Source organism: Paenibacillus sp. CMAA1364, from assembly GCF_054373195.1.
The window spans coordinates 1-57,671 of record NZ_JBITNB010000013.1 but is presented as its reverse complement, the minus strand read 5'-3'; the positions used below and the strand labels follow the sequence as shown (position 1 = coordinate 57,671).

The following is a 57,671-nucleotide window of genomic DNA, read 5'->3' as shown; positions in this document are numbered from 1 at the left end:
GATACTTCGGAAAGAATGGCAGAGGGTGTTGCTGAAGAAGACGAATCAACTATCCAGTTACTGGAGAAGCCCGATCCTGCCATTGTTGGAAAGAAGGCTAGGGTTAGGATCAAAGTGGCTCCGCATGCTACGGCGCAATTATCTGTTTTCTATAAAAGTGGTAAGAGTACAGCCAAATATCTAGGGTGGAGTCAGGCAGATGCCGACGGATATATAGAATGGGAATGGTTTGTTGGAACGAATACAACGCCCGGAACATGGCCATTTGTGATAACTACCGAAGATGGAGAGCGTATGGAAGTGACGTTTACCGTAATTGGGCGAGATTAGTTTGATCCTTAGAAAGGAGGAAGAAACATGGAGATGGCCTTCGCTGGTTGTGCACTCCTCGTAGTGACAGCGTTTATTACAGATATTCAATCGATGAAGATACCGAATAAACTTACGATTCCTGCTATTTTTTGTGGCATTACCTTTCATCTTATAGCTTCAGGTTGGAGTGGGGCATGGTTTGCCGGGAAAGGGGTAGCTGCAGGATTCAGTATCCTTTTTGTGATGTATTGGATGGGTGCTGTGGGAGCGGGAGATGTCAAATTATTTGGTGGCATTGGTGCATGGACAGGAGTATTGTTCACGATTCAGACGTTATTATATTCAATCTTATTTGCTGGTCTTATTGGGTTGATGATTCTATTGTGGCGAAGAGAGACATGTTCTCGTCTACGAGACGTCGTGCGTGGAATTGTAGGGTTTTTTATACTGAAGGATATGGCTATATTAACGAATTGGAGTAAAGAGCAGATACGATTTCCCTTCATGCTCGCTGTTGTACCGGGAATCATCTGTGCTTATATCTACGCTTTGCCATATTAGAAAGGGGTGAATTGGATGTTTGGATTCATACAGGACTTTATCCATAATGGTGGAAATTATATGATTCTGGATAAGCGGGAGGGGCTAACTTCAACTGAATTGCATAGAGTTCAGATTAGCATGATGACGGCGATGAAGATTCCACATCTTTTGCCTCTTCGCTTGAAAGAAATTAACTTCAAAGTGAGTCTTCAATATGACATTACAGATAAGAAGATGCTTACCCACCTACTCAAAAGTGAAAAGTTAACGATGGACCAATTCTATGCGCTGCTTCTGCAACTGGTGCATGCACTAGAAGAAAGTACTTCCTATATGCTAGATATGGATAAGTACATTATTCAGGAAGATTATATATTTGTTGAAGGTCCACTTCAGGACGGGAAATTATATGTAACGTATTGCCCTATTCAATCATTACCAAATGCTGAACCATTACAGTCATCTTTAAGTCAGTTCATTACAAAGCTAATGACATCGGTGTCTGAGTTACAAGGAAATGGCATTCAAAAGCTACTTCAATACATGAATGATGAGGGGTTTACACTATCGGGAATGAAAGGCTTACTTCTGGATTTGATAGCCAAGGTTAGTGAACATACACCATTAAAGGCTACGTATCCTAGCAGACCTTCATCTCATAGTCATCGATCACATACCAATTCAATACCTAATTCCAACTCGTTTCTAACTCAAACGTCGCTAACATCAACATCAACATCAACATCAACATCAACACCAATTCGCTCCGTAATGTCATATGTACCTGATGCAGTGCCCGCATTCGATCCTAAACGATCTTATGATCTCGATCTATCAATTGAAAAGGAAGATGAAGAATATGAGCCTGGGCCTTTAGCAACATATATATCATTGGGATGTCTCGTTGCTTGTGCTTTAGCATGGCGTTATCTCTATATGGCACATCCAGGGACAGGTATGCTCATCGTCAGTATACTCGTCACAGGGATACTTGGCGTTATCGCATGGATGGGTTGGATTGGAAAGATACGGATGCCCATAAAAGGGGAGGAATCATTTTCGCAATCCGATACTTCACTTAATTTAAGTGAATTTGAAGATGCTAGTTTGATCCGAAGAAAGGCTTCGACTCAAGTAGAAAAGATATCGGGTTTTTTCGGGCAATCATCAAAAGATAAGGTATTGGAGCCATCGCGCGAAAAATGGGTATTTCCAGATTCACGAAAGATGGAGTCTAAGGAAAGAGATCATGTACCGCAACAGGTGGTGGAGAACTTGCTTCGTGATAATGATAGTGAAGGAGATGGGGATCCCCAGACGGACTACTATGTCCAGTTAAGTCACCGAACAGAAATGTTATCCTCACCTCGTGTGAATGCAACGGTACTATTGCAACCTGAGAATCATACGAATCAAGACAATCATTCAAAGATTCGTCGTCCGGAGCCTTACTTGGAAAGAAGAGAAATAGAACAAGTAGCAAAGAATGAACTTGTACATAATTATTCTGCTCAAGGGAATCAAGGAATCGTTCGAATTGAGTTAAATGTTCCACACTTCATTATTGGAAGGACTGCGGAGGTTGCTCAGTTTGTTGAAGAGACACAAGGTACCTCAAGAGCCCATGTAGAAATCTCAAAAGGTAAAGATGGATGCGTGATTAAAGACCTTGGTTCCAAGAATGGTACCCTACTAAATAAAGAAATGATGGTTCCCTATAAAGAATATCCGCTCCATGATGGTGATATATTTACGATTGTTAAAGGTGAATATACATATCATGCGTGATATTAAATTATGATGAGTTACTTTATGACATCTTTATCATCATTCGGTAAAACCCTCCTATATAATAAAGATGAATAAAAAGGAGATAAACGATGTGAGAAAATTCATGATATTTATTTCAGTGGGAATCATCATGTTAGCTCTTGTAATATTTTCTGCATATAGTCAAATTCAACTTCATCAAGCACCTGTTGAATACAGCTATGATATAGAAACAGAAGATTTTTATATGAAAGATATTAATTTTGTCGCTTATCATGATTCTTTATATGTTGCTAGTAATTATTATTTGGAGATGATCGGAGAGAATAAACAGTTTGATGGGGTTAACTTTGGATGTACTGTTGACGGGGAATGGATCATGTCATTAGCTCAGTCCGATGATCCTTTTCAACTGCCTGATACTATGGAGGGGAGGAAGTACTACATAAATTACGGATTCCTATTAAAGGACATGAAGATTCGTAACCATGATGTTCTAGAATGGGTAATCAAATATCAAGTGAATGGAGAGCCAAAAGAAGTTCACGGCGAAATCCAAATGAAGGATGTCGTGAAGCCTTTTAGCTCAAATGGTAAAAGGATACCTATCCGATTTGAAGGGTTGTAGGATTTCAAAAGTATCACTTCAGCTCTTCAAGTGCGTCCTCGATGGTTGGATAAGTAAATTCAAATCCATGTTCAAGGGATTTAGTTGGAATAACACGCTGTCCTTCAAGCAGAATGAGAGATAGTTCCCCCACAACTGTCTTTAGTACAAAGCTGGGAATGGGGAACCAATAGGGCCGATGGTAGACACGCGCAAGGGTTCTTCCGAAATGGTCGTTCGTGATGGGTACGGGTGCTGCTGCATTCACAGGTCCATTCACTTCGGGATGTTGGATGCAGAAGTCAATTAATCTTACGATGTCCGTGAGATGAATCCATGACATCCACTGCTCACCGCTACCGATTCTTCCACCTATACCAAGTTTGAAAGGGAGTTTCATCATCGGCAAGGCCCCCCCATGGTTACCAAGAACCACACTTACCCGTAATTTCACTAATCGAACGCCTTCCATCTGGTCAGCCGCGTCTTCCCATTGTTGAACAACACCTGAAGGGAAATCCATGACTCGTGTAGGAGAATTTTCTTCGAATGTTCCATCCGTTGAAGTGCCGTAGATCGCAATAGCTGAGGCTTGAATGACGACAGCGGGTTTTGTCTTCAATTGAGAGATTAACGTACTAACTGCGGAGACGGTCTTTAATCGCGATTCGATGATCCGCTTCTTGGCGGCAGGAGTCCATCTTTGGCTAAGAGATGCTCCGGCTAAGTTAACAAGTGCATCCAAATTTTCTAGTAATTCGGGCTGGTGATCTGTCTGATCCCAAGTGATGTATTCGATTTGAGCGTGTGCAGTTGCATCTAATGCAGGCTTCTTTCGAGTGATGATAAGTAAGTGATGCCCCGCGTGTAACCAATATTCTTGTAATGCCGTTCCGATAAATCCCGTTCCCCCACAAATAGCAATCTTCATCATGAATAAGCGCCCCTTCCCTTATCTATAAATCAAATCACCAATAGTTGCAAAAAGGTCACCTACATTGAGCGAATTTCGTTCAGCGCTAATGATAAGTGACCAAAGTACATCTAATTCCTAGTTAATTCCTATTTTTCGCAATTCCCGCGATTTTAACTGTCGTATATGCAACTATTTCCCACAAACTCTACAAGACGGTCCAAGTAAGTGATGTTTATGCAACTAATCAGCTGCCTAGGGTTATTTCTCTAGGGTAGCTGTGTAGTCACAAAGTCGAATGCCTTAAATCCGGGTATCCGTGACATCAACCGAGGACTAACAAACACCATCAAGCCGTATATCCGTGACACCACCATCCGGCTAACACCATCAAGCTATGCTTATTCCCGAGGCATATCAATATACGATAACTTTTCTTTACTGTTTTATTATTTATTTAGCAGGTGTTTATAAGGCTCGTAATCAATCTGATTACTTTTCAAGAACTTCATTAAGAATTTATAATCACGTTTCGGTGTAGCAACGATATATCCTCGAATACAATGATCCCTTGTTACTTCGGTACCCTCACTTTCGATCGCAACTTTACCAATTTCGGCTGCAATGGAATGTTTCGCTATATCACGAAATGGCGTGGGAACAGGACTAACTAACATGTCTAAGAAGGCTTTGGATTCGTCGGTCCACATCGGACGACTTCGTTCTACCCAATAATTCTGCCAATCTAGCTTGGACTTGCCATCGGCCTTTGGAAGCACCTTAAGGAACTTACGGAACATGAAGAAGCCACCAATACACATCGCCCCCATCATAACAACGGTCCAAAAGGCAATAGAGTTCATAAACCATCGGTTAGGCGTACTACTTGATAATAAATGGACCACGAATGTCGTATGCATATAATTTCACCTCAATGATATTTATCACTAAATCAGTCATTACATCTAGATTATAGCGCATTTCTAGATTTTTTTCGCTATTCAAGTTAATATTAAAGGTATTCGTAATAAAGGGGGATTTATCATGTTGAAAATTGGATCTCATGTCTCTTTTTCGGACAAGGGCCTACTGAGTGCTGCAAGCGAGGCAAACAAGTATGGTTCCAGTTCTTTTATGATATATACAGGTGCACCGCAGAATACGCGTCGTAAGCCGATGGAATCGATGTTTCTTGAAGAAGGCAAAGAGCTAATGCACAAGAATGGTGTCGAAGAAATTGTTGTTCATGCACCTTATATCGTTAATCTAGGATCTTACAAAGACCCTATATTCGAGCTTGGTGTAAGTTTCCTTCAAGAAGAGATTCGTCGTACACATGCCATTGGTGTGAAGAATATTGTGCTACATCCCGGTGCATTTACCGACAAGGATGCTGACTTTGGTATTCAGCGTATTGCTGACGGATTAAATGAAGTGTTGGATGGTACAAGTGAGACAGATGTTAACATTGCGCTAGAGACCATGGCGGGCAAAGGGACAGAAATCGGACGTAGCTTCGAGGAGTTAGCCCGTATTATAGATAAAGTAAAACATAATGAACGCTTAACGATATGTGTGGATACTTGTCATATTCACGACGCTGGATACGATATTGTGAGTGATCTAGATGGTGTGCTCGAGGAATTCGATCGGATCATTGGCTTGTCCCGCATCGGAGTGATTCACTTAAATGATAGTAAGAATCCACGCGGCGCAAGCAAAGACCGTCATACGCCACTGGGAAGTGGATTCATAGGATTTGATACGATTCAGCGCGTTGTGAATCATGAGCGTTTACAGGGATTACCATTTATTCTGGAGACGCCTTGGATCGGTAAAGATGCCAAAACACAACGTCCTATGTATGAAATTGAGATTGCCATGTTAAGAGGTAATGTAGCAGAGCGATTTGGAGCTGACTTCATTAATCAGGTTGATGAACTACGTTCCTTTTTCCAAGAGAAGGAAGTGGATTCCCGTGATTTCGTTCTAGGGACTTGGAATTTGCTTAAGAATGATGCGAAGGCGAAGAAGGCAGATCCTCGTGAACCATTAGAACGATTGTATGATATGGTCTTGGAAGCTAATGTATTCCCGGATTTAAGTGAAGAGGCCGTAAACCATCGGATCGTAGCATGGTTAGCTGGGACAGATGTCGTAACCAATCGATAGGACTATAAAGAGTAATTAGGGAGAGCGAGGACTGTCAATAATATGGAAGTTCATATCAACAAAAGTTTATCCTTATCTGAAAATCCTTACAAAGAGCGTGCAAGAATGCTCATCTCATGTCCAGATGGACCTGGAATTGTGGCTGCCGTATCCTATTTCCTTCATCAGCATGGGGCAAATATCGTGCAATCGGATCAATACACAATGAACCCTGAAGGCGGTATGTTCTTCATGCGTATTGAATTTGATCTGCATGAACTAGAACAAAAGCTGCCTGTACTGGAAAATCAGTTCCAAGAAGTAGCTTCAAACTTCTTCATGACTTGGAAAATTCATAATGTGAATCGGAAGAAGAAGTTGGCTATCTTTGTATCGAAGGAAGACCATTGTTTAGTTGAACTACTATGGCAATGGCAAGCTGGAGATCTTGATGGAGAAATTGCAATGGTCGTGAGTAATCATCCTGATATGAAGGAGTATGTAGAATCTTTCGATATTCCATTTCATTATATTCCAGTCACGGCAGATACGAAGAAAGAAGCTGAACAACGACAACTTGAAGTGATCGGCGATGATATTGATGTTATTATTCTAGCTCGATATATGCAGATTATTTCACCTACATTTATTCAACGCTACTGCAATCGGATCATTAATATTCATCATTCTTTCTTGCCTGCTTTCGTTGGCGGAAAGCCTTATGCGCAAGCTTATGAGCGAGGTGTGAAGATCATTGGAGCAACTGCGCATTATGTAACGGAAGAACTTGATGGCGGACCTATTATCGAACAGGATGTCCAGCGCGTAAGTCATCGAGATGATGTCCGAGAATTGAAAAGGATTGGTCGGACGATTGAGCGTGTCGTTCTAGCGAGAGCTGTGAAATGGCATATAGAAGATCGTATCTTAGTTCATGGGAATAAGACCGTCGTCTTTGGTCTATAAAGAGAATAGTTGTTTTAACATAGAAATCCCGCTCAATGGAGCGGGATTTCTATGTTAAAATGCATACATGATGATTAAGGGTTTACCTATACGTCTTAATATGTGGGTGAATTGCAAACTTATAGCTCATTCATTACGTCAATAGAATAGATGTACGGAGAGGGGAAGTTAAGATCTTGGTTAATCATAATATTAATGGTAGTAAGTTGATCTTACCTGTACTGGCGCTAGCCATGCTACTTCAAGGTTGGTTTATACCCCACGATGTGTATGCGGCTGGGCCATCCATCACGATAAAGACGGAAATTGGTTACAACGGAAAAGTGAAGAATGAATTGTGGAATCCAGTCACAATCACGTTGACGAGTGATACTGATATTTCAGGGGATATTGTTCTTCTTGACGAGGATCGTGCTTCAGGATCTGCATCCTACGTACAACATGTTGAGTTACCAGGGAATACAACGAAAGAGATAGTTATGGGTGTCCCAGGACGGATATATAACAAGAGTAACAATCAAATTAAATTCTACGCAGATTCATTCCGAAAAGGAAAGCATATTCCGTTCACATCTGGTAAGTCATATTTAGAAGGACTGCCCGTAGATGGTGCAAATATTGGTGTATTATCGGATGATCCAGATACGATGAATTTCATGAATGTTCTTCGTGGTAACGGGTACGACCTCAATATCATTTCAATGAGTCCAGCGAGAATACCAGAAGATGCAATGTTGCTGGACAGTGTAGATGTATTGGTTATTAATAGATTCTCATCCGACACGCTGAGTAAATCACAGATCAATGGCATTTCGGGCTGGGTGAAGTCTGGAGGTACGCTAATTCTTGCTGGTGGAGCTGGGTATCCGAAGTCAGCGGCAGCATTTGCGGAGTTGTCACCGGTTGAATATAAGGGGACATTTGCCGTATCAGAATTGCCTGAACTAGCTGCCTTGGGGGCGCAATCGCTTCAACTTGATGGTAAATTTACGTTATCAAACGCAGAACCTTTAAAGGATAGTCAAGTCCTCTATACAGCAGAGAATAGACCGCTATTCGCCATGCGCCCTGTAGAGCAAGGCAAAGTGCTATATGCCGCTTATGATCTTTCCATGCCACCGATCGCCTCATGGAGTGGACATCCTAAGGTGTGGTCTCATTTGTTGAGAGAGGAACTTCCTTTAATCAATCAAAATGCACCGATGATAAGAGACAACAACTTAAATAATTTGAGCTCCATTCTAAATTATTTCCCTTCACTCAGAATGCCTAGCTTCATGGCATTAGTCTGGATGTTGTTGATCTATATTGTTGTAGTGGCACCCTTATTATATTTGATATTGCGGAAGGTTGATAAGAGAGAATGGGCATGGTGGATGATACCTCTAATTGCACTCATGGCAAGCGCTACGGTGTACACCGTAGGTTCAGGGGATAAGACCAAGGAGTTAGCACATACGATAAATATCTTGGAATTAGATGGACGAGGTAGCAGTGGTATGACAAGTGCCACGGCGTTCTTCACACCAAAGAGTGGAGATTATACATTAGAATTCCCTAAGGACACACATATAAGATTGCAACGTGATAATAATGGATTCGGGAATGGGAATGCTGATAACAATTTCATAGAAGTAGGTAGTAAAGTAACGACGGTCGATCTTTTGAATATGCCACAGTGGTCACTTGCTAAATTCGGAGTAGAACGAACTGGTAATCGAACGGATGGACAATTGGACGTCAACATACATCTGAATGTACATGGCAATATTGAAGGACAGATTAAGAATGCAACGACAAGTGATTTAACTAACGTTGTCCTTGTTATTGGAGGGGAACTGTATAAATTAGGGGATCTAGCTAAGAATGAAGAGATTCAACAGATCTCAACGATAAAAGGTCAGAGCATAGGCATGTCAAGTTGGGATCTAGGATCGTTATTATTCCCATATGCGAATAACAATGACCCATTTAATCGGGAACGTGAGATCTTAATGAATTACGTACCCAACACTTCGTGGTATCAACAAGGTTCCTTTATTATGGCATGGAGTGATGAACAATTATTGAACTATACACATGAAGGCAAAGCGATCTCAAGTAATCAATTAAATCTTTGGGCACAGCGTGTTCATCTGAATCTAGTTCAGAATGATGTGATTAATATCCCGTTTGGTTATGTCATCCCTGATATTTCTCAAGTGAACGCAGGTAATTGGGGCGTTGAGATGGATGGTCTAATCCATATGTCACAAGGAACGGCTACATTTGAATATGACATTCCACAGGTAGAAGGCAATACCATATATGAAGAAATAACGTTACTTGCAACGAGAATCGATCAGAATACGGAATTCAAAATATGGAATGAACACAAGTTAGCATGGGAAGTTATCACCTGGAAGAGTAATGAGTTCATCATCCCCGCCAATGTAGAACATTATCTCATGAATGGAAAGATGCTAAGAATGGCGGTAACTACAAAGAGCGACACGGTATTCTCGATGCCGGATATAAGACTGAAAGGTAGGGTGAAACCATGATTGAAATCTCACATCTGAGCAAACGATATGGTCAATTCGATGCCTTGAAAGATATCAATCTCACCATACCAAAGGGAACTGTGTTTGGTTTCGTAGGTCCAAATGGTGCGGGTAAATCAACAACGATGTCGATATTAGCCACATTGGTGTTACCTACCTCAGGTACAGCGAAGGTAGATGGCTATGAAGTGACGGAACATCCGAAGGAAGTCAGGAAGAAAATTGGATATATGCCTGACTTCTTCGGGGTGTACGATCAACTGAAGACAACAGAATATCTACATTTCTATGGAGCAAGTTATCATATTCCACGCAACGAACGAGAGAAGCTTATTCCTCAATTACTAGACTTGGTGAACTTAACGGATAAAGCGGATAGTTATGTGGATAGCCTTTCTAGAGGAATGAAACAAAGGCTTTGTCTAGCTCGATGCCTTGTGCATGATCCTGAAGTGTTGATACTGGATGAACCGGCTTCTGGGCTTGATCCACGTGCACGTATTGAGATGAGAGAAATATTGAAAGAACTGAAGTTAATGGGGAAAACAATTATTATCTCATCGCATATTTTACCTGAACTAGCTGAAATGGTAGATGAAATCGGTGTTATTGAGCATGGTGTAATGATTGCGCAAGGTAAAGTTGCAGATATTCAGACCCGTTTGCGTGTGAAGAAAATATTGCATATTCGCACATTAGAAAGAGAAGAAGAACTTGCAGAGAAACTTCGTGATGAACCTTTCATAAGTGGCGTGCTTAGTGACCAAACAGGCGTTCATGTTCATTTCAATGGCGGGGAAGTAGAACAAGCTCAGCTACTTCAGCAAATGATCTCTTGGGGATTCTTAGTTCTATCTTTTCATGAAGCTCAGTCTAACTTGGAAGATGTATTCTTAGAGATTACCAAAGGGGGGCTAGGACAATGAACTGGAGTAGGAAATGGATAAATCCTGTACTTGATAAGGAATTTAGACTTCGAATGCGTTCACCTCGTGCGGTGGTATCTGTGATGCTGTACATTCTAGTGTTGGGTTTCATAGCTATGGGATTTATGTATACAACGATGTACTTAAATAGTAATGGTGGTACGCAACAATTCAATTCGGGTATGAGTCAGATGATGTTCTATGTCCTGAGTTTTACGCAATTGTTGATGATTGCATTTATGGCACCTGCGCTGACTGCAGGAGTAATTAGTAGTGAACGTGAGAAGCAAACACTAAGTATGCTGCTTACGACGCAACAGAGTTCAACGACAATTATTCTTAGTAAGTTACTATCCTCTCTTAGCTTTATGGCTTTGATTGTGATCTCAACTTTACCAGTGTATAGTATTGTCTTCTTGTTTGGGGGGATCTCACCCAAACAGCTTATCGTGTTATTCTTCTTTTTTCTATTCGTAATGTTGTTGTTGGGTTCGCTTGGGATCATGTTCTCAACACTATTTAAGCGGACGATGGTTTCGATTATTGTAACCTACAGCGTAGGTATCTTTATCTTCCTAATTACGGGGTTGCTATATCTGTTTTTGATGAGTTTTTGGCGAGGGAATTACTTCGGAGGTGGCACGGGAGCAACCTACTCTTGGATTGGGTTCATATTAGGATTGAATCCTGCAGCAGCCATGATGAGTATCTTTCAGCCAGATTTCTCCGAGTCTGTATTCTTTGTACAAGGTTCATCCATGAATACGAATGCTCCAATTCAACTGTGGGTTGAATTCGTTCTTGTCTATACCGTTGTTATTATCGGCTCGTTATTGATTAGTATTCGTTCCATTCGACCTGTTCGTAGACGGAAAAAACATAAGCCACAAATGAATCGACCGGAGGCAAATGATCAATTGGTTAACTAAACACGATGATCATGTTGACTAGGCAATGAGGTGAGGATCATGGATCAGAAGAACCCAGTAGATCATATGGAGATAATTCAACATTCCGTTGCTATGACACGTAGAAGGTTACAGTTATTTCGCATGCTGATCTACGGAAGTTACGGTTGTATTGGCGGATTAGTGCTATCTCTAGTCTTGTTAGGGATAGCTAGAATATGGCCTATAGCAAATGTTCGAGTTTTGGCTATAGGCTTATGGACTGTATGTGTCATCATAGCCACTATATACGGCTCTATTCGTCGAATTCATCTAACTTATGCAGCAAAGGTTATGGACGAATTAACACATGAGAATGAACGAAGTGACATGATGGTCACGGCATTATCTTTTCACAATATAGAGAGCGTAGCAGTTCATTGGCAAAGGGAACAAGCCGCTCAATATGGACAGCAGTTTACTTCCGATAGGAAGAAAAGACTTCCTCTTCCAAGAAGGCGTAAGCTTTGGATCATCTGTGGTTCTTTGGTTGTCATGGTGTTGATCTTGTCCATCCTTCCGAATCCCCAAGAAAGAATCATTGCCGAAGCTAAACAACAAGAAGAGTGGATAAATAACCAAGAGAAACAGGTAAATGAGTTAGCCAAGAAGCTACAATTGACGAAACTTAACCCTACAATCAAACAACCTCTTGAAGAGCAATTAGAGACATTAGAGCATGATTTGAAAGAACAGAAAGATCCAGCAAAGGTACTTGACCAATTAGAGAAAACAATGAAAGCTATTGCACAATTAGCTAAGAAAGAGGAATTGAAGGAGAAGTCATTGATGGAGATGGCAGAACAAATTAAGCGCGTATCTCCATTAACCTCACTTGCTAAGAGTCTACAGAATCATAGTAAGGATCAACTGAAGAAAGCAACAAGTGATCTAAAGAATGAAATGCGTAAGCTATCTTTGGAAGAAAAAGAAAAGATACGGGAAGCTCTAAATAAACTTACGAATGAAATGCCTGCGAATTCGGACAATCAACAGGTTAAGGATTCGTTGAAGCAATTGGAACAAGCATTGGAGAAAGGCAGTTCAACGGAGCAAGACCAAGCATTACAACAGCTAGAATTAGCGTTATCTGATGCCATAGAGGCTAAGATGCAAGCCATGGAACAAGTTGAAGGAGCGTCTGCCCTTAATGCTGCATTAGCACAGCAAGGATTGGGTCTTGCGGAACAAATGGCTACCGCCGGTCTTACGCATTCCGACACATGGAGTCGTGGAGGAAATGCAGAGCAGTTAGCACAAGCTGGCAAATCAGCAGGAGGTAGTTCCAGTCAAGGAGAGCCAAGCAAAGGACCGGGTACAGGGTCAGGACAGGGCAGTTCTTCCGGGTCAGGCGAAGGGCAAGGGAATGGCAGCGGTTCTGGTCAAGGAAATGGCAACGGCTTAGGATCAGACAACGGTAATGGTTCAGAATCAGGTTCGGGTTCGGGATCAGGTGGTAATGGCAGTCAAGGAGCGGGAATTGGCTCGGGGTCTGGTTCTGGTGTAGGTAGTCGGGATTTAGTGACTACACCCCGTTCTATGGCCGGAAAAGATGGACTGCAAACCGATGGTGGATCTATTCAAGGTGGAGGCGGGGATATTCAAAAAGGCGGTACATCACCTATGATGGATGGTGCTAGTCGTCCTTATGAAGAAGTGTATGAGGACTATGCCGCTGAAGCTAAGAAGACGCTGAATAGAAGCCAACTTCCACGGAAAATGCAGGGATTGGTGGAGAGTTATTTCACAGCCATTCATCCAAACTGATAATGTGGTTTCGTACGTATACAAGTTGTCAGGAGGAAAAATATGACTAGTAGTAATATACAGCCCTTAGTGTGGAAGGATACCATCTCTCGTGTGCGTGAGCAGATTGGAGAAGTGATTGTTGGTCAACATGAGGTGGTTGAACAGTTATTATGGTGTATATTTTCGGGTGGTCATGCCCTATTAGAAGGGATACCTGGATTGGGTAAAACAATGCTCGTCCGAACGATAGCCTACAGCTTAGACTTATCTTTCTCACGAATCCAATTCACACCTGATTTAATGCCAAGTGATATTACGGGTACACAAATTCTATCGTTTGGGAATCAAGGTGTGACGGGTATGACTTTTCAAAGTGGACCTATCTTTAGTAGCATCGTCCTGGCAGATGAGATTAACCGCGCTACACCTAAGACGCAAAGTGCCTTGCTAGAAGCCATGCAAGAGCACACGGTTACGATTGGCAATGAGACACATGTATTGCCACAACCCTTCTTCGTATTGGCAACGCAGAATCCTTTGGAGAATGAAGGAACCTATCCTTTGCCTGAGGCACAGCTGGATCGCTTTCAATTGAAGATTCTGGTCCCTTATCCCAATGCAGATGAACTGAAGGAAATTGTACGCAGAACGACGTCTTCTCTTCAAGCAACGGTGACCACACAGGCAAATGCAACAGAGCTTATCGAGATTCAGCGAGGAGCGCGAGAAGTCCTAGTTGCGGAGGAAGTGCTTGATTATGCGGTTAGATTGATGATGATGACACATCCAGAAGAAAGTTCCGCACCGCAGGGTGTTCGTAAGAATGTGAGGTTCGGTTCTGGACCACGAGGAATCCAGTCGATCATCTCCACAGGGAAGATCAGGGCGATATGCCATGGAAGAATGCATCTCTCGATCGGAGATATTCATGCGGTAGCTATCCCGGCGTTAAGACATCGGATCTTTTTGAATTTCGAAGGACAAGCAAGAGGAATCACGACAGATCAGATCATTCAAGAAATCATGGATACTCTTGGAGCAATAACATGAACGAGCCATATTTACTTCCGACCGAGTGGCTTCCTCGATTAGAAAGATTGAGTTTGGGTGCGGGTAGAAGAGTGGCAGGTATACTTCAAGGTAAACGTCGTTCACATCGGTTAGGTTCATCGCTTGAATTCGCTGATTACCGTCGATACACACCTGGAGATGATATTCGGCGGTTCGATTGGGGTGTATATTCTCGTACAGGTAAGCCGTTCATTCGCCAGTTCCTGGATGAACAGGAATTGATGGTCAGTATATATGTAGATTGTTCCAAGTCCATGGACTTCGGACAACGCACAGGTAAGGGGAGTTCCGATGGGAATCAGGTTGTTCCCAGTAAATTACAGTATGCGAAGCAGTTAGCAGCAAGTGTAGGTTATATTGCTTTGTGCTCTTATGAGCGGCTACAAGTTGCTTGTTATAGTGGCTCAATGGATTCGCGTCTTCCTATCGTAAGAGGACGTGGTGCAGCACATCGTTTATTTCAATTTCTCGAAAATGCATCCGTCGGGGAAGTAGGTAGCTTGACTGCATCCTTTGGTGAACCAGGTGCGGTTCCTAGACTCCCGGGCATGACTTGGATATTCTCTGATTTCTGGCATCAGGATGAAGAAGAGGAGATTGGAACCGTATTGTCTCGCCTTATGGCTGCTGGGCAAGAGGTTGTCCTAGTTCATATTGTGTCGCAGGAAGAAATGAATCCTTCGTTCAGTGGAGACCTAAAGCTTGTAGATAGCGAGCTGGGTACAGGCACGGATGTGGCGATCACAGGTAAAATATTGAGACAATATGTAGCGGAATGGGATAAATATTATACCCATTTATCCAGTTATGCTGCAGATCGTGGCATATCGCATGTGCTTATTCCGAATGACACGCCTTTAGAAGAAGCTGTATTTAGAATATTAGCGGAGTCTAGATTAGTCGTGACTTCGTAAAACTCAGTAACGCTTACGATGTCATGCTACGCAAAACTCAGTAACGCTTACGATGTAAGTTTTGCTTCGCAAAACTTTTAGGAGGTGCTCAAATGGGGATCGGGTCATGGTATGGGATGGTATTCGGCTTAAGCCTACCAGCTATAATTCTGATGTATTTGTTAAAACGCAAATTTATAAATACGTTGGTACCGAGTCATCTTCTATGGCAACGAGTCCTTCGGAATGTTGAGGCGAATCGACCTTGGCAGAAATTACAGAATCGATTATTGCTCTGGTTGCAGCTCATTGTTGCGGCTTTACTTGTGTTTTCCTTGATGCAGCCGTATTGGTGGGTATCTGATCAAGCCAAAGATCATATGGTTATGGTGGCGGATACTTCGGGAAGTATGAGTGCCAAGATAGCGGAACCTAATAGGGAAGGTGAATCTATTAATCAACAGGGTATTCGACTGGATCTACTGAAATCGCAGATGAAGGATTATTTGAAAGAGCATGCCAAGTCGAGTGAAATCACACTGCTAAGTCTGGACTTAGAGCCTCAGATTGTTGTATCTCGAGAGAAGAGTCATGCGCGTGTTGAGGAAGCCATCGATAGTCTGCAACCGTATTATGGTAAAGCATCTTATAAGGAGACACTGTCGCTGGCCACAGCCTTAACAAGGGATGGACAAGATGCGGAAGTGGTTGTGTTTACAGATGGTCAGTGGAAAGGTAACGCAGAAGGCATTTCTTTTCAAGTGCCTAGTAAGGTTATGATGATCGATACACAGACATTAAGGAATATAGCGATCAAGCAATTCGGCATACAGCAACAATCTACGGGTAATACGGCTGTAGTTGTATTGCAAAGTTCGGTAGGAGAGACCAGACCGACTGACTACAGTCTATATGGTGACGATGAATTGTTATTGACACAGACCGCAGAATGGTCCGGCACAAAAACAATGACATTTCGATTAGAAAATGTACAAGATGCGCAGGTGTATCGTTTGGAATTACAAGATGCAGATGCATATGAAGCGGATAATGTCTCATATGCATTCAATCATAAAAGTTCAACCCCTCGGATATTGTTATTATCCTCAGGCAATTTGTTCTTAGAGAAAGCGATTCAGTTAACTGGGGCGGAGATGACGAAGATGATTATTTCAACCACAGGAACGGATGCAAATGAACAGGAAGATGGAGGAATAGGCATGTCATCACCCCCTATTCCAAAGGAAGTGCCTGATCTCATTGTAGTTGATGGGGAAATGCCAGAATTTCTACATAACGATGAATGGGCACAGATGCTAAAGAAGACAGCGTTGTGGACGATAGGTGGTACTGGGAAAGCAGTCAAGGCGGGTGGGGAAAGAGTCAAGTTGAAGAATCATGCGTTGACCGAATACCTCACATTGTCAGGTATCTATTTCGGAACAGTTCTAGATAGGAATGATCTGGATTGGGGCGAAGCCATTGTGGAGATTGGGAATAAACCAGCTATTTATGCAGGTGAAAAAGATGGACATCCGAGGTTATCCTATCTTTTTAGGCTAGAAGATAGCGATCTTCCGTTGTCTGCAGAATTCCCAATCATGGTGAATCATGCCGTCTCGTGGTTAACCAGTGAAAGTGGTTACGGTCTAGGTAGAGTGATTGCTGGCAATAGCATAGATGTGCCACTTATGTCCGATGTCACTAAGGCACAGTGGGTTGCTCAAGGTGGGCTTGCCTTATCCAACAAAGTAGATGCGATAGACGCAGATCAAGGTTCAAGTGGATACACTACGGCACAGAAGACACCAAGCGTTCCTGGATTGTATGCTTTTGAACAACAGGATACTAAGGGGGATACATCACGTTATTGGGTGGATGTCACAGCGGATCCTTTTGAAGGAGCGCTAGGGGAAAAGGTAGCCTTATCATTGGCGAAGGAGATAGCTGCTCCGAACGTTGAAGTAGGGGATACAGAACAGAATAATAGTGCGAGTGTCAAGACAGATGAAGGGCTGATTCCCATGTCACTGATATGGTTGATTGCGGGACTAGCGTTAGTTCTGATTCTGTTGGAATGGGGGGTGTACCAGCGTGGGCATTCAATTTAGTCATCCTTGGCTGTTATTATTACTTATTCCATTCACTGTGGTTATGATCTATGCCTATCGATCGGACTATCGCTTAACACGTTCACGCAAGAGATGGGCGATAGGTATTCGGTCAGTGATCTTATTATTGCTTGTTCTGATTCTATCAGGAATTCAGACGTATACTGTTCTATATCAGAAAGAAGTCGTCTACGTCGTTGACCGTTCTTTCAGCATGCCTGATGGGGAGGAATTACAACATTGGATGGAGCAATCTTCTACATATAAAGAACAACAAGATCTTGTATCCATTGTATCTTCAGGACTGGGAGCCGCTGTAGAGCGGAAACTGTCAAGTTCACAGATGGATGGGGTACATCTGAATGCATCGCTTAACCGAGAATTCAGTCATTTAGAAGCGGGGATGCAGCTCGGTAGCGGTATGCTAAGTAACAAGAGTGATTCACGATTGGTGATGATCACCGATGGTGAAGAGAATGTGGGCAGCATGCTCTCGGCCGGAAGGTTGTTACAAGACCGAGGTATTGTTGTAGATATATTGGAGTCACCCCAACCACAGATGAACGATGTAGCTGTAGAAGAGCTTAACATCCCTGATAGGCTGTACCAAGCGGAAGCCTTTTATTTCGAAGTGATGCTACGAAGTACATATGAGTCGACGGGAGAACTGCGTCTGTATGAAGATAATCGTGAGATTGGAAGACAACAGGTAGAGGTAACGCCTGGCGATAATCGTTATGCAATGAAAGGATTAGCCCAGACAACGGGGCTTCATCGTTATCGTGCTGAAATCTTCATTGATGGAGATGAGCAATCCGCGAATAATGTAGGGTATTCTTTTACCCGCGTGGAAGGTCCGCCTAAAGTACTTGTTGTAGAAGGGGATGCGGGAACTTCTGGTAATATCACTGCTGCTTTAACAGCTTCTCTTATTCGGTATGATCTCATTGCTCCGGAAGTGTTACCCTCCGAGCTAGCGAAATATGGCGCGTACGATAGCATTGTGTTCAATAATGTATCAGGGAATCAAGTCGGTGGTAAGCAGATGGAACTTATCGAACAAGCGGTTAGAAGCTACGGCATTGGATTCATGATGGCAGGGGGAGAGAATAGCTTCGGCATGGGTGGTTACTTCAAGACACCGATTGAGAAGTTACTTCCCGTGTCGATGGATCTGGAAGGCAAAAGGGAAATTCCCTCTATGGCATTGATTCTAGTGATTGATCGTTCCGGTAGTATGGGTGGTGATAAAATAGAGCTTGCGAAGGAAGCAGCCATAAGAACGGTCGAGTTATTACGTCCCAAGGATACCGTTGGTGTTGTGGCTTTTGATAGTCAACCATGGTGGGTGGTTACACCTACGAAGATGACGAACAAGGATGAGATTCTTGGCCAGATTCAATCGATTCAGCCACAGGGTGGGACTGAGATCTATCCTGCCGTTAGAGAAGCTGTGCAACAATTACTGCAGATTGAAGCACAAAGGAAGCATATTATTCTTCTGACGGATGGACAATCAGAAGGTAATACAGGGTACGATGGATTGATTCAGCAAATGACAGGTGATCATATGACGCTTTCATCTGTCGCTGTGGGCGCGGACTCAGATACCGTGTTGCTACAAACATTAGCCGAAGCTGCCAAAGGAAGATATTATTTCGTGCAAGATGCAACCACGATCCCTGCGATCTTCAGTCGGGAAGCGGTCATAATGGCTCAATCTTATATTGTAGATAAACCATTCACCCCAGCGATGCAGGATGCAGGGGATTGGCAATCGCTATTTGAAGCGGGTGCACCTAATCTGAATGGTTATGTGGCTACCACGGCTAAATCGACAGCGCAAACGGTCCTTGTTAGCCCAGAACCTGATCCAATACTTGCTAGATGGCAGTATGGATCTGGTAGAAGTGTGGCATGGACCAGTGATGTGACGGGGAAATGGTCTAAGGATTGGGTCTCTTGGTCGGCATTCCCTAATATTCTGACGCAGATGATCAAGTGGACTTTCCCACAATTCATAGCTTCACCCTACGATATCAAGACAGAGGTCAGTGGGAACCAAGTTCAGTTGCAAGTCATGGCAACGGAGGATGAATCTCCACCTGATGAAATATTAGCTATCGTAACAGGCGAGGATTTGAAGGAGCAGGAAGTGAAGCTATATCAAGAATCACCTGGTCAATATACCGGTGAGTTGATGGTTAATCAACCCGGTGCATTTATGTTGTCTCTCGTAGATCATCATGGGGATGATCATAAGATGATTGCACCTGGGACGGGATTTGTCGTGCCGTATTCTCCTGAATATCGCATAGGGAATGGACGTGCGAATCAGATGCTTCGTCAACTAGCTGAACTTACAGGTGGACGAATGTTATCATGGGATCAGCCGGAACAGCTCTTCGCCCCAAAGGCCAGACCTAGCCGTATGCTCCATGACATTAGCTATGTTCTGCTTGTAGCAGCGCTATTGCTCTGGACCGTAGACATCGCAGTGCGCCGATTGGCGCTCCCGTGGGCTGCGATGGGTGAGCGGATCGCCGCCATGTTACGGCGGCGACCTGCCCCCGCCGGCGAGGCTTCGCCCGATGCCGGCGTCACCCGGCTTGCGGCGCGCAAGGAACGCGCCGCAGCCTTTTACCGCAGCGGTGGGGCGAAGCCACCGCTGGGAGCACCGCCCACGGAGCGTGGCGGTGCAGAAGTGCCTTCGGCGGCGAGTGTTCCGCCGCCGTCGGTAGAGCAGGCTCGGCAGCCGAAGGCCGAGCCGAGCAAGGAAGCGGCGGCGGCCAATGCGCCACCGCAGGATCAGGCGCGGTCCACGTCGATGGACCGCCTGCTCGCCGCGAAGAAGCGCAATTCGCGCTAAGTTGGCATAGATTCTCACATATTATTGCTAAGATAAGGTAACATATAGAATAGGTTCATCGAAGGGAGCTAATAACATGCCAACAATTCAAGTAGAAGGTAAAGACTCATTTCAAGCGGAGGAAGGTAGAAAGTTAGTACTTGTCCTTGAAGACCATGGTGTGGATATTCTACACCGTTGTGGGGGAAATGCAAGATGTACAACTTGTCGGGTAGAGATTCTTGAAGGCGACGCAGGAGCAATCGGTGAAGTGGAAGCAGAGCTTCTGGCGAAGAAAGAAATCACAGATCCTACGATCCGTTTATCTTGTCAGATTCGCGTCCACAGTGACCTAACAGTGAGACCTTTGATGACAGCTTCCGAATCCGGCTTAGAACCGGGTGGACGACCACAAGAATAACAATAGGATAAGAAATGTGTTATGTGAACTTTGTGTTGAAATGCATCCCATAGAATAGACATTGGAATAACCTTTAGGTTGAACTGATGAAATTCTAAGGGGTGCATTTTTTAATGTCTGTAGAGAAGAACGTTCATAGTAACTGCAAAAAGAGCACTTAATCACAAGGAATAATGATAAGGTAGGCATGTAAGTGCATGAATGGCATCTAAATTAATCAGATTCGTCTATATTGTTGATAATCCAGTAAATAGCTGTACTTTATGCAACTAAAGCTTAACCATACAGAAATTTGAACAAAACTAGTGACTTTTTTACAACTATTGACGTTTAATCCTTAAGTAAAGATTTGCAGAAGTGTCTTCATTTCGAAGAATCAATCAAAAGATGTATCTGACTTTTATTTAATCATAAAGAAAGGAGCTTTTTATGAATCAAGAAGCGGGGTTTTGGGTTAGATTAGGTGCTGGAATACTAGATGGACTTATTGTTGGCATACCACTAGCTATCATTTTTGGAGGTTGGGATAGTGAAGGAACCCTGAAGGGTCTCTTCATGGATTTGTATATATTGATCCTACCCGTCATCTGGGGCGGCTATACCATAGGCAAACGAATCTGCAGAATACGTATTAGAAAAGTTAGCGATCATTCTTCTCCTGGTATTGGGACGATGCTATTACGTAATATTGTCGGGGGAATAGTCTATGCACTGACATTGGGTATCGGAGTCATTGTCAGTGTATTTATGGTTTCCCTCCGGGAAGATAAACGAGCCCTTCACGATTTCATCGCAGGAACGGAAGTCATTCATGATTAATGAAAGGAATTAGATATATGCCCTTTACGCTTGCACATCCAATGTTTGCTGCACCATTAAAGGTTATGAAACCCAAATATATTAGTTTAACAGGAATTATTCTTGGTAGTATGGCTCCAGATTTTGAATATTTCATAGCACTTGAGCCTTATCAGACTATAGGCCATTCTTTAGAAGGACTTTTCTATCAAGCTATTCCATTAAGTATAGTGTTGGCCTTTGTCTTTCATTATTTGATTAAGGTCCCTCTAGCTCATAATTTACCTTCTATCTTTCAGTTGGATGCAAAAGCTTATGGAATCATTCAAGAGTGGAAATTGGATAAGTTACGTAGCTGGGTTGTTTTTATTATCTCTGTCATTGTTGGGTTTTACTCACATATCTTAGTTGATGCATTTACACATCAGTCGGGAAAAATGGTTTCTAAATATATATTTTTGCAAGGTCATATGGTGGGCATTCCTATATATAAACTCCTCCAATATACGTTATCAATTGTGGGATTATTCGTTGAGGGAATAATCATATTACGAATGCTCAATAAAAGCCCAGTGAGTAATAAATATATTAGCATAGCAACTGTAGCTAAAATCAAATATTGGACATTGGTATTTCTGATCATGCTAACAACCATATTATTAAAATTAATATTTACCTCAAGTCATAATCTCATTGGTATTGTAATTGTTTCTTCTATCTCTGGATTCTTTATTGGATTGGTAGTGTCAAGTATCGTATATATAAAACAACAAGCGGATATCGGCACATAACCGATATCCGCTTGTTATTTATCTGTGCATTTCGTAAGTTTGCTATGTTTGCACGTTACGCCGTTACGGTACGTTTGAAAGGTAACTTTGAGGGTATAACATAAGGTCGAAGATCTCCAGCATAGATTAACTCCAGTTGCGACGTATGGACGAAGTCACCTGGCGTAGCAAAGGATGAACACTTATTCACTAGACGTACCCCGCTAGTCTCAAATACAGTAGCTACGAATTGAGAACAGAAATAGGTCTTGTCTCTCTTAATTTGGATATTGAGTAAGAGTCCGAACATGCCGATCAGATTATATTTATATTGATCATGGTTGAGTTCCATATGGAGAATTTGGTTGCGAATATTATCGTATTCCTGGGCAGTAACTTTACAGGAGTATACTGCACATGTAGCATCTCTGAAGAAATCACCATTCATATCTTCCTTTACAAAACCTGCGAAAAAGGGATTGCTCGGATTCTTTCGACCGAAGCTATACACTTGTGTTAATTCTCGATCAAAAGCGATTGATGCATGATTAAGAGGATCTTTGGTGAACCATTTAATAGTCTTTGTAAGAAGTGTTCCCGTATCCGTTAATAGAACATAGACTTCATACTCATCAGACATCTATATCATCCTCCGCGTCAAACTTTTCATTACGGTATATTATGGGTTAGAAAGTAACTTATTGCGTTGTATTGGGTTGTAATGTATTTATAGTCTAACATAGGCTTCTCTTGATTTACTATGATTCATTTAGACCTTCTAAATGATTATATTATTTATTTATGGGGAATAAGTCATGTGCGGAAGGTGAAAACTGAACAAGGCTATGGAAAAGAAGTGAGCCAAGTGTTACAATAAGTCATATTGAGACATTCAAACCGTGTTTATTTCGTGTATACACAATAAATATAGTTTTGAATGCTCCGTAAGTGATGATTCTACAGATATAAGAGGAGGATAAAGATGACTGACAATAATCAAGTAATCAACAAAGAAGAGAATAATAAGATTGATAATTTATCCATTACAACGATTCGTACGTTATCGATTGATGCTATTGAGAAGGCGAATTCTGGACATCCAGGTATGCCAATGGGTTCTGCGCCTATGGGGTATCAGCTATTCGCTAAGACGATGAATCATAATCCTGATGAACCTACATGGATCAATCGTGACCGTTTCGTATTATCTGCTGGACATGGATCCATGTTGTTGTATAGCTTACTTCATTTGAGCGGGTATGATCTTCCAATGGAAGAATTGAAGCAATTCCGTCAATGGGGAAGCTTAACGCCAGGACACCCAGAGTATGGTCACACGGCAGGTGTGGATGCTACAACGGGTCCTTTGGGTCAAGGTATTGGTATGGCTGTTGGTATGGCTATGGCAGAAGCACAACTAGGTGCTACGTATAACCAAGATAACTTCAAAGTGGTTGACCATTTCACGTATGCTATCTGTGGAGATGGTGATCTTATGGAAGGAATCTCTAGCGAATCCGCATCATTGGCAGCACATCTTAAATTAGGTAAGTTAATCACGCTATATGATTCCAACGATATTTCATTGGACGGTAAACTTAATCTCTCCTTCTCTGAGAGTGTACAAAAGCGTTTCGAAGCTTATGGATGGCAAGTATTGCGCGTAGAAGATGGCAATGATCTACCTGCCATTGAGAAAGCAATTAAAGAAGCACAAGCGGATTTAGAGCGTCCAACATTGATTGAAGTGAAAACCGTCATTGGTTATGGTAGCCCTAACAAGCAGGGTAAAGGTGGAAGTGGCGGTACGCACGGTTCTCCACTAGGCGCTGACGAAGCGAAGTTAACGAAAGAATATTATAAATGGGTATATGAAGAAGATTTCTATGTGCCGGAAGAAGTTCGTGAACATTTCGCTACTGTGAAACAAAAAGGAATTGACTCCTATAAAGCATGGGAAGAGCAATTTGCACAATATAAAAAGGCATATCCTGAGCTTGCAGCACAGTTCGAGAACGCCGTATCTGAACAATTACCTGAAGGTTGGGATGCTGATCTTCCTAAATACAGTACGGAAGATAACGCCGTATCCACTCGTGTTGCTTCTGGTAAAGCATTGAACGGTCTAGTTGGACGTGTGCCACAGCTACTAGGTGGATCTGCGGACTTAGAAAGCTCAACGATGACGCATTTGAATGGCTTACCTACATTTAATCCTGAAGATTATTCAGGCCGCAATGTATATTATGGCGTCCGCGAATTTGGTATGGCGGCTGCTATGAACGGTATTGCATTGCATAAAGGACTTAAGATCTTCGGTGGAACATTCTTTGTATTCACGGACTATTTACGTCCAGCAATACGTCTAGCATCCATCATGGGTCTGCCGGTAACGTATGTATTGACACATGATAGTATCGCAGTAGGTGAAGATGGTCCAACACATGAACCGATCGAACAGTTAGCTTCACTACGTATTATTCCAGGTCTTACCGTTATTCGTCCTGCGGATGCGAATGAGACTTCTGCAGCATGGGCGTATACGGTTGAGAATACTTCTAACCCAGTAGCTCTAGTATTAACACGTCAGAATCTTCCGATTCTTGCTGCATCCGTAGATGGCGCGCGTGAAGGTATTAAACGTGGAGCTTATGTCGTTGCAGATGCGAAGAATGGCAAGCCAGTAGCGCAGATCCTTGCTACAGGTTCCGAAGTTCAATTAGCTGTGAAGGCACAAGAAGAGTTAGCGAAAGAGGGCATCGAGGTACGTGTTGTCAGTATGCCAAGTTGGGATTTATTCGAGAAGCAAGATAAGGCTTATAAAGATTCTGTGATCTTGCCTGAAGTGAAAGCTCGTCTAGCGGTTGAAATGGCTTATCCACTTGGATGGGAGAAATATGTTGGAGATCAAGGTGATATTCTAGGTATTTCTACATTTGGAGCATCTGCACCGGGGGATCGTGTCATGAAAGAGTACGGCTTTAATGTTGAGAATGTAGTTAGTCGTGTCAAAGCGCTACTATAATCTATAACAAAAGTATGAAATAGAATGTTAAAAAGGGTAAGCCCGTATATAACGACGGGCATACCCTTTTTACTACAATATATCGGATCAAATGTTACAAAGGCTTACCACCAATGGTATGTCCGATCCATGCTTCGTAGCATTTCACAACAGCAGAGAGATCTTCTTCTCCGAAGCCCTGACTTTGTCCTGTTTGGAATAAGCTCTTTGCTAGGTTCAGCATAGGCGTAGGTAGACCGATGGTATCAGTAAGTGAAGAGGCTAACTTCAGATCTTTGAGCATAAGCTGTAAAGAGAACTGATTACTGAAGTCATGATCGATGATCTTACGACCTTTCAGATCAGCGGCTTTGCTTCCAGCAGAACCTAACTGGACAAGTTCTAGGAAGGTGTCCGCAGGAATGCCTGCTTTTGAAGCCATGGCTAGACCCTCAACTAAAGCTAGATTGTTGATGCCAACCATCGTGTTATGAGCTAATTTAGCAACAGCTCCGCTACCATTTGGGCCCATATGGAGCACCTTTTTTCCTAGGGTGTCAAAAATGTCGGATTGATCGGATATGATCTTATCGTCGCCACCGACCATGAAGACCAGTGTGCCATCGATCGCTGCCGGTTTGCTACCTGTTACTGGGGCATCCAGAAAGTGTCCACCTCGTGTGGTTATTTCAGTAGCTAATTGTTTGACCAATTCTGGTGAAATGGTGCTTGAATCAATAACAGTGTGTCCGTTGCCAATGGATGCAAGAATGCCATCTTCACCATAATAAATACTAAGAATCGAATCGTCATTACTCACCATAGTGATGATGACGTCTTGTCCAACAGTTGCTTCACGTGGTGTTTTGGCAAGTGATGCGCCCTTGGCTATAAGCGATTGACATTTAGAAGAGGTACGGTTGTAGACCGTTACTTCAAATCCGTTGTTCATTAGGTTGATTGCCATCGGCAAACCCATGGTACCCAGTCCTATAAAACCAATCTTCTTCACATGTATCACCTTCGCAATCTTAAGATATGTACGTTATTTATTTTAACATTTGCATCCCATACAATCCATTGGTCGTAGTAATGAGTTGCGTTCATATGATGTACAACCTTGCCAGTGCTAGGATTTTGAAGTATTCTTGTTTACAGTAGTTGTAGAGAGTAATAGAAAAACAATCGGGAGGTTACCATTACCTATGTCTAAGAAAATTGATTTTGATTACAGTAAAGCTCTTTCTTTTATCAATCAACATGAAATTGACTATTTAGCTGAACCTATCAAGCTTGCTCATGAGCAGTTACACAATGGAACTGGAGTAGGATCTGACGCTTTAGGATGGATTGATTTACCTACACAATATGATAAAGAAGAATTTGCACGCATTCAGAAAGCTGCGAAGAAGATTCAAAGTGATTCTGATGTGCTTATCGTTATCGGTATTGGTGGATCTTACCTAGGCGCGCGAGCAGCCATTGAAGCTCTGTCACACTCATTCTACAATATGCTTCCAAAAGATAAGCGTAAGACACCTGAGATTTACTTCGCTGGTAACAATATTAGCTCTACATATATTACGCATCTCTTGGATCTCGTTGAAGGCAAGGATTTCTCTGTCAATGTTATTTCGAAGTCTGGAACAACAACAGAGCCTGCTGTAGCATTCCGTATTTTCCGTGCTGCTCTTGAAGAGAAGTATGGTAAAGAAGAAGCTCGCAAGCGTATCTACGCTACAACAGATAAAGAAAAAGGTGCACTTAAGAAGTTAGCTAATGAAGAAGGATATGAATCTTTCATCATTCCTGATGACGTTGGTGGACGATTCTCAGTTCTAACAGCGGTGGGCCTATTACCAATTGCAACAGCAGGTATTGCCATTGAAGAAATGATGCAAGGTGCGGCTGACGCTTCTAAGGAATTCAGTAACCCTAACGTGGCTGAGAATTTAAGTTATCAATATGCTGCTGTACGTAACGCGCTATATCGTAAAGGTAAAGCGATAGAAATTCTTGTCAACTATGAGCCATCTCTACACTACGTATCCGAATGGTGGAAGCAACTATTTGGCGAGAGTGAAGGTAAAGATTATAAGGGTATCTATCCTGCTTCGGTTGATTTCTCTACGGATCTACACTCCATGGGGCAGTTCATCCAAGAAGGTAGCCGCAACATATTTGAGACCATTATCCAAGTGGAAGAAGTAACTGAACATATTACCATCAATAGCGATCCGGATGATTTAGATGGATTGAATTTCTTAGCAGGCAAGACGATGGATTTCGTGAACAAGAAGGCGTTCCAAGGTACCATGCTTGCACATACGGACGGACAAGTGCCGAACCTTATTGTAACTGTTCCTAATATGACACCTTATACATTCGGATATCTTGTATATTTCTTTGAAAAGGCTGTTGGAATTAGTGGTTACTTACAAGGCGTAAATCCATTTGACCAACCAGGTGTTGAAGCTTATAAGAAGAATATGTTCGCACTCCTAGGTAAACCAGGCTATGAGAGAGAAAAGGCTGAACTAGAAGCAAGACTTACAGAATAAATGATCGCTCATATAATGACTATAGAGTGAAGATATACATCCAAGAAGGCAGTTCACCGGTTGCACCATATTCGGGGGACTGCTTTCTTGAAATATAGATTACTAGTGTGTTATTCGAGTTCAGCTTAGCGATGACATAGGGAAGTGTTATAGTATGATTGAGAGTTATAAGACGGTTAGAGAGACAGGATCTAAGGAGATTGTGATTAAGAAGTCTAGGTTTATTGGACATGTTATGCCTGTTACGACAGAAGCGCAAGCGAATGCATTTATAGATGACATCAAGAAGCAACACTGGAATGCAACGCATAACTGTTCAGCATACATGCTGGGTGAGAGAAATGAGATTCAGAAACAATCTGATGATGGCGAACCCAGCGGAACTGCAGGTAAACCTATCCTAGAAGTCATTCGTAACCAAGGGTTAAGTAACGTTGCGATTGTAGTCACCCGATATTTCGGAGGGATTATGTTAGGTGCAGGAGGCTTGATCCGGGCATACACAGATGGAGCCGTTGTAGCGATTGAATCAGGAGATCCTATCACTCGTCTTCTACATCGACAGATCTACGTAGACATAGACTATACGTGGTTAGCTAAGATAGAGAATGAGCTACGTAATCAAGCGATTAGAACAGGGGAAACTTTATTTACCGAAAGAGTAAAGCTAGTATGTCTTCCGAAGAATCACGAAGTAGAGAAATTTAAATTTTGGATAACTGACTTTACGCAAGGTCAATCTGTCATTTCTGAGGGAGAGCAGCTTTATTTTATTGAAGGGGAATAATGTCTATGGCTAGAAGAGCAGTGGAGCGAGAATTATCGAGAGAACGAATCTTGGAAGCAGCCAGACACCTGTTTATTACTAAAGGATACCGTGCGATTTCAATGCGTAGCATAGGTCAGCATTTAGGTTATAGCCATGGCTCATTATATTATCATTTCAAAGAGAAAGCGGAGTTGTTCTACGCAATTGTAGTGGAAGATTTCGGTCATCTAACACAACGAATGCTCCAAGTAACACATGTGCAAGAGACAGAAGAACTGTCTAAATTAGAGCATCTGTTGATGGAATTCATCTCATTTGGAATGAATCATCCACATCAATATGAAATTATGTTTATGATTCGTGATGAGGAGTTGCTAGCATACTGTCGTGCAGAGCAAGGCCGCTGCTTTGAATTGTTCACATCAATTGTAATGACATACTTACAAGAGCAACCTAAGGAATGGGCACGAACCTTATTTCTATCATTGCACGGATTCATCTCCTATTATATTCAAGATCGAGTGAGCTTTGAAGAAGTCAAACCACAGGCTTATTCGCACGTGAGGATTCTCTGTCGTGGTCTGAAGTGATCGGGTAGGTTATATACAATAGCAGCTGAATATCAAGCATTAGAAGAAGATCAATCCTTATTCGATAAGGGTTGATCTTCTTTTGTAATAAAAGTGTTGACGTGCATAGGCAATTGTTGGTAAAGTACTAATATATTAAACCAAGTAATTACATAGGTATTATATAAATTGAATAAACGATGACTTTTATTTTATGTGGCTTGAGAAGGGGGGGGCAAGGATGAATACTTTAATCAAACATAAGGGATGGACATGGGGATTTCGTAGCACAGTTCTTCTGTACTTCTTCTTGTTGATCATTCTTCCTTTATCAGGTGTTTATTACAATTCATTCTCGCTTGGGTGGGGAATGTTTATGGAGAGTGTCAGCGATCCTCTCGCTTGGAAGGCTATTCTTTTAACATTGAGATTAGCGCTGATAGCAACATTCATCAATGTTGTTATTGGAACTATGATTGCATGGGTATTGAATCGCTATAAGTTTGTTGGCAGATCCATTCTGAATAGTCTGGTAGATCTCCCCTTTGCACTTCCCACAGCGGTAGGTGGCCTGATGATATTGCTGTTGTTAGGACCCGGTAGTCTACTGGGATCGTTAGCTGCTTCATTCGGATTGGAAATTGTATTCCATGAACCAGCGATTGTTATTGCGATGGTGTTTGTTACGTTTCCTTTTGTCATTCGAGCGGTACAGCCTCTGCTAGAAGAGATAGATACTTCCGAAGAAGAAGCAGCGTATACGATGGGGGCTTCAGGGTTTCGTGTATTTCGAAGTGTTATTCTTCCTTCAATGGCACCCGGGATAATTAGTGGAGGTATGCTTGCCTTCTCGAGAGCATTAGCGGAATTCGGCGCAGTTGTGTTAATAGCTGGTAATATTCCAGGTCGCACATTAGTAGCCTCTGTATATATTTTTGGTGAAGTCGAAAGTGATAATGTGACTGGTGCAGCGGCGGTATCTATCCTATTGCTGACGCTGTCCTTTTCAATATTGTGGTGTATTAATATGGTGCAAATGAGAGGGAGAAGATCATGAGAATATGGTGGATAACGCTGACCTATACTGTGTTTACGCTGTTAATCATCATACCCCTCATTACCATGACTACAGGCGCATTTAGGGATGGATTCAGTGGTTGGACGAACGCGTTACTAAGACCAGAAGCGATTCACGCCTTGATGATGACGGGAATGGTCGTGCTTGTTGTGACAGGTATGAATACGTTGTTTGGGGTGATGATGGCTATCTACTTAGTTAGAGGAGATTGGCTAAGCCTTAAAGTAAAGGGATTCTTAAATAGTATTGTGGACCTACCTTATGCCGTATCCCCTGTTATTGGGGGACTGATGATTGTGCTGTTGCTAGGCCCTGATAGTATCATGGGGGCATTCTTTGATAACATTGGATTTCAAGTTGTTTATGCATTTCCAGGGATGGTTATTGCCACGCTATTCGTTACATTTCCATTAATGGTAAGAGAAGTAATGCCTGTATTACAAGAAATAGGATCACAACAGGAAGAAGCAGCCTCAACACTGGGGGCATACCCTTGGATAACCTTTTGGAAGGTCACTTGGCCATCTATACAATGGGCAGTGTTATACGGTGTAATACTAACGGTTGCTCGTTCACTTGGGGAATTCGGCGCTGTGCTAGTCGTGTCAGGGAATATCATGAACAGAACGCAGACTGCAACGACATTAGTATATCAAGATGTTGAGAATTTCAATGTGGTCGCCGCGAATAGTGTAGCCCTTGTACTTGCGGCAACATCGATCGCTTTACTACTGATTATGGAGTGGACGAGGAAAAGAAAGGGCGTGTCTTAATATGCATATTGAAGTACGTGGACTAAATAAACATTTTGGAGAATTTCATGCCGTTAAGGACGTAAGTTTTGATATACAAAAGGGGCATCTAATCGGATTGTTGGGACCTAGTGGTGGTGGCAAGACGTCTATCTTAAGAATGTTAGCTGGTCTAGAGAAAATGGATTCAGGTGAGATTCGTTTTCATGGCGAATTAGTCAATGATTTACCTCCTCAAGAGCGGGGCATCGGATTTGTATTTCAGAATTATGCATTGTTCAAGCATATGACGGTATTTGACAATATTGCCTTTGGTCTGAAAGTGAAGAAGATACCCCAAGGTAAAGTGAAGGAACGCGTGATGGAATTGGTAGAGCTTACAGGTCTTCAAGGGTTCGAGAAACGTTATCCACATCAATTATCAGGTGGACAACGGCAACGTGTGGCATTTGCTCGTGCTCTAGCTCCTGAACCACAATTATTGTTGCTAGACGAGCCATTTGCAGCGATTGACGCTAAGATTCGTTCAGAGCTACGAACATGGCTTAAAGATTTGATTGAACGGGTAGGGATCACTTCGATATTTGTAACACATGATCAAGATGAAGCGATTGAGGTAGCTGATGAGATTATGATCATTCATGATGGTCGTGTGGAACAGAAGGGGACACCATGGGACATTTATAAAGAGCCGAAGACACCTTTTGTAGCTACATTTATTGGAGAGTCAACAATGATTGAAGATGTCTCACAATTAAAGGGATTCGATGATGCGGAAGCAACAGCAGGAACGCGTGCGCTCATCCGTCCAGAATATATGGAGATAGGACGTAAAAATGAGTTCGTTTTCGCTTCAGCTACGGAACAAGGATTCATTCGACATTTACATTTCCGTGGAAGTGAGTGGCTCGTTGAGGTTGAAGTAGGTGGTCATAAGATAAGCACCTATCGTTCATTAGAGAAAGAAACGCTACGTCTAGGCGATGAAGTAACTGTGTTGATTCATCGAGCGTATCTGTTCAATGACGAGCGGAGTTGGATTATGGAGAACAAGTTGAAGGTAGATCCGATGTCCATGATGATTTAGGTATAGGGACATCAGGAAATGGAGAGAGGAGATCACTATGGAATTTCGTATTCGTAACATTGGCTTGAGGTTGTTGATGATCGCGTCCATAGTTACTACGATGGGTTGTAGTAAAGATACTACAATGTCGAGTAGCCATCACACTCAACCCATCGATGATATAACCCTTGTCATCGGTGCCTATAGCGTAGCAAAGGATGCGTTGACAGAAATATTACCTGATTTCAAGCAGGAATGGAAAGAGCGAACGGGACAGAGTATTCATTTTCAAGAATCGTATGAAGCTTCTGGGACACAAGCGCGTGCTATTGTGGGAGGGTTTGAAGCGGACGTGACGCTTCTGGCAATGGAAGGGGATATGGATAAACTCGTAAAGGCTAACCTTGTAGACTTGCAATGGAAGAACACCCCCGAGAAAGGCATGGTAAGCCGCTCTATTGTTGTGTTGGGTACGCGAGAAGGGAATCCATTAGGAATAAAGGATTTCACTGATCTAACGAAGCCGGGTATCAAGGTGGTCTATCCGAATCCCAAAACATCAGGTGGTGCACAATGGGATATCAATGCCCTATATGGTGCTGGGCTCAAGTGGTCTGAAGAACAAGGTTCGAAGAATCCAGAATCGGCCAAACGATTTCTTGAACAGGTCCATCAGAATATTGAGTCTCTTGATAAAAGTGGAAGATCATCCATGGCAGCATTTGAATATGGTGTAGGGGATGTCATTGTTACCTATGAGAATGAGTTGCGTGCTCGAATTCAAAAAGGTGTGAAATACGAGATTGTGATTCCAAGAGACACGATACTGATCGAGAATCCTGCTGCAGTGGTTAGTAAATATGCTGATAGGCATGGTACACGAGAGGTCGCGGAAGCCTTTGTACAATATTTACGAAGTGAGCATGCCCAGCGGATTTTCGCAAAGCATGGATTTCGATCCATCAATGAAACGGTATACAATGAGAATAAAGGTGAATATCCAGTACCAGAAGGACTATTCGATATTGAATATTTAGGTGGGTGGGATCATGTGCGTGAAACACTATACTCCAAACGTGGTGTCTGGTATCAAGTATTAGCAGGGATATAAGTGGAATAGAGATATAAATAAGCGTTCGCAAAGAAACTTCCTTAGGTTAGAGGATGTTTCTTTTTTTACGTAAAGTGGATTATGGCTTATAATGAAGCTATACATATATAGTGTTCAAGCACATATTGGTTGTCATAAGAGCTAAGGAGTGGATACTTATGGATCATGTTATATTTCTTGGAACGGGTGATGCCATGGGCGTTCCAAGAGTATATTGCGATTGTAGCGTATGTACCGAATCAAGGTTAAGCGGTATGAATCGGAGATTAAGATCTTCTGTGATGATCGAAGGGGAATGGGGTTCTTTCCTCATCGATTGTGGCCCGGATTGGCGTAAGCAGATGGAAACGCTTGGTTCTAGAATGACGAAGCAAGTGTTGATTACACATGCACATTTTGACCATATTGCAGGATTGCCAGAGTGGGCAGATGCATGCCGTTGGACAGGTACAAGAGGACAGTTGTATGCGCCCCAAGAAGTGATCACTGCGATATTAGCACAGTTTCCCTGGTTGAGTAATCAACTAGAGATGACCCCTATGGATCGAGGAATTAAATTAGGGGGGTGGCAGATTACAGGTTGGAAGGTCTGTCACGGAAAGAATGGTTACTCCTATGCTTACCGACTCGAGAAGGATGGATACCAATGGGGATATTGCTCAGATGCCATTAACCTAAGTCTAGAAGAGAAACAAAGATTGTTCGATTTGGATTTATTGATACTTGGGACTAGCTACTATCACGAAATAGCAGCGTTCCATTCACGTTCGGTATACGATATGAAGGAAGCCGAAGTGTTGTTACAAGAAACTAGGCCCCAAAAGGCCATATACACACATATGTCTCATGATGTTGATCTTAATCAGAATTATCATCTTCCATCATTTGTGACACTGGCACATACAGGTCTACAAGTGAAGCTGAGTTGATGCATGGAGAGTAAATGGAGGGAACAACGTTATGTCGGCAACGAAGAAGAAAAAGGATTCGCGTCTATGGTATCTAGGAAGTGCTATTACCTTTCTACTACTTAAAGGAAAATCATTGCTAGCACTTTTGAAATTCGGAAAATTTGGTGGAGCGATATTCTCCATGGTGATTTCAATCGGCGCATATGCACTAATCTATCCATGGGGTTTTGCGATTGGTATTGTATTATTACTATTTATTCACGAAATGGGTCATGTGATCGCGGCTAAGCAGAAGGGACTTCCTGTCTCGGCACCTTTATTTATCCCATTTCTTGGTGCGATGATTGCGATGAAGAAACATCCACAAGATGCCTCAACGGAAGCTTATATCGCATTAGGTGGACCGATATTAGGTAGTTTAGGTGCACTGGGTGTATTTGCTGGAGCTTATTATTGGGATAGTCCTCTATTATATTCGTTGGCTTATGTAGGATTCTTCCTTAATCTCATCAATTTATTGCCCATCCATCCATTAGATGGTGGACGAATTGCTACAGCCGTTTCGCGCTGGTTATGGGTTGTAGGATTAATTGGAGGGTTAGTATTTATTGTTTATATGCGTTCCATTCTATTCTTTATCATATGGGCATTATTCGCTTATGATTTATATAAGAAATATATTAAAGGTAGGAAAAAAGAGATTATCGAGTCTGTCACTGCCACGTTTGATGTGCCTGTAGGACAACTGTATATAGCGGGTCATATCATTCCCGGACCAGAGCACACAAGAGAGTTACCATTTATGACCTATAGTCGAGTTGAGGATCAACGACAATACGTAAGGATGGAGTGGCTTGGCTTGGATTTCAGAGGTGAAGTCTCGATGCCACAGCAGGGAATCATCAAGAAAGTTCATGTGACAGGATTGGAACACCAGCATGGCGAAGAGGAATATCATGTCAAAGTGAATTGCAAGCTGGACTATGTCCGTCATGAGAATGACAAGTATTATGATGTTCCAATGTCATCTCGCATGAAATTTGGCGTGAGTTATGCTGTATTAGCTGGACTATTGGCTGGGATGATGTTCATGGTTCATAGCGTAGGGAATATAGGATTATAATTTGTCTAATGAATAAAGGACAGTCCCCAAAGTCATGATTGGCTTGGGGGCAGGCTTTTGGCAATTTATCGCAGGCTTTTGGCACTCTCTCGCTACTGAATACTTTTAATGGAATTCACAGATCTTATTATGCGAAAAAACGGAAAGATTGAAGTCTAACGGAACTACAAGCCTTTATATACAAATCAATAGCTAAAATTCGAAGTGAAAAACCAAATAAGGGCGATCATTTCCGTTAAAAGTTCAAAAGTGACGTTTCAGCCACAATAGCTGCTGCTGTTTCCGTTAGAAAATGTACGCGTGGAGATAATGGATGCTTAAAGTAGCGCAGAGCACTTGATTAACGTTCTCCTACAAAACAAATGGGGTGCCCCTAGTCATATTCATGACTTGTGGGACAGCCCCTTTTTTGACTTTCTAATCATTTACTCTGGATTTAAGACGAATTTCTCCAATACCTGTGCAATACCATCTTCATTATTACTTAATGTGATATAATCGGCTATTTCCTTCAGCGCATCGATTGAGTTCCCCATCGCTACACCTAGACCTGCCGCTTCTAGCATCTCGTGGTCATTCCAAGAATCACCAATGGCGATCGTTTCTGAAATACCGACGTTAAAATGTTTAGCTAAGAAGCGAAGTGCATGCCCTTTCGTACCATCGCGGTGCATGATTTCCAAGAAATGTGGTTTGGACTTGGTGATATGGACTTGATCTCCAAGCAATTCACGAAGGATGGGAGCTATCTCATCCAAATAAGCGGGATCATCAATGATGAGCATTTTGGGTGTAGGTTGTTCCACTAGCTTAGCGAAATCAGGCTCAATGTAGAATGGCGTACCATTTAGTCCGCAATAATCAATCAGCTTTTGATTCTCTTCTCTAGCATAGAGTTTATCATCGATATAAGTCTGCACATGTAAGTCATGCTCGATACAATAATCAAAAAGTTTACGCGCAGCATCCGTTGGAACGAAACATTCATATAATACTTTTTCGTCGAGAAGATTCTTAATAAGTGCCCCTTGATAGGTAATGATTGGAACGTTCAGACCTAACTGACGAGCAACATGCTGTGCAGATGCATAAGCACGTCCCGTAGCTAGCGTAACAACAACATCTTTAGCAACGGCCTGTTCGAGTGCCTTTTGTGTGGATGGTAGCACATCCTTGTTGTCGTTAATCAATGTGTCATCGATGTCGATGGCAATTAATTTGTACATGATTTTCTCTCCCTACCTCGTATAATGATTGTCTGTCTATCTCTATTGTAATCTATTTCGCTTGTCATGTGCTTGCTGTAGATTTTAATTCCGCAAGTAACATCCCCGATAATATACATACACAGCCAATGATAGCAGAGATGCCCAATACTTCTCCACCAAATATCGCACCTGTGATAGCGGCGAATACGGGTTCCGTTGCATAAATAATAGATACTCGTGTAGGCGATGTGAACTTCTGGCAGACGATTTGGATCCAAAAGGCAAGTGCGCTCGTAGGTCCAATCGATATGAGTAGTGCGAAGAACACTTTCGGTTGCATGATCGTATGACCGAATTGCGAAATGGATCCTACATCCTCGAATATAAATGAACTGAATACACTTAGAATGCCGACAATCGCCAATTGAATCGTTGTAAGTATCAGTGCTGGATACTTTGGCGCATAGATAGCTGTGAATACGATCTGTAGTGCAAACCCAACGGCACATAGAAGGATAAACATATCCCCCTTATTGAAGTTGAAAGAAGATCCTGCGAAAGTAAGCAAGAACAATCCTGCCAAGGCTAGACCTGCACTTATCCAAATATATTTCGTAAGTGGGTGTTTGAGTAGAAGGAAAGATAAAAAGGGAACCAAGACAACGGACATTCCTGTAATAAATCCTGCGTTAGATGTCGTTGTATAGAGTAATCCTATCGTTTGAAATGAATACCCTACAAATAAAAAGACACCTAGTATACTAGCGTGTCCTACCATGGCCCAAGAAAGTTGCTTCCATGTATCCGGATAGATGAACGTTAGAATAAAAGCGAGTAATATAGCTGCACCCACAAATCTTATGCCATTAAAGGCGAGTGGTGGAAGTACTGCAATGGCATTTTGAACGATGAGGAAGGTAGATCCCCACATCATCGCCACAAGGAGAAGACTTAAGTTAGCGAGTAGAGAGCGATTCACAGGTAACATCCTTTCTGGAATTATATGCATAGACGGTATCGTATCATAAATCTTACCCGTTCCACTATCTTTTTATGATACTAATGCCACATAAGATCAACGGGAATAGTAATCCCATCGTTAACGCATGAACGTTCCAAATGGGTGTGAATTCATAGAAATAAGCTGTGTTTGGAAAAAAAACTTGAGCCAAGACCACCATGATGATGGCGATGGGAAGTGTTAAGAAGCGGTATTCCTTCAAATTGAATATATGAGCTATGCTCACGACGCATATATAGAATAGTACGGCTAGTCTAACAAAGATCGTCATAAACCAAGTGAAAGCTGCAATACCTTCAATCCGTTCCAAGAAAGAACCTATACTAATGTTTTTGGAAACTACATAAGTTGGAAATGAAAAATTAGCTGAAAGGGGGCCTAAAGATAGAATGGTGATTGTTGAAACGATAGCTAATAGGCTACCCCCAATGAAGACACCTATGAATAAGCCTAACCCGTTTTTCTCTTTATGCTTAACAAAAGGGAATAACAACATTACAATGATCGATTCTAGAAAAGGATAAGCAATGAAGTTGAGAGCTCCCGACAAAACGGGCTTCATTCCATACTCAAGGAACGGTTCGAAATTTTCCATTTTGAATTGAGGAGTAATCATAAGGACAAAGGAGAAGATGAGGAAGATTACAAACGGGAACAACAACTCTGCCGTTCGAGCTAATGGCTCGAGTCCAAGCCGCACTCCCATAATGACCACAAGGAGGAAAAAGATATATATCGCTTGAGATGGCGTGTTCACCAGTACCTCCGAGGTTATGAAGTCTCCAATATTTCGAAGAGTAAGGACCGCGGTGAAGAAGGGAAATGTAATAATAAACAGAAGGTAAGTGGCTTTTCCTATCCATTTGCTTAGAAGCTTCTCCATATACGCTGTGAATGTTGAATGTGAGAATTGCTTGCCGAGATAAATGTAAATTGGCAGAATCAATAATCCTGCAGCAAGTGCGATAAGTGCTGCTAGCCAACTATCTTGTTTGGCTTCGCTGGCTATGAGTGATGGTATTGTTAATATGGCACTTCCGATCATATATAAAGCTGTTACTATGGAAAGTTGACGATAACTAATTCTTTCAATATTTAACACGGAGACACAACCTTCCAATATGACTTTTGTGAAAATTAGAATGCTGTATTATTTTAACCATACTTGAACTAGGTCTGAGACAGGTTTATAAACAAAGGTTAACCAATCCAGTGGGTTAGGAATATTAAAGCGTAACGCTTGACTGATGGCCAAGATCGTACCGAACAACAAGAGAATCGAGAATACCCAAAGTTCCCTTATTAATTTCTTTCTAATAAGAGGGGGGACATCAATCGCAATGATTATAGCTATAACGAATACAATCCCAGCCACAGACAGCATACTAATTGCTCCTTTGCCTTCAAGTTGAAGTGGATTTCTTGAATTTCTTGCGGATATAATGGACCGCTAATAGTATCAAAGGTAAGAGTAAACCATAGGTCATATCGAAGTATGGCCAATAATTTGCTAGCACTTTATTATAATAGGCGATATTAGGGGCGATAATTGCTGAGAGTACGAGCATAAGCATACCTGATGGCAAAGTTAACATTCGATATTCCTTTAAGTTCAATAACTGTGCTAATCCGAAATTAAACGCATAGAAATAAAGTGAAAGTTTTATAAATGTAGTTAATAACCATATGAAAGCTAATAGAACTTCAATTCTCTCGAAGAAATGTCCAATGCTTATCCTCTTTGCTAAGTAATAACTTGGATATACACCTCTTACAATCGCATCCGCACCAATAACAAGGATAGAAACAAAGATCAGGATAATTAATATAATGCCGCCCATCAATGCCCCTTTAAACAATCCCGTTCTAAATTTATTTGTTTGGCTTAAGTTTGGCACTAACATCAACATGATAACTAGTTCCATAAAAGGGAAGGAAACGAAGGAGATAGATCCAAGTAATACGGGATGTATGCCATTCTCTAGAATGGGTTGTAAATTTATCATTTGAGCTTGTGGCACAACAGCAATAAATAGAATGAATAGAGTTATTACAATAGCAGGTAGGAACAACTCCCCAAAACGTCCTATGACTTCGATACCTAATCGTACTGCCATAATCACAACAGATCCAAATAATATTTGAATAGCTTGGATAGGAGTTCCTTGCAATAGTTCGATCCTTATAAAATCACCAATCTCCCTGAAAATGGCGACTGAGACTAGTAAGAAATACAATAGTACCAAGGTAGCTACGAGTGACCCGACCCAAGTACCTAGGATTTTTTGTGTAGATTGAACTAAGGTCAATTGCGGATATAGATTCCCGACCGCACTGATGATATATACAATCAATAAACCGATCGTTACTCCTATCACAGCAGATATCCAAGCATCCCGATGTGCCGCTGTTGCCGTAATCGTAGGTAATACAAGAATGGCATCCCCTACTGTGCTGAGTAATACCAAAATGGTGAATTGGCGAATACTGAGTATGCGATTCTCGAACATAATTAGCCTCACCTCATTCTATTCCTTAACATCATTGAGAAAAGAGTTGGATATTTTTCCTAAGTAATTAATCTTAGAACGTACCTTCACATGGACGGAAAGCGTACTAAAGGTATGATTCCAATCCTCTTTCAATTTGCGCCATTCCTTAGGATTGGAGCGATGTATAACTTCACCAAATCCAAAAATGTCTACTTTGTATTCTTGTTGAACTCTAGCTATGGTCTTCTCAATTAATTCTTCCAATCTTCGATTCTCTAAACCTTCTAATTCTGTAATGGTCTTTGACTTTGTTAGATTAAGTCGACATTGTATCTCACCTACATTGGATTGTGGATACACTTCGATATCTATACGAGGTCGACCATTATGCATGGATCCTTTCACTTTTGTGTCTGATCGAATCACTTTCAAAGCTAATCTACCTCCATCGGGACAGCTGACATTGCTAACGGTACTGCTAATTTCGTTGGCAATATAGTTGTAAGCTATCCCCTCGTTTTCTGTCAGCCAACCAATCAGCTTGTCTTTTTTGAATACCCCTAGATTGGTATATCGCATGTCAGTAGGTGAATCTATAATATTTATATTTTCTTGGCTTTGTCCAAATTCAACATCCCCAAAGATTTGAATTCCTGTCAGCACGGGGTTTGTACCATCGCTCACAAGCTCAGATATGAGTTGAAACATAGTCACCTTTCTGGTGGAGGCCCATTTATCATGGGATGTATTCAGCGTAGAAAACAAACTGGAAGCAGGTACTTTATCGAGGTTAGTCAATACCTTCATCGTATCTTCAGCACTACATTCCTTAGATACAACAATCAAAAAGTCATTTCGAGTCTCAGGGTCTCTAGATAAGAGTTCAAGAGCACTAGAGATTCCCTCTTTAGCTAAAGATTCACCTAAGACAAGTACCCGCAGATGTGCAAAATAAACAAGTCGAGGATTAACTGTTGTTAATTTTCGAATGGCTTCTAATATGGTTTCTCCTGTTGCTTGAAATAATGTAACAGGCGCTGAACCGCCACCCAGTTTACCTGTAACTTCATTAGGCTCGGCAACTTGTACCGAAACTTTGTATTGGTCTCCCGATTTATCGATTCCTATCCCCACGGCGATAGATAGTTCATTTAATTCTTTGCGACTCCAACAGCCAGTGACGAACAAGGCCAAGATAATCCATATCATGACAAACAGACCACTTTTCTTCAAGGGTTAACCTCCTATATCATCTTTAGGCTTTTGAGGAGGGGGACTTTGTGATCGAATGCTATTACTCTGATGAATGAGTCGTGGTCGAGTGATCATAGCCCAACGTGGCAACCTGAAAAGAGCGTCCTTATGATCTTCCAAGTTAAATGGAGAAAATGGGCTCGTATAGGGTACCCCAAAAGAACGTAAGCTGGTTAAATGAAGCACAATGGCGATAAGAGCTATAATAATACCGAACATACCGAAAGATGCAGCAAGTGCCATGATCGGGAAACGTAACATTCTGATGGTCATTGCCAAGTCATAGGAAGGTATAACGAAGCTTGAAACGGCTGTTATCGCAATGATAATAACCATGGCCGCAGATATGACACCTGCCTCAACTGCAGCGGAACCAATGACCAACGTACCCACAATGGATATGGATTGGGCAATAGCTTTAGGCATTCGGATACTGGCTTCCCTCAAAATTTCAAACGTCACTTCCATCAAGAGTGCTTCGATAAATGCGGGGAGGGGCACTCCTTCGCGTTGTGCAGCCAGACTTATAATAAGTTGTGTGGGTAACATTTCTTGATGAAAGGTAGTAATGGCCAAATAAAAAGAAGGGCCAAGTAAAGCGATAAAAATACTGAAAAAGCGGAGTATACGAATGAGGGTACTGATGTCCGCTCGTTCATAGTAATCCTCTGCAGCCTGAATGTACGAGAGAACGGTCGCAGGAACAATGAGTGACACCGGTGTTCCATCTACTAATATGGAAACTTTACCTTCTAATAGATCTGCGGCAACGACATCGGGTCGTTCCGTATGATAGATTGTAGGAAAAGGTGTATATGTCTCATCCTGAATTAATTCTTCGAGATAGCCGGTTTCTAGAATACCATCGATATCAATTCGATTTAAACGAGCATGTACTTCTGCTAAAACTCCTTCATCCACAATCCCCTTAATGTACATGATCGCAACATTAGTTTTAGTGACTCTTCCAATTTCCATCGTTTCAAGCCAAAGATTTGGATCCTTTATCTTTCGACGTACTAATGCTGTATTGGTGCGTAAGCTCTCTGAGAATCCTTCTTTCGGTCCCCGAATCACGGTTTCTGTCGTGGATTCCGTTACGCCACGATCCTTCCATTCGCGCATACCGATGGAGAAACCGATGTCATATCCATCTACTAACAGGATAGCATCACCTGATAACATGGATGTAAACAACGGACTGAACTCTGAGATATTCTTGATCTCTCCGACAGTTAGTATTTTATCTTGTAATAGTTGGAAGGTATCTTCTTTAGAGAAATTGTTATTATTCATATCCAAATAGGGGAGATCAAGCATCAGTGATTCCATAATGAAGTTCTGGATAGATTTGGAGGACGATAAACCGTCTGTATAGAAAATAGCAGCACTAGTCTCTCGCTGCGAGCCAATCTGAATCTCCCTTATAATAACGTCGGTGCTATTGCCTACCGTATCCTTGATATATTGAATATTTTCTTTGAGATTAGATTTTAAATGTTCCTTATAGGGCTCCTTGCTTGAGTCGGATTGAGCTTGTGAAGACCCTCTGAATATCTTCAGAATAAGTTTGTTGAATAAGTTCATCCTCTGTCTTCCCCTCTTTAGTTGCTACTAAAGGTATTTCCAAAAGGAGGATCACATATACCACATCTTTATAGTATGTACAGGGATGAACGTAGAATGAGCATTCAAAGGCTGTTATAATGGAGTTGGAATGGAGATGATTCAATGGGTAAGAAACAAAGACCTGCCTCGGCTCCGAAGAAGGATTCCGAATACAAGCCAACTACACTGAAAGACTTATTAAGCAGTGATATGCTAGAACAGTTGAAGTCGCAGGCAGAAGAGATGAAAGCAGAGGAAAAGAAGAAAAAAGAAGAAATAGAATTACAGAAGGTGGAAGCGCGTAAGCTAGAACAAAAGAAATTAGATAACAATTTTGAACATTTGCTTGAGAATAGCAGTCTCGATTGGCGTAAATATAAATAAAGTGAAGGGCTGTCCCACATAGCCAGCTGATGACTAATCGGACAGCCCTTCATACGCTATTCCTCCAGAAACACAAGCCCAACAAAGTCGTCTAACTCAAGGTTGCCGAAATAGTGCCTTATATCAAGATCCGATAAAGCCGTACGGACTTCTGTGTCATCGTATTTTTTACCTCGTAATACATTTTCGATATCAGATACATCACCTACACCGAAGAAGTCACCATAAATCTTAATGTCTTGGATTCTACCTTCATTAATATTCATGCGTAGATCGATGATACCGACAGAGAACTTCTTCGAGTGTTTCACATTGGATTCCGGAGATATGCCATAGTTCCAATCCCAATTCTGGTAGTGTTCCTCGGAGATTTGGTTGATCTGTTTCCAATCATCTTCCTTCAAATGGTATTGGGGAATATCCTCAACATTCATTCCAAATATAGAGCGCAGAAGTTCAGCGCGGAATTCCTCAATGGTCATAGAACCTTCCATTAGGTCACTTATATTCGCAACACGACTACGAACAGATTTTGTGCTCTTAGATTTGAATTTCTCGGGATTGACGTTCAGGGAAGCTTGGACATCGTCTAAGTTCAGGTTGAACATTAATGTGCCATGGCTGAACATCCGACCTCGAGTTGAGAATTGTGCATTACCAGATATCTTCTGTTCTCCAACCTGTATATCGTTACGACCCGTAAGTTCTGCTTTTACCCCCATTTGGTGGAGTGCATCAATAACGGGTTGTGTGAATTTGGCGAAATTGTGGAAGGAATGACCATCATCCTTCGTAATGAAGCTGAAGTTCAGGTTGCCTAGATCATGGTACACCGCACCACCGCCCGAGAGACGACGGACAATTTGTACATTATTGTCTTTGCAATATTCTTGATTAATTTCTTCAATGGTATTCTGGTGTTTACCAATGATGACAGAAGGTTGATTAATGTAGAACAACAAATAGCTATCTTCCATTGGAAGATGTTTTAGTGCATATTCTTCTATGGCCAGGTTAATAGCTGGGTCATGAATTCCTTGATTATCGATGAATAGCATAGTGTACTCTACTCCTCTACTCTTTTTAAGGTATGTAATCTTCTTTAATCCTGTATAATTGTAAACTAAATACGAATGAGATACAAAGGATGGTTACATTGATGCTAGAACGATATGGTCACGGTGGGGATTTGGAGAGTGCTACGAAGGCTTATGGAATAGAAGAGAGTGCATTCTTAGACTTTAGTGCCAATATTAATCCACTTGGTCCACCTCAACAAGTGTTGGAGAGATTGGAAGACGCTTTATCAGCAGTTATACGTTATCCAGATCCTGGTCATCGGAAATTCAAAGGGATGCTAGGATGTTTGCTAAATGTCGCTGAGGATCACATCTGCATTGGGAACGGGGCAGCAGAGTGTATGTCCCTTATTCTATTGGGACTTCAACCTCGGAGAGTGGGTATTGTCGAACCCTGTTTCTCTGAATATCGGCAATTGTCAGAACAATTCAATGCAGAGGTATTCTCAGTTAAAGGGACGAAATATAGGGAATGGAAAGCTGGTATCGAAGATGTAGCACAGTTGATCCAACAAGTGGACCTAGTGTTCATTGGTCAGCCTAACAATCCGAATGGTGTGCAGTATTCGATTGATGAACTAAGAACATTAGCTGAGATAGCTGAACGTTCTAATACCTATTTGGTGATAGATGAAGCGTTTATTGATTTCATTGCGAGGGAGAAGCAAGCCTCCTTGTTGCAGGAACTTGATGATTATCCTCGTACCTTGCTCGTTCGGTCAATGACGAAGTTCTACGCCATTCCAGGTTTGCGATTGGGGTATACGTTAGCACACCCTGATATCATTAATTCCATGAAGAGTAAGCAGGTGACTTGGAGTGTCAATGGACTAGCCTTGTTAGCAGGTGAAGCGGCACTAGAGGTTAATGACGAGTTCCAGCGGGACACCTTCGAACTAATATCTAGGGAGCGAGAAGTGTTGATGAACGGACTGAAAAAGTTAGGGTGTCATGTAAGCCCGGGTGAAGCTAACTTTTTATTGGTATCCCTACCTGATCCATGGCATGCGACAGATATGCAATATGAGCTAGGCATGCGAGGGATATTAATCCGTAGTTGTGCGATGTATCCTGGACTGGGGGTTGAACATATCCGTATTGCCATCAAAGACCCGAAAGCGAATCAATCCTTGTTGGCTGAGTTACAACAAGTGATGAAGAGATAATATCCATGTAAACTTCACATTAAGAAAAGGAGAATCGTGATGACAACACCTTTTATAAATGATGTAACCCAAGAGTATACCTCTATCGTATGGGCAGGTCTAACGCTTAGCCGCCATGAACGACATGTATTACTTCAATGTCCAAGCCTTGTGGATAGTATGAGCAGTGCGATCTATGGGGGTGGTATAGGGACGATCGATCGAGTAGCTAATATCTATGTGGACCGGTTCTATAACTGTGCTAACCCAGAAGAAGACGTAGCGAAGCTATTCAGCGATTGGGGTTATGCTACGGAAACAACCGCAGCCTTATTAACAGCTGTTCAGTTGCAACATGTCGCTGTGCTTGAAGAGAAGGACAAGGATGCATCCGTATTCTGCTGCACAACAGCAGGTGTATCGAATGGTGCACGTGCCGGTTCCAAGAGGACTACATTTCCCGCCTATCAACCGGGTACGATCAATATTATCCTCATGATCGATGCGTTGATGACGCAAGCGGCAATGGTCAATGCGATTATGACAGCGGTGGAAGCGAAGACAGCAGCGCTAGCCGATATGGGTATTCCGGACGCAGAGAACGGCTTGATCGCTACGGGGACTACGACGGATTCCATTGTGTTAGGTGTTAGTCAATCCACCACATATCCAATTGAACATCGATATTGTGGGACTGCGACCGATCTAGGATCTGCGATTGGTCGAGTAGTGTATGGTACTGTGCAAGAGAGTCTACGTGCGGGTGGGGTGAAGTTACCATGATGGGTTGGGCCATATTTATGCTATGGGCCGCTTATGTATTGGATCTAATCATCGGAGATCCACGTTCTATACCACATCCCGTAATAGGTATGGGGAAAGGCATTAAACAAATTGAGAAGTTGATTCGTAGACATGTGTCACATCCTGGCCTTATGCAAAAAGCGGGAATTCTGCTGCCAGTCATTGTAGTGGGAGGCTCTCTGCTGATCACATGGGTGTTGTTGAGAACGTTATATATGATTCATCCATGGCTTTCAGTGGTCCTGGAAGTGGTATTGATAGCTACGACTATCGCTACTAAAGGATTAAAAGATGCAGGCATGGAGGTATATGATCATCTCAAACGTGGTGATCTACCTGCTGCAAGACAAGCACTGGGGATGATTGTAGGGCGTGATACAGATCATCTGGATGAATCTGAAGTTGTCCGTGGCACCGTTGAAACGATGGCGGAGAATATTGTTGATGCTATTGTCTCACCCTTATTCTATGCCTTTATTGGTGGTGCCCCGTTAGCGATCGCTTATCGGGCGATTAACACATTAGATTCAATGGTCGGTTATAAGAATGATAAATATATCAACTTGGGATGGGCATCGGCACGATTAGATGATGTTGCTAATTTCATTCCAGCTCGTATAACGGGCATGTTATTAGTCGTTAGTAGTTGGCTCCTGCGTCTGGATTATAAAGGATCGTATCGTACGATCATACATGATGCGAGACTGCATCCAAGTCCGAATAGTGGATATCCTGAATCAGCCGTAGCTGGTGCTTTAGGTATTCGGCTTGGTGGTGAGAATACATACCATGGTGTCGTATCATTTCGCGCATATATGGGGGTGTTATCACGACCATTATCGAAGGACGATATTCAGTCTACGGGATGGTTGATGATCATGTCCTCATTATTATTTCTAGTGTTATGTTCCATTGTGGTGTGGGGGTTAGGTATAACATTATGGAGATAGAATTGGTATGTATTCGGCATGGCAGAACACAGTGGAACCAAGATAGACGGTATTTAGGACATACGGATATCGGACTTCTTCCATCATCAAGGACAGATCTTATCCCATTGAAGGACAAGTTAACTGGGCGATCGTTTCATAAAGTGTTCTGTAGTGATCTGAAAAGATGTCGGGAAACATTAGAATGGATTTATCCAACTTCACCAGATGGGGTAATCTTTGATGAACGTTTACGGGAGATGGACTTCGGAGAATGGGAAGGCCAGACATATGATGAATTACAGCATTCTGTTGTATATCGGGAATGGTTGGATAATCCGCAAGAAGTAACTCCTCCACGGGGAGAAGACTGGGAACACTTTAATCAGAGATTAACTGATTTCTTGGATTATCTTGTATGTGATATGAATAGATGGAATGATGAAAGTTGCATACCTTCCATTCTGATCGTCACGCATGGGGGTGTCATTAGACAACTTACAACGATGATGATTCCTGGCTTGGAATTCTGGGATGTTAACGTTGACCCTGGAGATGCGCTCTCATTGAAGCTTAGTTTGATGGATGGAGAGTGGATAGGACGTCTATAATGACACATCTGAAGTCTTTGCTAAGAATTGGTTTGTAAGGTATCCTGCTTTAGACTATAATTTGGAGTGGAGAAGCGAATTCTGTCTATAAATGAATAGTATAAACTTATGAGGTCTAGCTATTTAGAAGCAACAATGTGTGCTCCTAGATATAGTTAATAGGGAAGCCGGTGAGAATCCGGCACGGTCCCGCCACTGTGAATCAGGAATATTCTTTAATGCCACTGTTCTGTTATAAGCAGGATGGGAAGGTGAGAATGTTGTAAGCCTGTGAGTCAGGAGACCTGCCTTATAAGTCGTATGATAATCCTTCGAGGAAAGGGTTACGTTTGATTGTGTAAGTGCCTGTGATTGTATATGAGCACATAACATACGGATCATATGTTTAATAACATATGATGTCTGTCCAGACGTAATCCCTGATTCTTTCTAGCAATAGAGGATCAGGGTTTTTCTATATGTAGAGATTGTCAACAAGGGATTTCATTTGGGTAGAAGGAACAGCATCTCTCACATGATAGAATACGAAAAAGGGGAGAGAAAGAATAATGAAACATATTTGGAAGAATTGGATCGGTGGCGTATTAACGCTTGCACTCGTATTGGCACTTACTGCATGTGGAGGTAACAATGAACCTAAGCAAGTAACAGAGCAAGCACCAGCAACAACAGAACAAGTCACACCACAGGCAGAACAAGCAGATGAATTGAAAACACAATATCCACTAACTGTAGCGGATGCGACAGGTGAATCTTTTACATTTACAGAAGCTCCGAAGCAGATTGTATCCATTTCGCCTGCAGAGACTGAAGCGTTGTTTGCCATAGGGTTAGACGATCAAGTTGTTGGCGTATCTGATTATGACGATTATCCAGAAGCTGTGACAACGAAGCCTAAAATGGGTGGTTTATACAATCCCAATGAAGAAGCGATTATTGCAGCGCAACCAGATCTTGTGCTCACAGGTATATCCATGAGTGTGGAAGCTACTGAGAAGCTACGTGGTCTTGGTATTCCGATTTTTAAGACGGATCCTAAATCAGTAGATGATGTGATTGCAAATATTGAAATGTATGGTCTGATTACAGATCGTCAAGCAGAAGCGAAGAAAGTGACAGACACAATGAAACAAGATCGTGATGAAGTGATAGAAGCGGTTAAATCACTTACTGCTGAGCAGAAAAAGAAAGTGTATATCGAATTTTCACTTGGTTGGACAGTGGGTAGTGGTGAATTTATGAACGAGCTTATTCACCTAGCTGGTGGAGTTAACATTGCTGCAGATACGGTTGGATGGAATGAAATCAGTGAAGAGAAAATCATTAATGATAATCCTGATGTTATTCTGTACTCTAAGAATGTGATTGATGAAAAGACCCAAAAAACGTTAGATGAGATAATTAAAGCTCGTAGTGGTTGGGATCAGATTACAGCCATTAAGAATGATGCCATCCATGCACTGGATGATAACCTGATTGCTCGTCCAGGACCGCGTGTGACAGAAGGACTTAAGATCGTAGCTCAAGCCATCTATCCTGAACTTGTCAAGCCATGAATAAAAAAGCGGTAGGGTATGGAGGACTCGGGATCATCTTGCTTGTCGTGAGCTTCATCCTCTGCCTGGGAATAGGGGCAGTGAAGCTCCCCGTTAAAGATATTATAGGAATCTTATTGCATCGCTTACCTTGGGTAGGCGATGCTATTATTCCTACATGGAGTCCTGCATATGAACAAATTTTGCTTAAGGTGCGATTGCCACGAATTATACTAGGCATGCTAGTTGGTGCTGCTCTTGCGGTGGCTGGTTCTGGATTTCAGGGTGTATTGCGTAATCCTTTAGCAGACCCTTATACACTGGGCGTATCTGCAGGATCTTCGGTTGGAGCAGCTATTATTATTTTCTTTGGGATGCAGTATTCATTCATTGGCGCATGGACGCTTCCATTGGTTGCCTTCTTTACTGGAATAGTGACACTCTGGGCTGTATTATCCCTAGCTCGAGAAGGAGGTAAAATTCCAACGAATAGTTTGATCTTATCTGGGATTGTGATGCAAACCTTTCTAGGTGCCATTGTATCCTTTCTAACGGTAATGTCTAAGCAGACGATTAATGAGATCATGTTCTGGACCATGGGTGGGCTCAGCTTTCGAGGATGGTCATATACGCTCATGTTGTTGCCATATGTCATGATTGGATTTGTCGTTATTTGGAGTAGTGCAAGATCTCTAAATTTAATGGCACTTGGTGAACGTCAGGCCGCGCATATGGGGCTTCATGTTGAAAGACTAAAAATAAGAACTTTGATTGTATCTACATTACTAACTGCAGCTGCTGTATCCGTATCTGGTGTTATTGGATTTGTCGGACTCGTTATTCCACATATCATTCGATTGATTGCTGGACCTGATTACCGATTTATTGTTCCACTATCAGCATTAGGAGGCGCTATCTTCACGATGTGGTCTGATACCGTTGCTCGTTCCATCTTCGCCCCGACCGAGATTCCTCTTGGAGTCGTTACAGCGTTTATCGGTGCCCCATTCTTTGCTTATCTATTGTATCGAAATAAGAAGCAAAGAAACGGAGGTATGATATGATTGAAGTGACAAAAGTATCTAAAAGTTATGGTAATCTATTGGCACTTCAAGATGTAAGCTTGTCTATACGAGAAGGTGAATGGTGGGGAATTATCGGTCCTAACGGAAGTGGTAAATCGACACTTCTAGAATTAATATCTGGTGTAGACAAGATTAGCAGTGGTGAGCTAATGATTCAGGGTCGTCATGTCTCAGACTATAATCGACGAGAGCTATCTCAGATGATTGCTGTACTTCAGCAAGATGGACTTCCTGCAATAAGATATCCTGTTAGAGATGTTGTTGAAATGGGGAGGTTCCCTTTTCAGAATTGGCTTGGACGAGACAAAAGTAAGAATGCCACAACAATGATAGATCGTATTATGGACAGATTACAGTTGATTGATCTTAGTGATCGTCTTGTGGATGAACTTAGTGGTGGACAAAGACAGCGTGTCGCATTAGGTAAAGTGATGGCACAAGAGCCATGCATTCTATTGCTGGATGAACCAACCACGTATTTGGATATTTACTATCAGCTACAATTCATGGAAATGGTTGCCACTTGGCGTAAAGATACAGGAATTACGGTTGTCTCCGTGCTACATGATTTGAATTTAGCTGCACAATTCTGCGATAAGATCGTAGTGTTACAAGCGGGAGAAGTTGTTGGAATGGGAACACCCGAAGAAATGATTACAGAGGATAATATCCGAAGTGTATACGGAGTGGATCCAGTGGTTGTGAAGCATCCAGTTAGTGGTTTGCCACAGATACTTCTATCACGCTACTAAATAAATAATAGATCGCTATAAATTAGGAGGAGATTACCAATGAGTATAAGTATGATGAAGCAGATCGGTGAAATTAAAGAACTTGATCAAGTTGCGATGAATGAGGCTAAATTACATATCAATAACCTTACGGTACCACCGGGTAGTCTAGGGAAGTTAGCTTCTGTAGCAATACAACTAGCAGGGATAACAGGCGTTGTTAAGCCTACTTTTCAGAAGAGAGAAGTTATTATCATGGCGGGAGACCATGGTGTGTGTGAAGAGGGTGTGAGTGCATTCCCGCAAGAAGTTACGCCTCAAATGATTCATAATTTCCTTGCAGGTGGGGCAGCGGTTAACGTCCTTGCAAGACAAGCAGCTGCAGAAGTGGTCTGTGTAGATATTGGTGTGAATAGTGAATTGTCGCATCCTAACTTGTTATCACATAAAATCCGCTATGGTACAGCGAACATGGCACAAGGGCCAGCTATGACATATGAGGAAGCGATAGCGTCCATCTTGGTGGGTGTTGAAGTAGTTAAAGATGCTGTTGAGCGTGGCGTGCAACTTTTTGTGACCGGGGAGATGGGTATTGGCAACACGACGGCTAGCTCCGCGATAACCAGCGCATTGACGAATATCTCCGTTAGAGATGCCGTTGGCAGGGGAACTGGAATTGATGATTCCCGTTTATTGCATAAAGTAAGCGTTGTAGAGCAGGCATTGAAGGTAAACGCGCCTAATCCCCTTGATCCTATTGATGTTCTTGCTAAGGTTGGTGGACTCGAAATTGGAGGGTTAGTAGGCGTCATTCTTGGGGCGGCAGTAAACGGTTGTCCGGTTATTATTGATGGTTTTATTTCGAGTGCTGCTGCGCTACTTGCCAAGGCGATTTGTCCCATGTCAGCAGATTACATGATTGTGTCGCATGCTTCGCATGAACAAGCCCATCGATTAGTGTTGCAAGAGCTACAGCTTCGTCCAATGTTGGATTTGGATATGCGTATAGGTGAAGGTACAGGAGGCGTTCTGTGTCTACATCTACTTGATGCGGCATGTCGTATTGTGAATGAAATGGCGACGTTTGAGAGTGCAGGCGTATCCAGTGAATCCAAGGAAAGAGCGAAATGATCACACTTGTTACAGGCGGGGCAAGGAGCGGGAAGAGTAGCTTTGCTGAGAAGTTATGTATGTCAATCTCACAGGAAGCTATATATGTGGCAACAGCACAAGCTTTCGATGATGAGATGAGAGAACGCATAGCTCTTCATAAGCTTCAGCGCGATCAAGCGAATTATCCTTGGATCACACGCGAAGAATCTTTCAAGTTAAGTAAGCTATTAGAAGATTGGCGGATAAGTAGTCTGGTAAATAATGTTTTACCCCCAACAGTGATGATAGATTGTTTGACGCTATGGTTATCTAATGTTCTATTGTTAGTTGAAGGTAAGGATGATGCCATTGAGCAAGTTCAGACTGAAATTGATCTTCTTATAGATCAAGTGCAGCAGTATCCAGGTCATTTGATCATGGTAACCAATGAGGTTGGGAATGGCATTGTACCAGAATATCCATTGGGAAGAATGTACCGCGATTTAGCAGGAATCCTAAATCAGGCAATCGCAAGAATCTGTTCTCAGGTGTTCCTAGTAACGGCAGGTATTCCGATGGAGTTGAAAGGTAGGGAGTATAAACTATGACGAAATGGGGAGAAGCTGCTGCAGCCGCATTTCAATTTCTATCTCGATTTCCTGTGAAGGCGAATCTAGAATATTCACCAGCACTTTTTCGTCAAAGTGTGAGATTCTACCCGTTGGTGGGTGCTGCTATTGGATTGGTAGTATGGGTAAGTGCGATGGGGTTCTCTTACGTTCTACCCTCTCTACCTGCTGCAGTTCTAACTCTAATCCTATGGATCGGACTAACGGGAGGGTTACATTTAGATGGATGGATGGATACAGCGGATGGTATCTTGAGTTACCGCTCGCGTGAACAGATGTTGGATATTATGAAGGATAGTCGTGTAGGAGCGATGGGCGTGTTAGCGTGCGTACTGTTACTTCTGCTGAAATTCTCTTTAATATATTCGCTATTAGATGAGGGTGTCGACTACTCGGGTCTTTTACTCCTTCCGTTGATTTGGAGTCGCTGGTTCATGGTTCATGCGATGTCATCATGGCCTACAGCGCGTGGTAACAATGGCTTAGCTGGAAAATTTAATGGTCTTGATACAGGTCATATCGTCGCCACATTATTATTGGCAATGTTCTTATCCGTATTAGCGGCATCGATAGCACCACTTATAAATATGAATAGCGGTGCATGGCTGATAGCTATAATAGGATTGATTACGATTCCACTTGTCACGTGGATAGCAGGAACTTGGATGGCACGAAGATTGAATGCTACTTTAGAGGGATTAACAGGAGATACCTATGGGGCTCTTAATGAGTTCCTTGAAGTAGTAGCATTACTTATGCTAGTGCTATTGCATCATGTCATATGAGAGGGGACAAGAGGATGGATCAACCTGAGGCTAATCAGCTGAATAAAGGGTTACAGCGACCCATACTGATGTTACAGGGGACTGCGTCAGACGTGGGTAAGAGTGTGATTACCACCGCTTTATGCCGTATTCTTACACAAGATGGATACCGCACAGCGCCCTTTAAGTCGCAAAATATGGCTCTAAATTCTTATGTTACAGAAGATGGGAAAGAGATCGGACGTGCACAGGGTGTTCAGGCTGAAGCTTCTGGTATTAAAGCTACAACGGATATGAATCCAATCCTTATTAAGCCAGTGAAGGATATGTTCTCGCAGATTATTGTGCACGGTGAACCTTATCAACATATGAGTGCATCTGATTATCGCAGTCTGTTCTTGCCAACGGCAAAGAATATCGTGATGGATGCGCTGAATAGGTTGCGTGGGGAGTATGATATCGTATTGATGGAGGGCGCTGGAAGCCCAGCAGAAATAAATCTAAAGAGCAATGACATCGTTAATATGAATGTAGCGGGTTGGGCAGATGCTCCAGTATTGTTAATTGCAGATATTGATCGAGGCGGGGTATTTGCATTTATCGTTGGAACGCTCGAACTACTTGAACCCCATGAGCGACAAAGAGTAAAGGGTTTCATTATTAATAAATTTCGAGGCGATATTTCATTGCTTGAGCCAGGATTGCGTTGGTTGACTGAGCGTACAGGTATTCCAGTGCTTGGAGTGTTACCTTATATCGAGGAGATGAAGATTGAAGCGGAAGATTCTGTCGTGTTAGATGCGTTGCGTCAAAAAGTAGCGGGACAACGTGAGATCGATATTGCTGTCATTCAATTCCCGAGAATTTCTAACTTTACGGATTTTGATCCTCTGCGCGAGGAGAAAGATGTAACGCTCCGATATGTGAAGACAGTTGCAGAGCTAGGTTCACCTGATGTTATTATTCTACCTGGAACAAAGGATACTATTGGGGATTTGAACTACCTTCAGCTGCAGGAGTTTGAACAATTCATTGCAGATGCTATGGATTCTGGAACACAGCAACTCGTTGGTATCTGTGGAGGATATCAAATGCTAGGAGAATTGCTGATTGATCCTTTTGCCGTGGAGAGTGGCGAACCCCGAAGTGCGACAGGTCTGGGCTATCTTCCAGTCAAGACGACATTTTTGAAAGATAAAATAACGGTAAGGGTGAAGGGGGGACTAGCATCCACTCATCCACTTCATCTTGAGACGAATCAGGACGCTGTTCCGATTGAAGGTTATGAAATTCATATGGGCATCACAGAATGCTTAGACATGAACAATGTGGGACCACTGTTTCAACTGGAGCAAAAGACAGGCAATCTTGTACACGAAGGTTGGGGGACGGATGATGGATGCACGTGGGGAACTTATCTTCATGGCGTATTTCATAACGATAGCTTTCGGAGGGCTTGGCTTGACGGTATTCGTGTGCAAAAAGGATTGAACCCTATAAGTCAGACATATACTACTAATGAACTTAAAGAACAGGAATTCGATCGAGTCGCTGAAGTAGTTCGCAGCCATCTTGATATGAAACAAATCTACGATTTTATGGGCATTAGAAATACTAAAGATAAGTTGTTTAATTAATCCTACCCAAATACTAGGGTATGTGCTATGATATGAAATATCAAAATATTATTCATATTTATTTAGTCATATATTTTATTTAGGGGAGGATTACATAATGGAAAATGCTTGGATTATTTTGAACATTGTCGCTATGTTGGTACTGATTGGATTATTAATCTGGATGCAGAAGAAACGGATTTCTTTCACGAAGCGTGTCTTTACTGGATTAGGGTTAGGGATCGTATTTGGGGTTGTATTGCAATTCTTTTTTGAACCGGATTCAAAAATCATAGGTAAGTCTGTCGAATGGTTTAACTTGGTAGGTTACGGTTATGTAGGATTACTTCAAATGATCGTGATTCCCTTAATCATGGTATCGATCATTTCGGCTATTATGAATTTGAATGGTGTTAAGAATCTTGGGAAGATGAGTTTCTCCATCATTGCAGTACTTCTGATTACTACTGCGATTGCTGCAGGTGTGGGTATTATCACTACGGTTGGCTTTGATCTAAAAGCGATTGATATTCAGAGTGGTGATCGAGAAATCGCACAAGGTTTGAAATTGGAGGAGAGACTGGGTACAGTCGAAGATAAATCGATTCCACAACAAATGCTTGAATTCATTCCCAAGAATCCATTTTTAGATATGACAGGAGCTCGTAGTTCGTCTACGCTTGCCGTTGTTATCTTCGCAGCCTTTATTGGAGTTGCTGTTCTGGGAGTAGATCGCAAGAAGCCTAAACAAGCACAGATCTTCCGTGATCTGATTGAAGCGATATATGCAGTTGTCATGCGAATGGTTACGTTGGTATTAAGGTTAACACCATATGGTATATTAGCATTGATTACCAAGACTGTTGCTACGACACATGTTGAAGAGATATTAAAGCTAATTAACTTCGTTATTGCTTCTTATGTTGCATTGGCTGTGATGTTTGTTATTCATTTAATATTAATTACGTTGTTTGGTTTCAATCCGCTAGTCTATCTAAGAAAGGTACTACCTACGCTGACGTTCGCATTTACTTCACGCTCTAGTGCAGCTACCATTCCATTGAATGTAGAGACACAGACGAGAAAACTTGGTGTTTCGCAAGGAATTGCGAATCTGTCTGCTACTTTTGGGGCTACGATAGGTCAGAACGGATGTGCCGGAATATATCCTGCGATGTTGGCTGTCATGATTGCACCAACCGTAGGGATAGATCCAACAAGCTGGAGCTTTATTCTGAAATTGATTCTAGTCGTTATGATTAGTTCCTTCGGTGTTGCAGGTGTTGGTGGCGGAGCTACCTTTGCATCATTGATTGTATTATCTACAATGGGATTGCCCGTTGCATTGGCAGGTCTACTGATCTCTGTTGAGCCATTAATTGATATGGGACGTACAGCACTGAATGTAAATGACTCCATGACGTCAGGTCTCATCTCCAGCAAAATATTAAATGAGAATGATCCTAAAATATATAATAATAGCAAAATAGATTTAGATGCAGCACAAGTATAAGTTACAGTAATCTCTAATGAATGAATGAAGAGGGGCTGTCCCATAAGTCATGAAAATGGCTAGGGGGCCCCTTTTTTGTATGGGGAGAGTTATTTGTCTGAGAGGTCGCTTACGCGAACGGACCGTTTCTCCAATCGCTGTGGTCTCCAAATTTCTGGATTGAAACCGCTCAGCGGTTGAAATTCGGAGACCAAGGCGACCGCTATCGCTTTTACGAAATCGTTCCGTCCTCTGCGCTACTTTAAGCAGACTTCTGCAACTTTTCAACCAAAAACAACACAAAAAAATCGCTCTTTTGGTAAAATGGAAGTACGACCAACCATTCCAAAGGAGCGATTTCTTTGTACATTCAATATACCATGGACCAACTTTTCCTGCCAATGGATATAGAAGAAGACATTCCAGAGAATCACCTCGTTCGTCTCGTCAATGCAGTCGTAAACCGGCTGGACGATACGATCTTTAACGCAGCCTACCCAGGTTACTGAAGTACGAACAATACCAATCACTGCTGGGTGATCGGAACAGCTTCAGCAAGACCGATCCGGATGCAACTTCATGCGGATGAAAGAAGACCACATGCGAAATGGCCAACTCAAACCGGGCTACAATGTACAGATCGGGACCGAAAACCAGTTTATTTTGGCCTACAGTCTACACCCAAGGCCTACCGATACTCGCTGTTTAGAAACGTACATGGAAAAAGCTAGACAGATGCTTGGCAAACACCCACGAACCGTCATTGCAGATGCAGGATATGGTAGTGAAGAAAACTACGCTTATCTGGAAAAGGAAGAAATTCAAGCCGTAGTGAAATACGGCAGCTATCATATAGAAAAGAGCAAAGCTTGGAAGAATAATATCGGAAAGATTGAGAACTGGACGTAC

52 protein-coding genes, 1 pseudogene and 1 riboswitch (1 of these 54 running past the window's edge) are annotated in these 57,671 nt (G+C 42.2%); of the genes and pseudogenes, 41 read left to right on the top strand and 12 right to left on the bottom strand.

Features of this window, described 5'->3' with window-relative positions:
• The 4 genes from ACH8E3_RS09940 to ACH8E3_RS09925 form a co-directional block, all read left to right on the top strand.
• Positions 1 to 330: the 3' end of a TadE/TadG family type IV pilus assembly protein gene (locus ACH8E3_RS09940; protein WP_458632476.1), read on the top strand. Its footprint begins 636 nt before the window's first position; the window shows 330 of its 966 coding nt (coding positions 637-966); its start codon lies beyond the left edge, outside the window; the stop codon is at positions 328 to 330.
• Positions 331 to 357: 27 nt separating this feature from the next.
• Entirely contained in the window at positions 358 to 873 is a 516-nt protein-coding gene (locus tag ACH8E3_RS09935; RefSeq protein ID WP_458632475.1) for an A24 family peptidase, read from the top strand.
• A 15-nt stretch (positions 874 to 888) separates the two neighbouring features.
• A complete protein-coding gene (locus tag ACH8E3_RS09930) occupies positions 889 to 2,643 on the top strand; it encodes a DUF6382 domain-containing protein (protein WP_458632474.1) in 1,755 nt (584 codons plus the stop codon).
• A gap of 94 nt (positions 2,644 to 2,737) precedes the next feature.
• Positions 2,738 to 3,253, top strand: coding sequence for a hypothetical protein (locus ACH8E3_RS09925; protein WP_458632473.1), 516 nt, complete (start codon positions 2,738 to 2,740; stop codon positions 3,251 to 3,253).
• 13 nt (positions 3,254 to 3,266) lie between these two features.
• On the opposite strand, the gene ACH8E3_RS09920 is transcribed toward ACH8E3_RS09925, so the two are convergent.
• Both ACH8E3_RS09920 and ACH8E3_RS09915 read right to left on the bottom strand, forming a co-directional pair.
• Positions 3,267 to 4,163 (bottom strand): TIGR01777 family oxidoreductase, encoded by an 897-nt coding sequence (locus tag ACH8E3_RS09920; RefSeq protein ID WP_458632494.1) that lies wholly within the window; start codon positions 4,161 to 4,163, stop codon positions 3,267 to 3,269.
• 431 nt (positions 4,164 to 4,594) lie between these two features.
• Positions 4,595 to 5,065 carry a DUF2621 domain-containing protein gene (locus ACH8E3_RS09915; protein WP_458632472.1) on the bottom strand — a complete coding sequence of 157 codons (471 nt, stop codon included), beginning with the start codon at positions 5,063 to 5,065 and terminating at the stop codon, positions 4,595 to 4,597.
• 124 nt (positions 5,066 to 5,189) lie between these two features.
• Between ACH8E3_RS09915 and ACH8E3_RS09910 the strand changes: the two genes are divergently transcribed.
• The 13 genes from ACH8E3_RS09910 (at position 5,190) to ACH8E3_RS09850 (ending at position 22,360) form a co-directional block, all read left to right on the top strand.
• A complete protein-coding gene (locus ACH8E3_RS09910) occupies positions 5,190 to 6,317 on the top strand; it encodes a deoxyribonuclease IV (RefSeq protein ID WP_458632471.1) in 1,128 nt (375 codons plus the stop codon).
• Positions 6,318 to 6,359: 42 nt separating this feature from the next.
• Positions 6,360 to 7,262, top strand: coding sequence for a formyltetrahydrofolate deformylase (gene purU, locus ACH8E3_RS09905; protein WP_458632470.1), 903 nt, complete (start codon positions 6,360 to 6,362; stop codon positions 7,260 to 7,262).
• A 176-nt stretch (positions 7,263 to 7,438) separates the two neighbouring features.
• The gene (locus ACH8E3_RS09900) at positions 7,439 to 9,805 is read left to right on the top strand and encodes a DUF7408 domain-containing protein (protein ID WP_458632469.1); all 2,367 of its coding nucleotides are present in this window, start codon (positions 7,439 to 7,441) and stop codon (positions 9,803 to 9,805) included.
• Positions 9,802 to 10,731, top strand: a complete 930-nt coding sequence (locus tag ACH8E3_RS09895; RefSeq protein ID WP_458632468.1) for an ABC transporter ATP-binding protein — start codon at positions 9,802 to 9,804, stop codon at positions 10,729 to 10,731. Before ACH8E3_RS09900 ends, ACH8E3_RS09895 begins: the two co-directional genes overlap by 4 nt.
• On the top strand, positions 10,728 to 11,660 hold the full coding sequence (locus ACH8E3_RS09890; protein ID WP_458632467.1) for an ABC transporter permease: 933 nt from the start codon (positions 10,728 to 10,730) through the stop codon (positions 11,658 to 11,660). Before ACH8E3_RS09895 ends, ACH8E3_RS09890 begins: the two co-directional genes overlap by 4 nt.
• A 39-nt stretch (positions 11,661 to 11,699) precedes the next feature.
• Positions 11,700 to 13,445 carry a phage tail tape measure protein gene (locus tag ACH8E3_RS09885; RefSeq protein WP_458632466.1) on the top strand — a complete coding sequence of 582 codons (1,746 nt, stop codon included), beginning with the start codon at positions 11,700 to 11,702 and terminating at the stop codon, positions 13,443 to 13,445.
• Between the two features lie 42 nt (positions 13,446 to 13,487).
• Positions 13,488 to 14,477 (top strand): AAA family ATPase, encoded by a 990-nt coding sequence (locus ACH8E3_RS09880; RefSeq protein WP_458632465.1) that lies wholly within the window; start codon positions 13,488 to 13,490, stop codon positions 14,475 to 14,477.
• Positions 14,474 to 15,412 carry a DUF58 domain-containing protein gene (locus ACH8E3_RS09875; RefSeq protein ID WP_458632464.1) on the top strand — a complete coding sequence of 313 codons (939 nt, stop codon included), beginning with the start codon at positions 14,474 to 14,476 and terminating at the stop codon, positions 15,410 to 15,412. The genes ACH8E3_RS09880 and ACH8E3_RS09875 overlap by 4 nt, the downstream gene beginning before the upstream one ends.
• A 92-nt stretch (positions 15,413 to 15,504) precedes the next feature.
• Positions 15,505 to 17,502 carry a vWA domain-containing protein gene (locus ACH8E3_RS09870; protein ID WP_458632463.1) on the top strand — a complete coding sequence of 666 codons (1,998 nt, stop codon included), beginning with the start codon at positions 15,505 to 15,507 and terminating at the stop codon, positions 17,500 to 17,502.
• Positions 17,486 to 20,371, top strand: a complete 2,886-nt coding sequence (locus ACH8E3_RS09865) for a VWA domain-containing protein (protein ID WP_458632462.1) — start codon at positions 17,486 to 17,488, stop codon at positions 20,369 to 20,371. The genes ACH8E3_RS09870 and ACH8E3_RS09865 overlap by 17 nt, the downstream gene beginning before the upstream one ends.
• A gap of 76 nt (positions 20,372 to 20,447) precedes the next feature.
• Complete coding sequence (locus ACH8E3_RS09860) at positions 20,448 to 20,771, top strand: 2Fe-2S iron-sulfur cluster-binding protein (protein ID WP_458632461.1); 324 nt, start codon at positions 20,448 to 20,450, stop codon at positions 20,769 to 20,771.
• 429 nt (positions 20,772 to 21,200) lie between these two features.
• Entirely contained in the window at positions 21,201 to 21,590 is a 390-nt protein-coding gene (locus ACH8E3_RS09855; protein ID WP_458632460.1) for an RDD family protein, read from the top strand.
• Complete coding sequence (locus tag ACH8E3_RS09850) at positions 21,590 to 22,360, top strand: DUF4184 family protein (RefSeq protein WP_458632459.1); 771 nt, start codon at positions 21,590 to 21,592, stop codon at positions 22,358 to 22,360. The genes ACH8E3_RS09855 and ACH8E3_RS09850 overlap by 1 nt, the downstream gene beginning before the upstream one ends.
• Before the next feature lie 55 nt (positions 22,361 to 22,415).
• Here the strand turns inward: ACH8E3_RS09850 and ACH8E3_RS09845 are convergent, their stop codons facing one another.
• On the bottom strand, positions 22,416 to 22,979 hold the full coding sequence (locus tag ACH8E3_RS09845) for a hypothetical protein (RefSeq protein ID WP_458632458.1): 564 nt from the start codon (positions 22,977 to 22,979) through the stop codon (positions 22,416 to 22,418).
• A gap of 342 nt (positions 22,980 to 23,321) precedes the next feature.
• Here ACH8E3_RS09845 and tkt point away from each other — a divergent pair, with 342 nt between their 5' ends.
• Positions 23,322 to 25,364: a transketolase gene (tkt, locus tag ACH8E3_RS09840; protein ID WP_458632457.1), complete on the top strand. Its 2,043-nt coding sequence runs from the start codon at positions 23,322 to 23,324 to the stop codon at positions 25,362 to 25,364.
• A 94-nt stretch (positions 25,365 to 25,458) separates the two neighbouring features.
• On the opposite strand, the gene ACH8E3_RS09835 is transcribed toward tkt, so the two are convergent.
• Positions 25,459 to 26,361 (bottom strand): NAD(P)-dependent oxidoreductase, encoded by a 903-nt coding sequence (locus ACH8E3_RS09835; protein ID WP_458632493.1) that lies wholly within the window; start codon positions 26,359 to 26,361, stop codon positions 25,459 to 25,461.
• Positions 26,362 to 26,548: 187 nt separating this feature from the next.
• Between ACH8E3_RS09835 and ACH8E3_RS09830 the strand changes: the two genes are divergently transcribed.
• From ACH8E3_RS09830 to ACH8E3_RS09790, 9 genes are all read left to right on the top strand, one after another.
• Positions 26,549 to 27,904: a glucose-6-phosphate isomerase gene (locus ACH8E3_RS09830; RefSeq protein ID WP_458632456.1), complete on the top strand. Its 1,356-nt coding sequence runs from the start codon at positions 26,549 to 26,551 to the stop codon at positions 27,902 to 27,904.
• Positions 27,905 to 28,058: 154 nt separating this feature from the next.
• The gene (locus ACH8E3_RS09825) at positions 28,059 to 28,691 is read left to right on the top strand and encodes a YigZ family protein (protein WP_458632455.1); all 633 of its coding nucleotides are present in this window, start codon (positions 28,059 to 28,061) and stop codon (positions 28,689 to 28,691) included.
• A 5-nt stretch (positions 28,692 to 28,696) separates the two neighbouring features.
• Entirely contained in the window at positions 28,697 to 29,263 is a 567-nt protein-coding gene (locus tag ACH8E3_RS09820; protein WP_458632454.1) for a TetR/AcrR family transcriptional regulator, read from the top strand.
• Between the two features lie 220 nt (positions 29,264 to 29,483).
• Positions 29,484 to 30,299 (top strand): sulfate ABC transporter permease subunit CysT, encoded by an 816-nt coding sequence (gene cysT, locus ACH8E3_RS09815; RefSeq protein WP_458632453.1) that lies wholly within the window; start codon positions 29,484 to 29,486, stop codon positions 30,297 to 30,299.
• On the top strand, positions 30,296 to 31,093 hold the full coding sequence (locus ACH8E3_RS09810) for a sulfate ABC transporter permease subunit (protein ID WP_458632452.1): 798 nt from the start codon (positions 30,296 to 30,298) through the stop codon (positions 31,091 to 31,093). Before cysT ends, ACH8E3_RS09810 begins: the two co-directional genes overlap by 4 nt.
• A gap of 1 nt (position 31,094) precedes the next feature.
• Entirely contained in the window at positions 31,095 to 32,159 is a 1,065-nt protein-coding gene (locus tag ACH8E3_RS09805) for a sulfate/molybdate ABC transporter ATP-binding protein (RefSeq protein ID WP_458632451.1), read from the top strand.
• Positions 32,160 to 32,196: 37 nt separating this feature from the next.
• A complete protein-coding gene (locus ACH8E3_RS09800) occupies positions 32,197 to 33,249 on the top strand; it encodes a sulfate ABC transporter substrate-binding protein (protein ID WP_458632450.1) in 1,053 nt (350 codons plus the stop codon).
• A 158-nt stretch (positions 33,250 to 33,407) separates the two neighbouring features.
• Positions 33,408 to 34,178, top strand: a complete 771-nt coding sequence (locus tag ACH8E3_RS09795; protein ID WP_458632449.1) for an MBL fold metallo-hydrolase — start codon at positions 33,408 to 33,410, stop codon at positions 34,176 to 34,178.
• Between the two features lie 31 nt (positions 34,179 to 34,209).
• Positions 34,210 to 35,283 carry a site-2 protease family protein gene (locus ACH8E3_RS09790; RefSeq protein ID WP_458632448.1) on the top strand — a complete coding sequence of 358 codons (1,074 nt, stop codon included), beginning with the start codon at positions 34,210 to 34,212 and terminating at the stop codon, positions 35,281 to 35,283.
• A gap of 425 nt (positions 35,284 to 35,708) precedes the next feature.
• On the opposite strand, the gene ACH8E3_RS09785 is transcribed toward ACH8E3_RS09790, so the two are convergent.
• The 7 genes from ACH8E3_RS09785 to ACH8E3_RS09755 all read right to left on the bottom strand — a co-directional run bounded on the left by ACH8E3_RS09785 (position 35,709) and on the right by ACH8E3_RS09755 (position 42,845).
• A complete protein-coding gene (locus ACH8E3_RS09785; protein WP_458632447.1) occupies positions 35,709 to 36,509 on the bottom strand; it encodes a Cof-type HAD-IIB family hydrolase in 801 nt (266 codons plus the stop codon).
• 64 nt (positions 36,510 to 36,573) lie between these two features.
• Entirely contained in the window at positions 36,574 to 37,479 is a 906-nt protein-coding gene (locus ACH8E3_RS09780) for a DMT family transporter (RefSeq protein WP_458632492.1), read from the bottom strand.
• Positions 37,480 to 37,534: 55 nt separating this feature from the next.
• On the bottom strand, positions 37,535 to 38,614 hold the full coding sequence (locus tag ACH8E3_RS09775; protein WP_458632446.1) for a GerAB/ArcD/ProY family transporter: 1,080 nt from the start codon (positions 38,612 to 38,614) through the stop codon (positions 37,535 to 37,537).
• 48 nt (positions 38,615 to 38,662) lie between these two features.
• Complete coding sequence (locus tag ACH8E3_RS09770) at positions 38,663 to 38,896, bottom strand: hypothetical protein (protein WP_458632445.1); 234 nt, start codon at positions 38,894 to 38,896, stop codon at positions 38,663 to 38,665.
• Between the two features lie 19 nt (positions 38,897 to 38,915).
• Positions 38,916 to 40,022, bottom strand: coding sequence for a GerAB/ArcD/ProY family transporter (locus ACH8E3_RS09765; RefSeq protein WP_458632444.1), 1,107 nt, complete (start codon positions 40,020 to 40,022; stop codon positions 38,916 to 38,918).
• 18 nt (positions 40,023 to 40,040) lie between these two features.
• Positions 40,041 to 41,237 carry a Ger(x)C family spore germination protein gene (locus ACH8E3_RS09760; RefSeq protein WP_458632443.1) on the bottom strand — a complete coding sequence of 399 codons (1,197 nt, stop codon included), beginning with the start codon at positions 41,235 to 41,237 and terminating at the stop codon, positions 40,041 to 40,043.
• A gap of 3 nt (positions 41,238 to 41,240) precedes the next feature.
• A complete protein-coding gene (locus tag ACH8E3_RS09755) occupies positions 41,241 to 42,845 on the bottom strand; it encodes a spore germination protein (protein ID WP_458632442.1) in 1,605 nt (534 codons plus the stop codon).
• Between the two features lie 144 nt (positions 42,846 to 42,989).
• Here ACH8E3_RS09755 and ACH8E3_RS09750 point away from each other — a divergent pair, with 144 nt between their 5' ends.
• On the top strand, positions 42,990 to 43,250 hold the full coding sequence (locus ACH8E3_RS09750; protein WP_458632441.1) for a YqkE family protein: 261 nt from the start codon (positions 42,990 to 42,992) through the stop codon (positions 43,248 to 43,250).
• A 56-nt stretch (positions 43,251 to 43,306) separates the two neighbouring features.
• On the opposite strand, the gene ACH8E3_RS09745 is transcribed toward ACH8E3_RS09750, so the two are convergent.
• Positions 43,307 to 44,308 (bottom strand): lipoate--protein ligase, encoded by a 1,002-nt coding sequence (locus ACH8E3_RS09745; RefSeq protein WP_458632440.1) that lies wholly within the window; start codon positions 44,306 to 44,308, stop codon positions 43,307 to 43,309.
• Between the two features lie 101 nt (positions 44,309 to 44,409).
• Here ACH8E3_RS09745 and cobD point away from each other — a divergent pair, with 101 nt between their 5' ends.
• The 13 genes and pseudogenes from cobD to ACH8E3_RS09680 form a co-directional block, all read left to right on the top strand.
• Positions 44,410 to 45,495, top strand: coding sequence for a threonine-phosphate decarboxylase CobD (gene cobD / locus ACH8E3_RS09740; RefSeq protein WP_458632439.1), 1,086 nt, complete (start codon positions 44,410 to 44,412; stop codon positions 45,493 to 45,495).
• A gap of 39 nt (positions 45,496 to 45,534) precedes the next feature.
• Entirely contained in the window at positions 45,535 to 46,257 is a 723-nt protein-coding gene (locus tag ACH8E3_RS09735) for an adenosylcobinamide amidohydrolase (protein ID WP_458632438.1), read from the top strand.
• On the top strand, positions 46,254 to 47,228 hold the full coding sequence (cbiB, locus tag ACH8E3_RS09730; protein ID WP_458632437.1) for an adenosylcobinamide-phosphate synthase CbiB: 975 nt from the start codon (positions 46,254 to 46,256) through the stop codon (positions 47,226 to 47,228). The genes ACH8E3_RS09735 and cbiB overlap by 4 nt, the downstream gene beginning before the upstream one ends.
• Positions 47,219 to 47,818, top strand: coding sequence for a histidine phosphatase family protein (locus tag ACH8E3_RS09725; protein WP_458632436.1), 600 nt, complete (start codon positions 47,219 to 47,221; stop codon positions 47,816 to 47,818). Before cbiB ends, ACH8E3_RS09725 begins: the two co-directional genes overlap by 10 nt.
• Positions 47,819 to 47,914: 96 nt before the next feature.
• Positions 47,915 to 48,124, top strand: a riboswitch (cobalamin riboswitch).
• Positions 48,125 to 48,366: 242 nt separating this feature from the next.
• On the top strand, positions 48,367 to 49,374 hold the full coding sequence (locus tag ACH8E3_RS09720; protein WP_458632435.1) for an ABC transporter substrate-binding protein: 1,008 nt from the start codon (positions 48,367 to 48,369) through the stop codon (positions 49,372 to 49,374).
• A complete protein-coding gene (locus tag ACH8E3_RS09715) occupies positions 49,371 to 50,417 on the top strand; it encodes a FecCD family ABC transporter permease (RefSeq protein WP_458632434.1) in 1,047 nt (348 codons plus the stop codon). The genes ACH8E3_RS09720 and ACH8E3_RS09715 overlap by 4 nt, the downstream gene beginning before the upstream one ends.
• Positions 50,414 to 51,190, top strand: a complete 777-nt coding sequence (locus ACH8E3_RS09710; RefSeq protein WP_458632433.1) for an ABC transporter ATP-binding protein — start codon at positions 50,414 to 50,416, stop codon at positions 51,188 to 51,190. Before ACH8E3_RS09715 ends, ACH8E3_RS09710 begins: the two co-directional genes overlap by 4 nt.
• A gap of 39 nt (positions 51,191 to 51,229) precedes the next feature.
• The gene (gene cobT / locus ACH8E3_RS09705) at positions 51,230 to 52,300 is read left to right on the top strand and encodes a nicotinate-nucleotide--dimethylbenzimidazole phosphoribosyltransferase (protein WP_458632432.1); all 1,071 of its coding nucleotides are present in this window, start codon (positions 51,230 to 51,232) and stop codon (positions 52,298 to 52,300) included.
• A complete protein-coding gene (gene cobU, locus ACH8E3_RS09700; RefSeq protein WP_458632431.1) occupies positions 52,297 to 52,869 on the top strand; it encodes a bifunctional adenosylcobinamide kinase/adenosylcobinamide-phosphate guanylyltransferase in 573 nt (190 codons plus the stop codon). Before cobT ends, cobU begins: the two co-directional genes overlap by 4 nt.
• Positions 52,866 to 53,675, top strand: a complete 810-nt coding sequence (cobS, locus tag ACH8E3_RS09695) for an adenosylcobinamide-GDP ribazoletransferase (RefSeq protein WP_458632430.1) — start codon at positions 52,866 to 52,868, stop codon at positions 53,673 to 53,675. Before cobU ends, cobS begins: the two co-directional genes overlap by 4 nt.
• A 14-nt stretch (positions 53,676 to 53,689) precedes the next feature.
• Positions 53,690 to 55,291 (top strand): cobyric acid synthase, encoded by a 1,602-nt coding sequence (locus tag ACH8E3_RS09690; RefSeq protein ID WP_458632429.1) that lies wholly within the window; start codon positions 53,690 to 53,692, stop codon positions 55,289 to 55,291.
• A 97-nt stretch (positions 55,292 to 55,388) separates the two neighbouring features.
• Entirely contained in the window at positions 55,389 to 56,783 is a 1,395-nt protein-coding gene (locus ACH8E3_RS09685) for an L-cystine transporter (protein ID WP_458632428.1), read from the top strand.
• Positions 56,784 to 57,297: 514 nt separating this feature from the next.
• Positions 57,298 to 57,671: pseudogene (locus ACH8E3_RS09680) on the top strand (transposase); the annotation flags it as partial.

Bases quoted from the DNA above. Each gene is read 5' to 3' on its own strand.
- ACH8E3_RS09935 (WP_458632475.1), top strand. From the start codon at position 358: ATGGAGATGGCCTTCGCTGGTTGTGCACTCCTCGTAGTGACAGCGTTT.
- ACH8E3_RS09930 (WP_458632474.1), top strand. From the start codon at position 889: ATGTTTGGATTCATACAGGACTTTATCCATAATGGTGGAAATTATATG.
- ACH8E3_RS09920 (WP_458632494.1), bottom strand. From the start codon at position 4,163: ATGAAGATTGCTATTTGTGGGGGAACGGGATTTATCGGAACGGCATTA.
- ACH8E3_RS09915 (WP_458632472.1), bottom strand. From the start codon at position 5,065: ATGCATACGACATTCGTGGTCCATTTATTATCAAGTAGTACGCCTAAC.
- ACH8E3_RS09910 (WP_458632471.1), top strand. From the start codon at position 5,190: ATGTTGAAAATTGGATCTCATGTCTCTTTTTCGGACAAGGGCCTACTG.
- purU (WP_458632470.1), top strand. From the start codon at position 6,360: ATGGAAGTTCATATCAACAAAAGTTTATCCTTATCTGAAAATCCTTAC.
- ACH8E3_RS09895 (WP_458632468.1), top strand. From the start codon at position 9,802: ATGATTGAAATCTCACATCTGAGCAAACGATATGGTCAATTCGATGCC.
- ACH8E3_RS09890 (WP_458632467.1), top strand. From the start codon at position 10,728: ATGAACTGGAGTAGGAAATGGATAAATCCTGTACTTGATAAGGAATTT.
- ACH8E3_RS09885 (WP_458632466.1), top strand. From the start codon at position 11,700: ATGGATCAGAAGAACCCAGTAGATCATATGGAGATAATTCAACATTCC.
- ACH8E3_RS09880 (WP_458632465.1), top strand. From the start codon at position 13,488: ATGACTAGTAGTAATATACAGCCCTTAGTGTGGAAGGATACCATCTCT.
- ACH8E3_RS09875 (WP_458632464.1), top strand. From the start codon at position 14,474: ATGAACGAGCCATATTTACTTCCGACCGAGTGGCTTCCTCGATTAGAA.
- ACH8E3_RS09870 (WP_458632463.1), top strand. From the start codon at position 15,505: ATGGGGATCGGGTCATGGTATGGGATGGTATTCGGCTTAAGCCTACCA.
- ACH8E3_RS09860 (WP_458632461.1), top strand. From the start codon at position 20,448: ATGCCAACAATTCAAGTAGAAGGTAAAGACTCATTTCAAGCGGAGGAA.
- ACH8E3_RS09855 (WP_458632460.1), top strand. From the start codon at position 21,201: ATGAATCAAGAAGCGGGGTTTTGGGTTAGATTAGGTGCTGGAATACTA.
- ACH8E3_RS09850 (WP_458632459.1), top strand. From the start codon at position 21,590: ATGAAAGGAATTAGATATATGCCCTTTACGCTTGCACATCCAATGTTT.
- ACH8E3_RS09845 (WP_458632458.1), bottom strand. From the start codon at position 22,979: ATGTCTGATGAGTATGAAGTCTATGTTCTATTAACGGATACGGGAACA.
- tkt (WP_458632457.1), top strand. From the start codon at position 23,322: ATGACTGACAATAATCAAGTAATCAACAAAGAAGAGAATAATAAGATT.
- ACH8E3_RS09830 (WP_458632456.1), top strand. From the start codon at position 26,549: ATGTCTAAGAAAATTGATTTTGATTACAGTAAAGCTCTTTCTTTTATC.
- ACH8E3_RS09825 (WP_458632455.1), top strand. From the start codon at position 28,059: ATGATTGAGAGTTATAAGACGGTTAGAGAGACAGGATCTAAGGAGATT.
- ACH8E3_RS09820 (WP_458632454.1), top strand. From the start codon at position 28,697: ATGGCTAGAAGAGCAGTGGAGCGAGAATTATCGAGAGAACGAATCTTG.
- cysT (WP_458632453.1), top strand. From the start codon at position 29,484: ATGAATACTTTAATCAAACATAAGGGATGGACATGGGGATTTCGTAGC.
- ACH8E3_RS09810 (WP_458632452.1), top strand. From the start codon at position 30,296: ATGAGAATATGGTGGATAACGCTGACCTATACTGTGTTTACGCTGTTA.
- ACH8E3_RS09805 (WP_458632451.1), top strand. From the start codon at position 31,095: ATGCATATTGAAGTACGTGGACTAAATAAACATTTTGGAGAATTTCAT.
- ACH8E3_RS09800 (WP_458632450.1), top strand. From the start codon at position 32,197: ATGGAATTTCGTATTCGTAACATTGGCTTGAGGTTGTTGATGATCGCG.
- ACH8E3_RS09795 (WP_458632449.1), top strand. From the start codon at position 33,408: ATGGATCATGTTATATTTCTTGGAACGGGTGATGCCATGGGCGTTCCA.
- ACH8E3_RS09790 (WP_458632448.1), top strand. From the start codon at position 34,210: ATGTCGGCAACGAAGAAGAAAAAGGATTCGCGTCTATGGTATCTAGGA.
- ACH8E3_RS09785 (WP_458632447.1), bottom strand. From the start codon at position 36,509: ATGTACAAATTAATTGCCATCGACATCGATGACACATTGATTAACGAC.
- ACH8E3_RS09780 (WP_458632492.1), bottom strand. From the start codon at position 37,479: ATGTTACCTGTGAATCGCTCTCTACTCGCTAACTTAAGTCTTCTCCTT.
- ACH8E3_RS09770 (WP_458632445.1), bottom strand. From the start codon at position 38,896: ATGCTGTCTGTGGCTGGGATTGTATTCGTTATAGCTATAATCATTGCG.
- ACH8E3_RS09765 (WP_458632444.1), bottom strand. From the start codon at position 40,022: ATGTTCGAGAATCGCATACTCAGTATTCGCCAATTCACCATTTTGGTA.
- ACH8E3_RS09755 (WP_458632442.1), bottom strand. From the start codon at position 42,845: ATGAACTTATTCAACAAACTTATTCTGAAGATATTCAGAGGGTCTTCA.
- ACH8E3_RS09750 (WP_458632441.1), top strand. From the start codon at position 42,990: ATGGGTAAGAAACAAAGACCTGCCTCGGCTCCGAAGAAGGATTCCGAA.
- ACH8E3_RS09745 (WP_458632440.1), bottom strand. From the start codon at position 44,308: ATGCTATTCATCGATAATCAAGGAATTCATGACCCAGCTATTAACCTG.
- cobD (WP_458632439.1), top strand. From the start codon at position 44,410: ATGCTAGAACGATATGGTCACGGTGGGGATTTGGAGAGTGCTACGAAG.
- ACH8E3_RS09735 (WP_458632438.1), top strand. From the start codon at position 45,535: ATGACAACACCTTTTATAAATGATGTAACCCAAGAGTATACCTCTATC.
- cbiB (WP_458632437.1), top strand. From the start codon at position 46,254: ATGATGGGTTGGGCCATATTTATGCTATGGGCCGCTTATGTATTGGAT.
- ACH8E3_RS09725 (WP_458632436.1), top strand. From the start codon at position 47,219: ATGGAGATAGAATTGGTATGTATTCGGCATGGCAGAACACAGTGGAAC.
- ACH8E3_RS09720 (WP_458632435.1), top strand. From the start codon at position 48,367: ATGAAACATATTTGGAAGAATTGGATCGGTGGCGTATTAACGCTTGCA.
- ACH8E3_RS09715 (WP_458632434.1), top strand. From the start codon at position 49,371: ATGAATAAAAAAGCGGTAGGGTATGGAGGACTCGGGATCATCTTGCTT.
- ACH8E3_RS09710 (WP_458632433.1), top strand. From the start codon at position 50,414: ATGATTGAAGTGACAAAAGTATCTAAAAGTTATGGTAATCTATTGGCA.
- cobT (WP_458632432.1), top strand. From the start codon at position 51,230: ATGAGTATAAGTATGATGAAGCAGATCGGTGAAATTAAAGAACTTGAT.
- cobU (WP_458632431.1), top strand. From the start codon at position 52,297: ATGATCACACTTGTTACAGGCGGGGCAAGGAGCGGGAAGAGTAGCTTT.
- cobS (WP_458632430.1), top strand. From the start codon at position 52,866: ATGACGAAATGGGGAGAAGCTGCTGCAGCCGCATTTCAATTTCTATCT.
- ACH8E3_RS09690 (WP_458632429.1), top strand. From the start codon at position 53,690: ATGGATCAACCTGAGGCTAATCAGCTGAATAAAGGGTTACAGCGACCC.
- ACH8E3_RS09685 (WP_458632428.1), top strand. From the start codon at position 55,389: ATGGAAAATGCTTGGATTATTTTGAACATTGTCGCTATGTTGGTACTG.